This window comes from Pseudomonas sp. ANT_J28, assembly GCF_008370005.1.
GTDB classification, from domain to species: domain Bacteria; phylum Pseudomonadota; class Gammaproteobacteria; order Pseudomonadales; family Pseudomonadaceae; genus Aquipseudomonas; species Aquipseudomonas frigoris.
Genome location: NZ_VOBM01000051.1, coordinates 1 through 42116, shown reverse-complemented (window position 1 = coordinate 42116; position 42116 = coordinate 1). Strand labels below are relative to the sequence as shown.

32 protein-coding genes and 11 pseudogenes are annotated in these 42116 nt (G+C 57.2%); 17 read left to right on the top strand and 26 right to left on the bottom strand.

Annotation, left to right across the window (positions count from 1 at the left end):
• Positions 1 to 99: 99 nt before the first annotated feature.
• The 11 genes and pseudogenes from FQ187_RS31020 to FQ187_RS26375 all read right to left on the bottom strand — a co-directional run.
• Positions 100 to 396: a hypothetical protein gene (locus FQ187_RS31020; RefSeq protein ID WP_371925559.1), complete on the bottom strand. Its 297-nt coding sequence runs from the start codon at positions 394 to 396 to the stop codon at positions 100 to 102.
• 26 nt (positions 397 to 422) lie between these two features.
• A pseudogene (locus tag FQ187_RS26415) lies at positions 423 to 1569 on the bottom strand (acetyl-CoA C-acetyltransferase).
• A 28-nt stretch (positions 1570 to 1597) separates the two neighbouring features.
• Positions 1598 to 2653 carry an acyl-CoA dehydrogenase family protein gene (locus FQ187_RS26410; protein ID WP_149631718.1) on the bottom strand — a complete coding sequence of 352 codons (1056 nt, stop codon included), beginning with the start codon at positions 2651 to 2653 and terminating at the stop codon, positions 1598 to 1600.
• Positions 2654 to 2663: 10 nt separating this feature from the next.
• A pseudogene (locus tag FQ187_RS26405) lies at positions 2664 to 3829 on the bottom strand (acyl-CoA dehydrogenase family protein).
• A 10-nt stretch (positions 3830 to 3839) separates the two neighbouring features.
• Entirely contained in the window at positions 3840 to 4595 is a 756-nt protein-coding gene (locus tag FQ187_RS26400) for an enoyl-CoA hydratase family protein (RefSeq protein WP_149631717.1), read from the bottom strand.
• Entirely contained in the window at positions 4582 to 4974 is a 393-nt protein-coding gene (locus FQ187_RS26395) for a steroid Delta-isomerase (protein WP_149631716.1), read from the bottom strand. Before FQ187_RS26395 ends, FQ187_RS26400 begins: the two co-directional genes overlap by 14 nt.
• A pseudogene (locus FQ187_RS26390) lies at positions 4975 to 5964 on the bottom strand (acetyl-CoA C-acyltransferase); the annotation flags it as partial. It lies immediately after the preceding gene.
• A 58-nt stretch (positions 5965 to 6022) separates the two neighbouring features.
• Positions 6023 to 6805: an SDR family oxidoreductase gene (locus tag FQ187_RS26385; protein WP_149631714.1), complete on the bottom strand. Its 783-nt coding sequence runs from the start codon at positions 6803 to 6805 to the stop codon at positions 6023 to 6025.
• 14 nt (positions 6806 to 6819) lie between these two features.
• A pseudogene (locus FQ187_RS30170) lies at positions 6820 to 7857 on the bottom strand (acyl-CoA dehydrogenase family protein); the annotation flags it as partial.
• Between the two features lie 277 nt (positions 7858 to 8134).
• A pseudogene (locus tag FQ187_RS30590) lies at positions 8135 to 8476 on the bottom strand (acyl-CoA dehydrogenase family protein); the annotation flags it as partial.
• A gap of 121 nt (positions 8477 to 8597) precedes the next feature.
• Positions 8598 to 8771: pseudogene (locus FQ187_RS26375) on the bottom strand (aldehyde dehydrogenase family protein); the annotation flags it as partial.
• On the opposite strand from FQ187_RS26375, the gene FQ187_RS26370 reads away from it, so the two are divergent.
• Positions 8752 to 9186, top strand: a complete 435-nt coding sequence (locus tag FQ187_RS26370; RefSeq protein WP_256667452.1) for an AAA family ATPase — start codon at positions 8752 to 8754, stop codon at positions 9184 to 9186. The pseudogene FQ187_RS26375 and the gene FQ187_RS26370 sit on opposite strands and share 20 nt — an antisense overlap.
• 191 nt (positions 9187 to 9377) lie before the next feature.
• A complete protein-coding gene (locus FQ187_RS26365) occupies positions 9378 to 9650 on the top strand; it encodes a hypothetical protein (protein WP_129443105.1) in 273 nt (90 codons plus the stop codon).
• 130 nt (positions 9651 to 9780) lie between these two features.
• Here FQ187_RS26365 and FQ187_RS26360 read toward each other — a convergent pair whose 3' ends face one another.
• Positions 9781 to 10344 (bottom strand): TetR/AcrR family transcriptional regulator, encoded by a 564-nt coding sequence (locus FQ187_RS26360; RefSeq protein WP_149631713.1) that lies wholly within the window; start codon positions 10342 to 10344, stop codon positions 9781 to 9783.
• Between the two features lie 150 nt (positions 10345 to 10494).
• Here FQ187_RS26360 and FQ187_RS26355 point away from each other — a divergent pair, with 150 nt between their 5' ends.
• Together FQ187_RS26355 and FQ187_RS26345 are read left to right on the top strand one after the other, a co-directional pair.
• On the top strand, positions 10495 to 11196 hold the full coding sequence (locus FQ187_RS26355; protein ID WP_149631712.1) for a glutathione S-transferase: 702 nt from the start codon (positions 10495 to 10497) through the stop codon (positions 11194 to 11196).
• 273 nt (positions 11197 to 11469) lie between these two features.
• On the top strand, positions 11470 to 13008 hold the full coding sequence (locus tag FQ187_RS26345) for an IS3 family transposase (protein WP_149631711.1): 1539 nt from the start codon (positions 11470 to 11472) through the stop codon (positions 13006 to 13008).
• Positions 13009 to 13133: 125 nt separating this feature from the next.
• Here the strand turns inward: FQ187_RS26345 and FQ187_RS26340 are convergent, their stop codons facing one another.
• Entirely contained in the window at positions 13134 to 14060 is a 927-nt protein-coding gene (locus tag FQ187_RS26340; protein WP_149631710.1) for a LysR family transcriptional regulator, read from the bottom strand.
• Between the two features lie 137 nt (positions 14061 to 14197).
• Between FQ187_RS26340 and FQ187_RS26335 the strand changes: the two genes are divergently transcribed.
• From FQ187_RS26335 to FQ187_RS26320, 3 genes are all read left to right on the top strand, one after another.
• Positions 14198 to 14581: a DoxX family protein gene (locus tag FQ187_RS26335; RefSeq protein ID WP_149631709.1), complete on the top strand. Its 384-nt coding sequence runs from the start codon at positions 14198 to 14200 to the stop codon at positions 14579 to 14581.
• A 222-nt stretch (positions 14582 to 14803) separates the two neighbouring features.
• On the top strand, positions 14804 to 15643 hold the full coding sequence (locus FQ187_RS26325; protein WP_149631708.1) for a pirin family protein: 840 nt from the start codon (positions 14804 to 14806) through the stop codon (positions 15641 to 15643).
• A gap of 89 nt (positions 15644 to 15732) precedes the next feature.
• Positions 15733 to 16821 (top strand): alkene reductase, encoded by a 1089-nt coding sequence (locus tag FQ187_RS26320; protein ID WP_149631707.1) that lies wholly within the window; start codon positions 15733 to 15735, stop codon positions 16819 to 16821.
• Between the two features lie 88 nt (positions 16822 to 16909).
• Here the strand turns inward: FQ187_RS26320 and FQ187_RS26315 are convergent.
• Positions 16910 to 17423 (bottom strand): annotated as a pseudogene (locus FQ187_RS26315) (LLM class flavin-dependent oxidoreductase); the annotation flags it as partial.
• A gap of 332 nt (positions 17424 to 17755) precedes the next feature.
• On the opposite strand from FQ187_RS26315, the gene FQ187_RS26310 reads away from it, so the two are divergent.
• The 5 genes and pseudogenes from FQ187_RS26310 to FQ187_RS26290 all read left to right on the top strand — a co-directional run.
• Positions 17756 to 18538 (top strand): transporter substrate-binding domain-containing protein, encoded by a 783-nt coding sequence (locus FQ187_RS26310; RefSeq protein WP_149631706.1) that lies wholly within the window; start codon positions 17756 to 17758, stop codon positions 18536 to 18538.
• 55 nt (positions 18539 to 18593) lie between these two features.
• The gene (locus FQ187_RS26305; RefSeq protein ID WP_149631705.1) at positions 18594 to 19322 is read left to right on the top strand and encodes an ABC transporter permease; all 729 of its coding nucleotides are present in this window, start codon (positions 18594 to 18596) and stop codon (positions 19320 to 19322) included.
• Positions 19319 to 20029, top strand: coding sequence for an ABC transporter permease (locus FQ187_RS26300; protein WP_149631704.1), 711 nt, complete (start codon positions 19319 to 19321; stop codon positions 20027 to 20029). Before FQ187_RS26305 ends, FQ187_RS26300 begins: the two co-directional genes overlap by 4 nt.
• Before the next feature lie 16 nt (positions 20030 to 20045).
• Positions 20046 to 20810 (top strand): ABC transporter ATP-binding protein, encoded by a 765-nt coding sequence (locus FQ187_RS26295; RefSeq protein ID WP_149631703.1) that lies wholly within the window; start codon positions 20046 to 20048, stop codon positions 20808 to 20810.
• 31 nt (positions 20811 to 20841) lie between these two features.
• A pseudogene (locus tag FQ187_RS26290) lies at positions 20842 to 21817 on the top strand (IS3 family transposase); the annotation flags it as partial.
• A 139-nt stretch (positions 21818 to 21956) separates the two neighbouring features.
• Here the strand turns inward: FQ187_RS26290 and FQ187_RS26285 are convergent.
• Positions 21957 to 22862: a LysR family transcriptional regulator gene (locus FQ187_RS26285; RefSeq protein ID WP_149631702.1), complete on the bottom strand. Its 906-nt coding sequence runs from the start codon at positions 22860 to 22862 to the stop codon at positions 21957 to 21959.
• Positions 22863 to 22975: 113 nt separating this feature from the next.
• Here FQ187_RS26285 and FQ187_RS26280 point away from each other — a divergent pair, with 113 nt between their 5' ends.
• The 3 genes from FQ187_RS26280 to FQ187_RS26270 all read left to right on the top strand — a co-directional run bounded on the left by FQ187_RS26280 (position 22976) and on the right by FQ187_RS26270 (position 24790).
• The gene (locus FQ187_RS26280) at positions 22976 to 23572 is read left to right on the top strand and encodes a flavodoxin family protein (protein WP_149631701.1); all 597 of its coding nucleotides are present in this window, start codon (positions 22976 to 22978) and stop codon (positions 23570 to 23572) included.
• Positions 23532 to 24419 carry an aldo/keto reductase gene (locus tag FQ187_RS26275; RefSeq protein WP_256667451.1) on the top strand — a complete coding sequence of 296 codons (888 nt, stop codon included), beginning with the start codon at positions 23532 to 23534 and terminating at the stop codon, positions 24417 to 24419. Before FQ187_RS26280 ends, FQ187_RS26275 begins: the two co-directional genes overlap by 41 nt.
• An 83-nt stretch (positions 24420 to 24502) precedes the next feature.
• Positions 24503 to 24790, top strand: a complete 288-nt coding sequence (locus tag FQ187_RS26270) for a DUF1330 domain-containing protein (RefSeq protein ID WP_149631700.1) — start codon at positions 24503 to 24505, stop codon at positions 24788 to 24790.
• A gap of 16 nt (positions 24791 to 24806) precedes the next feature.
• Here FQ187_RS26270 and FQ187_RS26265 read toward each other — a convergent pair whose 3' ends face one another.
• The 8 genes and pseudogenes from FQ187_RS26265 to FQ187_RS26225 all read right to left on the bottom strand — a co-directional run.
• On the bottom strand, positions 24807 to 26405 hold the full coding sequence (locus tag FQ187_RS26265; protein WP_149631699.1) for an IS66 family transposase: 1599 nt from the start codon (positions 26403 to 26405) through the stop codon (positions 24807 to 24809).
• Between the two features lie 61 nt (positions 26406 to 26466).
• Positions 26467 to 26802, bottom strand: coding sequence for an IS66 family insertion sequence element accessory protein TnpB (gene tnpB / locus FQ187_RS30585; RefSeq protein WP_145133806.1), 336 nt, complete (start codon positions 26800 to 26802; stop codon positions 26467 to 26469).
• Positions 26799 to 27131, bottom strand: a complete 333-nt coding sequence (locus FQ187_RS26255) for a transposase (RefSeq protein WP_256597419.1) — start codon at positions 27129 to 27131, stop codon at positions 26799 to 26801. Before FQ187_RS26255 ends, tnpB begins: the two co-directional genes overlap by 4 nt.
• A gap of 186 nt (positions 27132 to 27317) precedes the next feature.
• Positions 27318 to 28253 (bottom strand): diguanylate cyclase, encoded by a 936-nt coding sequence (locus FQ187_RS26245; RefSeq protein ID WP_256667450.1) that lies wholly within the window; start codon positions 28251 to 28253, stop codon positions 27318 to 27320.
• A gap of 11 nt (positions 28254 to 28264) precedes the next feature.
• Entirely contained in the window at positions 28265 to 32815 is a 4551-nt protein-coding gene (locus FQ187_RS26240; RefSeq protein ID WP_149631697.1) for a PAS domain S-box protein, read from the bottom strand.
• Between the two features lie 34 nt (positions 32816 to 32849).
• Entirely contained in the window at positions 32850 to 34595 is a 1746-nt protein-coding gene (locus tag FQ187_RS26235; RefSeq protein WP_149631696.1) for a bifunctional diguanylate cyclase/phosphodiesterase, read from the bottom strand.
• 95 nt (positions 34596 to 34690) lie between these two features.
• Positions 34691 to 35815: an HDOD domain-containing protein gene (locus FQ187_RS26230; RefSeq protein ID WP_149631695.1), complete on the bottom strand. Its 1125-nt coding sequence runs from the start codon at positions 35813 to 35815 to the stop codon at positions 34691 to 34693.
• 444 nt (positions 35816 to 36259) lie between these two features.
• Positions 36260 to 37068, bottom strand: a pseudogene (locus tag FQ187_RS26225) (TrkH family potassium uptake protein); the annotation flags it as partial.
• A 118-nt stretch (positions 37069 to 37186) separates the two neighbouring features.
• On the opposite strand from FQ187_RS26225, the pseudogene FQ187_RS30580 reads away from it, so the two are divergent.
• Positions 37187 to 37504, top strand: a pseudogene (locus tag FQ187_RS30580) (hypothetical protein); the annotation flags it as partial.
• Positions 37505 to 37583: 79 nt separating this feature from the next.
• On the opposite strand, the gene FQ187_RS26215 reads toward FQ187_RS30580, so the two are convergent.
• Positions 37584 to 38621 carry a GGDEF domain-containing protein gene (locus tag FQ187_RS26215; RefSeq protein ID WP_149631694.1) on the bottom strand — a complete coding sequence of 346 codons (1038 nt, stop codon included), beginning with the start codon at positions 38619 to 38621 and terminating at the stop codon, positions 37584 to 37586.
• Between the two features lie 413 nt (positions 38622 to 39034).
• Here FQ187_RS26215 and FQ187_RS26210 point away from each other — a divergent pair, with 413 nt between their 5' ends.
• The gene (locus FQ187_RS26210) at positions 39035 to 41086 is read left to right on the top strand and encodes a bifunctional DedA family/phosphatase PAP2 family protein (protein ID WP_256667449.1); all 2052 of its coding nucleotides are present in this window, start codon (positions 39035 to 39037) and stop codon (positions 41084 to 41086) included.
• Between the two features lie 106 nt (positions 41087 to 41192).
• On the opposite strand, the pseudogene FQ187_RS26205 reads toward FQ187_RS26210, so the two are convergent.
• Positions 41193 to 41870: pseudogene (locus tag FQ187_RS26205) on the bottom strand (KUP/HAK/KT family potassium transporter); the annotation flags it as partial.
• A 51-nt stretch (positions 41871 to 41921) separates the two neighbouring features.
• Positions 41922 to 42116 (bottom strand): K(+)-transporting ATPase subunit F (gene kdpF / locus FQ187_RS30155; protein WP_218580715.1); only part of this gene is annotated, 195 nt, incomplete at its 5' end.

Sequence of the window (42116 nt, the reverse complement as noted above, 5' to 3'; positions counted from 1 at the left end):
TGTTTACCAAGGAGTTTTCCGTTTCGACTGCGCCGGAAGTGGGGCGAATTATAGACTTCCAGAATCTGCCGTCAACCCTTAATTACGCTTTTCTATCAATCACTTGCAGAACGCCGGAAAACAGCCCGTTTCCACTCTATATAGAAGAGCAAAACGAATCCTTCTATATAGAGGGATTGGCGGCCCCATCAGCTGCCATACACTTTCGCCGCCGGTACCGCCCGGGCCATCAATTGCTCTACCGCCTGACCCACCTCGCCCACCGCCCACCGCCCAACGCCCTTGCCTGTCCAGTTCCACTTTAGCGCCCTCGGCGGCGAAGGCCAGCGCGTAGGCCCGGCCCAGACCACCGCCGGCACCGGTGATGATCACTACGCGGTTCTCACAGACTTTCATGTTCCTGCTCCCGTCAAATACATCGCTTACAAGCGTTCGATAATCGTCACGTTGGCCTGGCCGCCGCCTTCGCACATGGTCTGCAAGCCGAAGCGTCCCCCGCTGCGCCCCAGTTCATGCAACAGCGTGCACATCAACCGGGTGCCGGTGGCGCCCAGGGGAGGGCCAAGGGCAATTGCGCCGCCGTTGACATTGGTCTGTTCGTGGGGATAACCGGTCTCTTTGAGCCAGGCCATTGCCACCGAGGCGAAAGCTTCGTTGATCTCCACCCGGTCAATGTCTTCAAGCTTCATCCCGGCTCGCTTGAGTGCATAAGCGGTGGCCGGGATTGGAGCGGTGAGCATCCAGATCGGGTCTTTGGCGCGCACGCTGAGGTGGTGGATACGCGCGCGCGGTGTCAGTCCGTAGCGTTTGAGTGCTGTTTCAGAAACACAGCATCGCGCTGGCCGCGTCGCAGGTCTGGCTCGACACTGCCGCGGTCACCCGGTCGCAGCCGAACAGAACGTCCAGTTCGGCCATTTTCGCTAGGCTGGTCTGGCGCGGCGTTTCGTCGTGCACGACTCCGGCCAGTGGCACGATTTCCCGGTCGAACCGCCCTTGCTCGATGCCCCGCAATGCCCGCTGATGGGACTCCAGTGAATAGGCTTCCAGTTGTTCGCGGGACAGCCCCCACTTCTCGGCAATCATCTGCGCCGAACGGAATTGAGTCGGCGGTTGTGCGCCATAGCGCCGAACCCAACCTTCGGAGCCGCTGAAAGGATCACTGAAGCCCAGCGGTTCGGCAGCGATCATGGCTGAGGAAATAGGAATCTGGGTCATGGTTTGCACGCCGCCGGCGACGACCACATCCTGGGTGCCGCTCATCACCGCTTGGGCGGCAAAGTGCACCGCTTGCTGGGACGAACCGCACTGGCGATCGATGGTGGTGCCGGGTACCGCCTGCGACAGGCCGGCGGCCAGCCAGCAGGTGCGGGCAATGTCCCCGGCCAGCGGACCGATGGTGTCGACACAGCCGAAGATCACGTCGTCGTAATCGTCATCGGGGATGTCGTTGCGTTGGACCAGTGCGCGCAATACATGGGCGCCCAGATCGGCTGCGTGAATCTGGCTCAAACCACCCTTGCGCCGTCCGGTGGGCGTGCGCAGGGCGTCGACAATATAGGCTTCAGGCATGTTATCTCTCGAAAAAAGGTGGAACTCGTCAGAAGGTCTGGCCGGCACCTGACGCCGGTTTGCCGTTGAACAAGGCCGCGCGAATCCGCCCTTTGTGATGGCCGCGATCACCCCAGACTTTGTCCAGCGCCCAGGCGCGTTTCATGAACAAGTGCAGGTCGACTTCCCAGGTGTAGCCCATGTCGCCATGGGCCTGAATGGTGTTTTTCGCGGCGAGCATGGCGGCTTCCGAAGTTGCCAACTTGGCATGGGACACCAGCACTTCCTGCCCCGGTTTCTGCTCGGCCAGTGCATAGGCGGCGCGATACAGCGGCCCCTTGGCGAACTCGATCTGCACCGCGACGTTGGCCATCAAATGCTTGACCGCCTGAAACGAACCCACCGGTTTGCCGAACTGTTTGCGCTCAAAGGTGTAATCCACCGCGAGGTCGACCATGCGTTTGGCCAGCCCCAGCATTTGCGCGGCACAGCCCAGCGCCCCACGATTAAACGCGGCGGCCCACAAGCGCCGGCCCTGTTCGCCAGCGGCCACGCAGGTGACGGACGTTGGCGTCCAGTCGACCTGAAACAGCTGACGACTGGGATCGACCGACACATTGCGGGTCAGGCGCACTGCGCCAGGTTCGACCGCATGCACCTCATCGCCATGAGCCAGCAACAGCAAATCGGCGACGTGAGCATCGCTGACCAGCGGGTTACCCGGTTCGGCAATCGCCAGTCGCGCGCGTCCTTCTGCGACCCGCCCCAGCCAGTGCTGTTTGAGTGCCACGTGGCGCTCATCAAGGGCGGCGAGCAACGGCACGCCGATCAGCATCGTGTCCACCAGCGGCTCGGGTAGACCGGCATAACCACATTCCTGAGCGAGCAGAATGAAGTCCAGCTCATTCATGCCCATCCCGTCATGCGCCTCGGGCACGGTCAGCGCGGTCAGGCCCGACTCCACCAGTTGCGCCCACAATTGATCGCTGCGCCCGCTATCGCAAAGCCAGAGTTCGCGAATGCGCTCTGGGGTGACCTCGTTGATCAGAAAACTTCTGACGTTGTCCTGGAACAGCAATTGGTCGCGGCTGAAACTAAAGTCCATGGTCTATTCCTCAGGCACGCGGCATGCCGAGCATGCGTTCGGCAATGATGTTGCGCTGGATCTCGTTGGTGCCGGCATAGATCGGTCCGGCCTGGGCAAACAGAAAACCTTCCAGCCAATGGCCGACGTCGCCCGCAGCAGGTGCTTCGGGCAGCAGCTCGCCACGCAAGCCGAGAATGCTCATGGCGGTGTCGTGCATGCGCTGATCGAGTTCCGACCAGAAGATTTTGTTGGTCGAAGACTCCGGCCCGATCTTGCCACCCTGCACCAGTTTCGAGGCGGTCATGTAGGTGCTCAGGGTGTAAGCCTCGGCGTCCAGCCAGGCGCGCATCACCGACTCGCCAATGGCCGGGTCACGGTCAGCCTGCTCGCGGTTGGCCTGGTACAGCTACACCAGTCGCCGAGCGGTTTCCTGAAAACGTGCGGGTGAACGCAGCAGCAAACCGCGTTCGAACCCGGCGGTGGACATCGCCACATGCCAGCCCATGCCCTCGCCGCCCAGCGCGTTTTCCACCGGAACCTTGACGTCGTCGAAGAAAATCTCGGCAAACCCGGGCAAGCCATTGAGCTGCGGAATCGGCCGTACCGTGATCCCCGGACTGTCGATCGGCAGCAGAATAAACGTCAGACCCTGATGGCGCTGCGAATGAGGGGCGGTGCGGAAAATGCCGAATACCCAGTCAGCCCACACGGCGCGAGTCGACCAGGTTTTCTGGCCGTTGATCACGTAATGCCGCCCACCCGTTCGGCCTTCGAGCGGATTGCCGCCATGTCGGAGCCGGCGCCTGGCTCGGACCAGGCCTGGGCCCAGATATCTTCACCGGTGGCCATGCGTGGCAGAAAGCGCGCTTTCTGTTCCTCACTACCGTATTCCATCAGCGTCGGGCCGAGCAGGAAGATGCCGTTCTGGTTAACCCGTGCAGGCGCGCCAGAGCGGTAGTACTCCTCCTCAAATATCAACCACTCGATCAAGTCGCAACCACGCCCACCGAGATCGATCGGCCAGGTGACCATGCCCCAGCGACCGTCGTTAAGCCGGTTTTCCCAGGCACGGTGCTTGGCAAAGCCTTGCTCGGTGTCGAACGATTGCAGCGGTTCACGGGGTACATTGGCCGTCAGCCAGGTCCGCGCCTCGGCGCGAAAGGCCTGCTGGGCCGGGGTGTATGTCAGGTCCATGAGGGTGCCTTCAGCCGTTGAAGTGGGCAGCGCGCTTATCGACGAACGAGTCGCGTGCTTCCTGTGAGTCCAGTGAGCGATAGGCCTCGAGCGTGAAGCCCTGCTCCCAGCGATATTTGTCTTCCAGATTGCCGTCTTCGATACCGCTCAACGCTTCTTTGGCGAGGCTGATCATGGCTGGGCTCTTGGCGGCGATGGTGCGGGCGATCTGCAACGCGGCCTCACGCAAATCCTCGCGCTTGACCACACGCTCTACCGCCCCCAGGCGCCAGGCCTCGGCGGCATTGATCATCTCGCCGGTGAAGTACATGTGACGGACCTTCTGTACCGGGAACAACCGCTGCAAATGCGCGCCGCCGCCCATGGCACCGCGATCGACCTCGGGCACGCCGAAACTGGCGCACTCGGAGGCCACCAGAATGTCGGCCGCGCCACAGATGCCGATGCCGCCGTCGAGGACGAAGCCGTGTACGGCGACGATCACCGGTTTCGGGTTGCGGTGGATCGCCTTGAAGCTGTCGTAGTTGCCTTTGTTCACCGCCACGATCAGGTTGCCGTCGGCGGCCAGTTCCTTGATGTCGACCCCGGCACAGAAGCCGCGTCCTTCGGCGCGAATCATGATCACCCGCACGCTGACGTCGCGACCGAGGCCTTCGATCTCGCTGGCGATATCGGCCCAGCCCTGGCAATTGAAGGCGTTGACCGGTGGCTGGTTGAACACCAGTTCGGCAATGCCGTTATCGATACTGACGCTAAATGTTTTCATGCTGCGGGCCCATGTTGACCTCGCTCCAATAGGCTTTCATCGAGCGGATCTTGCCGTCCGCATCGAACTCCATCACATCGATCACATGAAGCGAGCACGGTTGCCCGGCCCACTCCATATCGACCCGAAACGGCATCGCCCCACAACCGTTGAGTGTCGCGCGAACCGGGCCGGTCAGGGTCGCCGCGACTTTGCTCGCGCCCAGCCCTTCGCGGTAGAAACGTTCTATATCGACGATCCCCCGCAACAGCAGTTGACCGACCGGGTCTTCGACCACTGCATCCTCGCTGTAAAGCGCAATGATCCCGTCGATATCACCGACGTCCACCAATTCCAAATAACGCGCCATGGTCGCTTGAATCTGTTGTGCACTGACCATTCAGACCACCTCGAACAGTGCGGCGGCACCCATGCCGCCGCCGATGCACATACTCACCACCACGTAACGCAAACCGCGACGCTGCCCCTCGACCAACGCGCGACCGACCATCCGCGCACCGGACATACCGAAAGGATGACCCACGGAAATCGCACCACCGTTGACGTTCATGCGTTCAGCGGGAATGCCCAGGGTGTCGCGGCAATACAGCACCTGACAGGCAAACGCCTCGTTCAACTCCCAGAGACCAATGTGGTCCACGGTCAGGCCATGGCGCTTGAGCAGTTTCGGGATGGCGTAGACCGGGCCGATGCCCATCTCGTCGGAGTTGCAGCCAGCGACCGCTATCCCGCGATAAATCCCCAGCGGCTCCAGGCCACGCTTCTCGGCCAATTTGGCACTCATCAACACCGAGGCCGAAGCACCGTCGGAGAGTTGCGAGGCATTGCCCGCTGTGATGAAACGGCCCTTTTCACTCCACTGACCGCCCGGCCACACCGGTTCCAGCGCATTCAGGCTTTCGCGGGTGGTGTCGATGCGGTTGCACTCGTCACGCAGCAAGGTGACGGCCTCAAAGCGGGTTTCGCCACTGGCCTTGTCGAAGATCGACTTGCGGCTGGTCAGCGGCGCGAGTTCACGGTCGAACAATCCATTACTCTGGGCCAGCGCGGTACGCACCTGGCTCTGATAGCTGTATTCGTCCTGTTCCTCGCGGGAAATACCGTCACGCGCGGAGACGATCTCGGCAGTTTCGATCATCGGAATGTAGGCATAGGGATCGAGATCGATCACCGAGCCTGACTGATTGCGGTACAGGTTCTTGTGCGTGTTCTGCACCAGCGAAATCAACTCCAGGCCACCGGCCACGGCAATGCCGAAAGGACCGCTGGCCGCCTTGAGCGGATCGACGCGAATCCACTGGTGATCACCGGTCGCCTCGGCGAACCGGTCGACGCGGTCCTGCACAAGAACCAGCCAGTCGCTGACGCCCAGCACCTCTCCCAGGCATCGCGCAAGGCGAGGGGCGTGTCGAAAATACGTGGCATGTTCAAGTCCTCTGACTGGACACCGACAACACTTCGCCGGTCATGTAGGAACTGTAGTCGCTGGCCAGAAACATCATCACGTTGGCCACTTCCCAGACCTCGGCGGCACGGCCAAACGCTTCGTTGGCAGAGAGCTGATCAAGCACCGCCTGAGGGGCGGACTTACGCAGGAAATCGTGCAACGCAATGCTCGGGCTCACCGCGTTGATGCGGATTCCGTAGTCAGCGGCCTCGACCGCGGCGCAACAGGTCAACGCCATGACCCCGGCCTTGGCCGCGGCGTAGTGCGACTGCTCTTTCTGCGCCCGCCAGCCCAGCACCGAAGCGTTGTTGACGATAACCCCGGCACGCCGCTCGATCATCTTCGGCAACATGGCGCGGGTCATGCGCATGGTGCCGGTGAGCGTCACATCGAGGACCCGGTTCCACTCCTCATCCGTCATGTCCACCAGCAGCCGTGAACCACCAAGACCGGCGTTGTTGATCAGCACATCGACACCCTGCAGATCACGCTCGGCGCAGGCAATCAGCTGTTGAACCTGAGCTTCGTCAGCGACATTGCAGACCTGACCGAAGAACTGTTGCAGACCGGTCGTTTCGCGGATTTTCAACACCGCTTCTGCCAGCCGGCCTTCATGGATATCGCTGATCATCAAGGCGCGGCAACCCTCCTCGGCGGCACGCACCGCGGCGGAAAAACCGATACCGGCCCCCGCCGCCGCAGTGATCAGCACCGACTTGTCACGCAACAGGCCGTGACCCGCAACATAGTGAGGAACAGACATGGAAAACTCCTTGGTCAGGTGCGCAGGCGCGGTTCTTTGGGCATTCCCAGGGCGCGCTCGGCGATGATGTTGCGCTGGATCTCGTTGCTGCCGCCGTAGAGGGTTTCGGCGCGACTGAACAGGTACAGCGATTGCAAACGGGTGAGTTGATAGGGCGCGGCCTCCAGCACTTCGGCCTCGGCGCCGAGGACGTCCATCGCCAGCTTGCCGAGGCTGGCGTGCCAGGTAGACCAGAACAGTTTGTAGATGGTCGCTTCCTTGCGCAGCGAACCGTCCTGCGCCCCGGACAGCATGCGCAGCGAGTTGTAGCGCATGATCCGCAACCCGCTCCAGGCCTCGGCCAAGCGCTGGCGCAGGATCGGGTCACGCGCGGCGCCATTGGCCCGGGCGATGGCGATGATTTCGTTCAGTTCATTGTGAAATTGCATCTGCTGGCCGAGGGTCGATACCCCGCGCTCGAAACCGAGCAACGCCATGGCGATCTTCCAGCCCTCGCCCGGCGCGCCGATGATATTGGCGGCGTCGGTGCAGGTATCATCGAAGAACACTTCGTTGAACTCGGAGGTGCCTGTGAGTTGCTCGATCGGCCGCACGGTAATTTCCGTCTGGGCCATGGGCACCAGCAAGAAGGACAAGCCGCGATGGCCAACGCTGCCCGGTTCAGTGCGGGCGATCACAAAACACCAGTCCGACTCATGGGCCAGGGAGGTCCAGACTTTTTGTCCGTTGATCACCCAAGTGCCGCTCGCTTCATCAAGCACCGCGCGGGTCTTGACGTTGGCCAGGTCGGACCCCGCACCCGGTTCGGAATAGCCCTGGCACCAGAAGGACGTGCCGTTGACGATGCCCGGCAGAAAGCGCTGTTGCTGCTCGGCAGTGCCGAACGCGGCAATGGTCGGTCCGGCCAGCCCTTCGCCGATATGCCCCATGCGTCCCGGGCCGCAAGCGCGGGCGTACTCTTCGTGGAAAATCACTTGCTTGCTGATCGACAGACCACGCCCACCGTGCTCCGGCGCCCAGCCCACACACGTCCAGCCGCCCTCTGCCAGCCTGACGACGAGTCTGGTCCATGGTCGGCAACATTTGACGCTCGATCCCTGCCCGGTCCGCGTCCACGGCGAACAGGCTGATGCCCGCCTCGCCGGTCGATCCGGGAACCCGTGCGGCGATGATCAAGAGGTCAGCGCTGTGCCCGTCGAGCACATGATTGAGGGTTCCATCAAGCACAAAACCCTCGCCCTCGGTCACCACCGTGGCCTGAACATCCTTGGCCGCCCAGCCGTTGGCGCTGCTGAAGGCCCGTGTAGCGGTGAGGCTGCCGCCGGCGATCAAGGGCAGCCAGCGTTGTTTTTGTTGTTCGTTGGCGGCCAGCAACAGCGCGGGTGTGGCCTTGCAGGCGGTGGCGAAGAACGGTGAACACAGCAAGCGCCGGCCCATCTGTTCCAGCAAAATCGACAGTTCGACAAAGCCCAGCCCGAGGCCGCCGTACGCTTCGGGAATATGAATGGCCGGCCAGTACATTTCGAGGCACAGGCGCTGCCGGAGCGCCTCGTCAAAACCTCGCTCGCTGACCATCGCCGCTCGTACGGCGGCAGAATCGGAGACATCGGCGAGAAAGCCCTCGGCCGATGCGCGGATCATTTCCTGTTCGTCGCTGAATGCAAACTCCATCGCGGCGCCTTCTACTCGTTAGGCGGGGCACGCATGAAGCGACACCCCTCTGGCCTTCGAGTTTGGTGCCGATGGCACACGACAGAATCGTCAGGGCTGCCTAGTCTGAATGGGCGATGCCTCAGCTCAAATACCAGCCCCAGGCCCCGCCGTTGTATCGGTTGATCTGCCTCGTTTCGAGGTAGTTGTTGTAGCCCCACTCACCCAGCTCGCGGCCAATACCGCTCTGTTTGTAGCCACCCCAAGGCGCTTCCACGAAGGTCGGTTGCGAGCAGTTGACCCAGACGATCCCGGACACGCTGTTCTGGGAGCCTGGCTGGGTCGAACCCGACGCTGAGCAGTTCCGCGCACGGGTCCGCGAAGCGATCGCACCGGATGCCTGGATTTGCGAAGGCAACTATGCGCGGCGAACCTTCGACCTTCGCCTGCCCCTTACCGACCTGATCATCTGGCTCGATACGTCGCGGCTCACCTGTTTCACCCGGGTGATCATGCGCAGCGTAATGAACCGCCCTCGCCCTGACCTTGCAGCTGGCTGTACAGAGAAGCTCGACCGGGCATTCCTGACCTTTCTGAACTTCGTGTGGAATTTCGATCGTGGCTATCGCCCAGGTATCGAGGCGGTACGCCTGGCCAAAGGCCCGCAAATTTCTACGGTGCACTTGCGCGGTACCCGGCAGATTGCCGCATTTCTCGATAGCTTGCCCTAGGCCCAGCAAGGGTTGTGAGAGAAAACCCTCGGGCTCGCGAAGAAGTCTGTGTGACGCAAAAAGAGAAGTCAGGTTTCGATGTGGCTTTTTTACGACTACATTTATCCGTCAGAACTACCTCTGCATCCATAGACAAGCAGCTAGCGGCACGAGTGATTACGAATACATGCTCCCCACTTTGAGGATCAGACATGCATCCATCCTTTCTGCAGCGCATCGATGAGCTCGGCGCTCTGCTTGTCCACTCCAATGCAGCACGCATCGATTTCTTCCGGCGCACCAATCGACTGAAGTCGCGCCGCGGTGTTCGCTTCCAGGTGGTGACCATGAAGCTCGGCATCTTTCACGTCGTCGAGCGATACACTGGCAGGACCTGGGCCTACCGTTTCAACTACCGAGAGGCCATGGATTTCGCCATCCAGCTCGAGGAAAAGTCCAACCGCCGGAAGGGAGTTGCGCGGTGATCGCCGATTCTGACTGTCGAACTGTTTTTAAACTTTTTCACACAACCTGGGTCGTAAGCAGCCATTCGTGACGTACTGCTTTCACCCCTTCGGTCAGGCTGGAAATAGCCACCATGACGCGTTAAGCGAGTTATGTCGGAAGGAGTCCCGCCTCTTGATAGCTCTGAACAAGTTCGTCGAATAAACCGATATCGAAGCGCGTTCGGGCAATCAATTGAGCGCCAGCAACGGCGGTGTAAATGGCGCGGGCACGTCGCTCGCACACTTCAATGCTTCCCAGGCCGATATCAGAGAGTACTTTCGTCAGCCACGCTACATTGATGTCTGCAAACTCCAGCACTTCACTCTTCACCTCCTCGGGCAGGTCCTGGTATTCCGCAGCCATGAAGCTGGACAAACACAGCCTGTTGCCGGCTTCCAGGGATGCTCGAAAGATGCTCGGGTACGCCTGCAGGCAGCGAATCGGATCGGGGTTTTCACCGCGCAGGGCTTCCAGAACACTGACAGTGTCCTCCCGGTATCGTCTGGCTACAGCGGCGCCAAGGTCGGCCTTGCTCGAGAAATGGTAATAGATGCTTGCGTTCTTGATCCCCACCGCATCAGCAATGCTTCGGAAATTGATCCCACTGTAGCCGTGGGTTTGAGCGGCCCCTTTGGCGGCTTCCAATATGGCTTCCCGGGCATTTTCGCTCACGTTTTCATTCCTCGATTCTTTGATTGGTGCGGTCATTTAGCGCGATGTTACTCGCATACCTCACAACCTGCCAATTGGTAGGTAGTTGTTGACACCACAGAAACAAGCGCCCAATCTCTACCTACCACTTGATAGGTAGGTAAATAAATCATGACTTTTCAGCAGCAACACTCCGACGCGTCGAAATTGCCAATGATGAAAATTTATGACTGGTACAACGGGCCCTACCCGGCGCGGGTCCGAATCGCGTTAGCAGAGAAAGGCCTGCTCTCCCGGATCGAGTTTGTACCGGTCAATCTATGGACAGGCGAGCACAAGAAACCAGCGTTTCTAGCCATCAACTACTCCGGAACACTTCCCGTCCTGGAGTTGGCCGACGGTACGCTCATCGCGGAGTGCACCGCTATCACTCAGTACCTGGATGTTCTGGATGACAACCCTGTGCTCACCGGTAAAACGCCCACTGAGAAAGGCATCATCCATATGATGACCAAGCGTGCGGAAATTGAATTTCTCGACGCTGTCAGCACGTACTTCCATCACGCAACGCCGGGGCTTGGGCCGGACGTCGAGCTTTCTCAGAACCCTGAATGGGGTGAGCGGATGCGGGATAAGGCCGTAAGGGGGATGCACTATTTCAACAGCGTCCTGAAGAATCAGCGTTTTGTGGCGGGCAACGCATTTTCGATGGCCGACATTGCATTGCTGGGCGGCATGATTTTCGCCGCGCTGGTGAAACTGCCTGTACCTGATGAATGTGAAGCATTGCGTGCATGGCATGCCAGAATGCACGAGCGCTCAAGCGTCCAGGAATGGTGGGCTATGGTGAAACAAGGCGAGCCAAAAAACTGAGAAAAACGCATCGGGGCATGACTCACTCGCCTGCAGCAGCTATCGGCTGTGGATTCAACCGGTCGATGCAATATCCCGAAGTACCGGGTTTCCTGAACAAGACGATTTACTGGTAACGACCGGCGCGACATAGTGCGCCGGTCACTTCCACCACCGCTAATTCACTTTTTTATTGTAACAATCGTCGCTCTGCCACCCTCTACTCGAAATGAAAACGACACTCGGTCTCCAGCGGGGGTGCGGTAGAAATTTTGGACTACCTGGAGGTAGTTCATGTATTCATACGAAGACCGCATCAGAGCGGTCAAGCTCTACATCAAACTGGGGAAGCACACCGGGGCAACTATTCGTCAGTTGGGCTACCCGACGAAGAACTCTCTGAAGAGTTGGCATGAAGAGTACGAGCGATGCCTCGACCTGTCGCGTGGCTACGTGATCTTGAAGCCGAAGTACTCACTGGCCCAAAGGGAAAAGGCTGTCGGGTACTATCTTGACCACGGGCGCTGCATCGCCTCCACCATCAAGGCTTTGGGCTACCCGGCACGGGATTCGTTGCGTGCCTGGATTTACGAAATGCACCCCGAGTTGCATACGCGTGTTGTCGGTCGATCAGACGGGTTAGCCCGGCCGCCTGCTGTGAAGCAGGCAGCGGTCATCGCGCTGTGCACGCGAAAAGAAAGTGCGAAAGCCCTGGCTCAAAAGCTGGGCGTGTGCAGGCCGACCTTGTACAACTGGAAAAACCAGCTACTCGGCCCAGAGGTATCCCCATCCATGAAGTGTCGACTTGAACCCTCATCGTCACCGGAACGAGAGGAGTTGCAGCGGCAACTCGAATCTCTCCAGCTCGATGTTCGCCGTTTGCAGCTTGAACATGACCTGTTGATGAGGGCGAATGAACTCATAAAAAAAGAGACGGGCATCAACCGGCAAGTCCTGACCAATCGGGAGAAGACATTGCTGGCTGATGCCCTTAGGCAGAGGTACTCCTTGCTAGAGCTGCTTGACGCGTTGGGCTTGGCCCGAAGTTCCTATTTCTATCATCGAGCACGAATGCAGGTCGCGGAAAAGTACACCGAAGTGCGTCGTGCCATGGCGGACATATTCGAGCGCAATCATCGTTGCTATGGCTACCGTCGGATGCGAGCTTCGTTGAGCAGGCAGCGTGTGCGCCTTTCAGAGAAGGTGGTGCAGCGCTTGATGAAGCAGGAGTGCCTAGTCGTCGCCAAGCCGAAACGGCGTCGATACGGTTCCTACCTCGGGGAGATCAGTCCGGCGCCGGAAAACCTCCTCAACCGCGACTTCTCGGCCCTAGCTCCGAATGAGAAATGGCTGACCGACATCTCGGAGTTCCAGATCCCGGCAGGCAAGGTGTACCTGTCCCCCATGATTGACTGCTTCGATGGGCTGGTCATCAGTTGGACAATCGGCACGCGTCCCGACGCCGAGCTTGTGAACACGATGCTGGATGCCGCTGTCGAAACGGTGGCCAGCAACGATAAACGGCCTGTTGTTCACTCCGATCGTGGCGCTCACTACCGCTGGCCCGGCTGGCTATCGCGCATCGCTGATGCGAAGCTGATTCGTTCGATGTCGCGCAAAGGCTGCTCACCTGACAACGCGGCTTGTGAAGGTTTCTTCGGCCGACTGAAAACGGAGCTGTTCTATCCTCGCAACTGGCAGTCAACGAGCATCGAGCAGTTCATTCAGGCCCTGGATTCATACATTCGCTGGTACAACGAGAAACGAATCAAGATTTCCCTCGGCGCTCTCAGTCCCGTTGAGTATCGTGAGAGCCTGGGCCTCGCGGCATAACCAGTCCAAGTTTTTTGCCGCACCCCCGGTGGGTCAATTTTCAATCAGCGCCAACAGACGTGACTAATGTAGGAGGAAATTACTACCCGTCCCGCTGTATGAAAGTCATAAGCCCAAATACCGTATCAAACCTGCTCAGGTAAAACCCTTGCTGGGAATGCTTCCACTTTTAGCTTCTCCATCACCAGTCCAATAAAGGCTGATACCGCCAACGGCAAATGTTGCCGACTGGGATAAAGCACATGCAGGCCGTATCCAGTGCGATGGTAATGCGGTAGCACAGGCACAAGGCGACCAGCCTGAAGATCGAAATCAACTATCGTGGGCGGCAGCAACGCAATGCCCAAGCCAGCCACCGTGGCCTTACGCAATGCCTGAGCCGTGTTTCCATTGAATCGGCCGGTAATCTGCACGTCTTCCTCAACACCGTTTGGCCCATTAAGACGCCACGTGGTGACGCCACTAGGATGACCGAAACTCACACAGTCGTGATTGACCAGATCCTCTAGCGTAGCGGGCACACCTCGGTTATTGAGGTACTTGGGGCTGGCGACCAAACCTTCATTGCCTGCTCCAATGAGTTGGCGACCGACATATCCCGAATCCTGCAAAGTGCCCCCTCGAAACGCGATGTCGATCCGATCAGCGATCAAATCGGCGCGTGCATCACTTAGCACGAAGTCAAGCTGGACCCGTGGATGCAAGGCTAGAAAATCGGCCACCCATTCCATAGGGAAGAAGTCGAAGAAATCGGCCATCGCCGCAATGCGCACGATGCCACTCGGCTCCTGGTTTCCCGTCATTAATTGCTGTCCGGCATCGATCAGGCCTTCTACCGCGCCAGAGCACCGGTCATGAAAAGCCTGACCTGAATGGGTAAGTGTGAGCTTGCGCGTGGAGCGCTGCAGCAGCCGTGTGCCGAGCTGCGCCTCGAGTTGTTGAACGCGTCTGCTTAAGGTGTTGGGTGGCATTCCAAGCTGCCGCGCCGTTTCGGCAAAGCTGCCGTTGCGTACCACTTGTACAAACAAGGCGATGTCATTCAGGTCAATCATCTTATCGCCACCACTTCGTTAAATGGATTAGTTCAATCCAATTATGCCATCTAATAAAGTAATTAATAAGCGCATATCCTTTGGGCATAGCTGCAGTCGACCCTCTACTGCACAACCCAAACCAAGGCCGCGCAACTATGACTACATCCACTTCTCTTTCCCCGGTAAACCGTCGAATCGTTTGGGGCGTCCGTGCTCTCTTGGCACTGGCGTTCGCTGCGGCTGGCATCGCAAAGCTGGCCGGCGCGCCGCAAATGGTTCAAGTGTTCGATGCCATCGGCGTTGGCCAATGGTTTCGCTATCTGACCGGTGCCATCGAGCTAACAGGCGTCGTGTTACTGCTAAAACCGGCCGCAGGCTTCCTCGGTGGACTGATGCTGGCTGTGACCATGATCTGCGGTGCAGCAACGCATCTTTTCGTGATTGGCGGCAACCCTGCACCAGCGATGGTTTTGGCCGTCATGTCTGCCTTCGTGGCCTGGCAGTTGCGCCCTGTGTCCCCGTTCAGTGCAGCAAGCTAGTCATTGGTGTCTCGTGCTCTCGCCCAACTGCTGGAACAACCTATGACCTCACCTCTCCCTCTCATCGGCATCGTCGTCAGTTTCGTCCCGTGAAGCTCGCTTCGGCATCTGGCAACAGGGAAAGAACTTCAACGATTACCCGCATCTGGCCCAGGCAGCCAAAGCGCTGCTCGATGACATTGTCTGGTGGGCCCAGGCGCTCAAAACCCCGAGAGAAAACATATGACCGACACCGTCGCTGTTCTGCAACGCGCCATTGTCCATCGCACTAAAGGCAGCACCCATGGCCCTATAACGCGGCTTATGAGCCCGGACGATCTGGGCGAGCTTTTGAAGCCTTTCATTTTCCTTGATATTTTCAGTTTGAACGCCAGTCGCAGTAAGTCCAATTTCGGCATGCACCCGCACTCAGGGATCGCGACGGTTACCTTCATGACCAAAGGCGACGTCGCCTATGAAGACACCACTGGCGCGGCAGGTGTACTGCTTGCCGGTGGTGTTGAGTGGATGCGCGCCGGCAACGGGGTGTGGCACGACGCTACGCTAGCCAACGAGTCCTCAATGCAGGGATTCCAGCTCTGGGTGGCACTACCGCCGTCGTTGGAAAACGCCCCCGCGCTGAGTGTCTATCTTGCGCCCTCCCAAGTTCCGCAATCAGGCCCGGCGCGCATGCTCCTGGGCCGCTACGGTAATGCGCAGAGCCTGATTGAAGCGCCGAGTGACATGAACTATCTCGCCGTGAATTTGAAAGACGGCGAGCGCTGGCGGTATACCCCGCCGTCCGGACACACCGTGGCCTGGCTCGCGGTTAATGCAGGACGGCTGGACACAGGGGGCCTGATTAATGCCGGCGAACTCGCCGTATTCGAGGAGTCCGAGCAATACATCGATTTCGTGGCTCAAGGCGAATGCTCATTCGTACTGGGCTCAGCAGTGAAGCATCCGCATGAACTGGTGACGGGCTACTACTCGGTACACACGAGCAGGGCAGCTCTGGCACAGGGCGAAACTGAGATACAGCGCATCGGCGAACGCCTGCGGCTGGAGGGACGACTGAGCTAGCCCCTGAGGCGCGCCTTCAGTCGATACGACTCCCCGCTAAACATCCCACCAATCCCGAATTATTAATCCTCAACCTACTGAGATACATCATGACCACGAGCAATCTCGACCTGCTTTTGTCCCCTGCACAAATCGGCTCCCTCCCCCTGAAAAACCACATGGTCATGGCGCCTTTGACGCGAAGCCGCGCCGGTGAAGGTGATGCTCCGACGCCCATCGTGGTTGAGTATTACCGGCAACGTGCCGGTGCCGGCCTCATCATCACCGAGGGTTCTCAGGTCTCGGCACAAGGCAAAGGCTATATGAGAACGCCGGGCATCTTCACCTCCGAACAAATCGCGGGCTGGAGACAAGTGACCGACGCTGTTCATGCAGAAGGTGGACGGATATTCCTGCAACTCTGGCATGTCGGACGGCTCTCACATCCATTGGTGCAGATCAACAGCGCCCTGCCAGTAGCACCTTCAGCGATCAAGGCTGATGGCGAGATTTACACTTCTGAGGGACTCAAGTCTTACGAAATCCCAAGGGCTCTGGATCTCGATGAGATTCCTGACGTGATCGCTGATTTTCGCCAAGGTGCTGAAAATGCAAAACGTGCTGGATTCGACGGCGTTGAAATCCATGGTGCAAACGGTTATTTGATCGACCAGTTCCTACGCGATGGCACCAATACTCGAACCGATACCTACGGCGGATCTGTAGAGAATCGCGCTCGATTTCTCAAGGAGGTAGTCGAGTCCGTCATTGAGGTCTTCGGGGCCAGCCGCGTAGGCGTTCGCCTGTCGCCAATCTTCAATTATTTCTCCATGAGCGACAGCGATCCCCAAGCAACTTTCAACTACGCGGCGAAGATGCTCAGTCGCTATGGGTTGGCCTACCTTCACGTGGTGGAACTCGGTGCAGGGCCATTCGATTTCGGAGAACTAAAGCGTCGTTTCGGTGGCACCTACATCGCCAATGGTGGCTATGACGCAGAGCGAGCCGCAACGGCGCTCAGCTTAGGCGATGTTGATCTGGTGTCGTTTGGCACCGGGTTCCTGGCCAACCCGGATTTGGTGGAGCGATTCAAACACGGCGAGTCCTTGAACGAAGCAGACCCAACGACGTTCTACCAAGGTGAGGAACGCGGTTACACGGACTATCCGACCATGGCGCAATCCCGATCGACACTATGAGCAAAATACTGGATTAGACGTCAGTCAGCGTTATGTCTCACGGCGATCGCGAGCCATTCGCTGGCGCTTACGGGGCTGTTTAGTAAAAGCTCCAACTAATCAGCCCTGGACGTTCCGTCCGCTGTGGTGATGGAGAAGTCAAATGCGGCCCGACCACCCGGTAGTGCTCGCCAATATGGTTGATCGGTCGCACGCGATCGCTCTTGGCATAGACTTGGCGAGACTTGTCAGCAACCACAGCATGTTCCACCCGACCCGGCCATTGGTCAGGTGATCCAGCGTGCTTAAGCGCCGGGCATGGGTGAAAGGATGTTCGTAACTGGTGGTGACTGTGACGCCGAGGGCCAGGTTTTCCGGCGCCGCAGCCAATACCGGGATGATCATCAACGGAGCCCTGGCCGGTGCTTCCACCGCCCACTTCATGGCCGAGTCGGCATTACCGCCAAACACATCGTAGAAGCCCAGCACATCACCAAAAAAAACATATCGAGATGAGCCTGGTCGGCGACTCGTGCTAGGTTCGACCAGTAGCCCAGAGAGTTGATGGTCAGTCGTTCATCAGCCGGGTGCGTCCAGAGGTTTGGCGCGCTGCCACACTCAATGCCTACGCTGACACTCCGCCGTTATCATCACCAAGAGTTGAGCCAGGAAAGTCGGTGCCCTTAATCTCACACTTTGTTACCGCATACCCCAGCCAGGTGAAAAAACTGCTTCGGTAACAGCCTTGCAGGCTGCCCCTGCACCAGCGCTCACCCGCCTGCCAAGCCCATCACAGAGCGCTTTAAGCGCTTTCTCAATCGCCCAATCCGTGAATTGGCCGGGTGATTGCATATGCTTGTCTGTACAAGTACCTGCGTGTGCATAAGACATTTTGCCACGCAGTACACGCGCACTTGCGTCACAAGCGCTTTCGATGGTCCTTAGGAATAAAACAATGAAAAAAGCGTTCCTCACCCTTTCTGCATTGGCTTTGTGTGTGGCTGCCGGTTCTGCGCTGGCCAAGGAGTACAAGGAGTTGCGCTTTGGCGTCGACCCCTCTTATGCGCCGTTCGAATCCAAGGCCGCCGATGGCAGCCTGGTGGGCTTCGATATCGATCTGGGTAACGCGATCTGCGCTGAGCTGAAGGTCAAGTGCAAGTGGGTTGAAAGCGACTTCGACGGCATGATTCCCGGCCTCAAGGCCAACAAGTTCGACGGCGTGATCTCTTCCATGACCGCCACGCCAGCGCGTGAGAAAGTTATCGATTTCTCAAACGAGCTGTTCTCTGGCCCGACCGCGCTGGTATTCAAGAAAGGCGCGGCCATCGGCACCGATCCGGCCTCCCTCAAGGGCAAGAAAGTCGGCTACGAGCAAGGCACCATCCAGGAAGCCTATGCCAAGGCCGTGCTGGACAAGGCCGGGGTAGAGACACAGGCCTACGCCAACCAGGACCAGGTGTACGCTGATCTGATCTCCGGACGCCTCGATGCCTCAATCCAGGACATGCTGCAAGCCGAACTGGGCTTCCTGAAATCGCCACCAGGCGCTGACTTCCAAGTCAGCGAGCCGGTCGAAAGCCCCCTGCTGCCAGCCAAAACCGCCGTGGGTCTCACCAAAGGCAACGCCGAGCTCCAGGCCTTGCTGAACAAAGGTATCAAGGCACTGCACGACAATGGCACTTATGCGGCCGTCCAACAGAAGCACTTTGGCGATCTGAATCTCTACAGCGGCAAATAATAACCCTGCGCCCATTTCCGGATGGGCGCTTTTTGGATTGATGTAGGGCTGCCCAATGCTAGAAAACCTGTTGATGATCCTGGGGCTGTCAGGCTTCAGCCTTAAGGGCTTCGGCCCGCTGTTGCTGCAAGGCTCCTGGATGACTGTCAAATTATCCTTTCTGTGCTTGCTGGTGAGCGTTGGCCTCGGACTGATCGGCGCCAGCGCCAAGCTTTCGAAATCAGCACTGCTGCGCGTCCCTGCGCAGGCCTACACCACGCTGATCCGCGGAGTCCCGGACCTGGTGCTGATGCTGCTGATTTTCTACAGCCTGCAAACCTGGCTGACCTCGTTTACCGACTTCATGGAATGGGAATACATCGAAATCAACCCGTTCAGTGCCGGGGTCATTACCTTGGGCTTCATCTATGGGGCGTATTTCACCGAAACCTTCCGCGGCGCCATCCTCGCCGTACCGCGAGGGCAGATGGAAGCGGCTACCGCCTACGGCCTGACCCGCGCTCAGCGCTTTCGCTTGGTGGTGTTCCCGCAAATGATGCGCTTTGCCTTGCCGGGCATCGGTAACAACTGGATGGTGATCCTCAAGGCCACTGCGCTGGTGTCGATCATTGGCTTGGCCGATCTGGTCAAAGTGGCCCAGGACGCCGGTAAGAGCTCCTATCAGCTGTTCTTCTTCCTGATGCTGGCCGCCTTGATCTATCTGGTGATAACCACCGTTTCGAACTACGTCTTGCGCCGGATGGAAATCTTCTACGCCGCAGGCTCCCGGGAGGCTGCGCGATGATCGAACTTCTACAGGAGTACTGGAAACCTTTCCTATTCCAGGACGGCAATCACATCACCGGGCTGGCCATGACTCTCTGGCTGCTTAGCGCATCGATCCTCTTCGGCTTCGTGATGTCGATCCCGCTATCGATTGCCCGGGTATCAACCAATGTCTGGGTTCGCTGGCCAGTGCAGTTCTACACTTACCTGTTCCGTGGCACGCCGCTGTATATCCAGTTGCTGATTTGCTACACCGGCATTTACAGCCTGGCCGCCGTGCGTGCTCAGCCCGTGCTGGATGCGTTCTTTCGCGATGCGATGAACTGCACCATCCTGGCCTTCGCCCTGAACACCTGCGCCTACACCACGGAGATCTTCGCCGGGGCCATTCGCAGCATGAACCACGGTGAAGTCGAAGCGGCCAAGGCCTACGGCCTGACGGGCTGGAAGCTGTACACCTACGTGATCATGCCGTCAGCCCTGCGTCGTTCGCTGCCTTACTACAGCAACGAAGTGATTCTGATGCTGCACTCGACCACCGTGGCCTTCACCGCGACCATACCGGACATCCTCAAGGTCGCTCGCGATGCCAACTCGGCGACCTTCATGACCTTCCAGTCGTTCGGCATCGCCGCGTTGATATACCTGGCAGTCACTTTCTCTCTAGTCGGCCTGTTCCGCCTGGCTGAACGTCGTTGGTTGTCTTTCCTCGGCCCGGCTCACTAATTCAGGATGCTTGTTCATGTACAAACTGACTATTGAAAACCTACACAAAAGTTACGGTAACCATGAAGTCCTCAAGGGCGTTTCGCTGAACGCCAAGACCGGCGATGTGATCAGCCTGATTGGCGCCAGTGGTTCGGGCAAAAGCACCTTTCTGCGTTGCATCAACTTCCTGGAAACGCCCAACGACGGCGCCATGAGCCTGGACAACCAGCCGATTCAAATGGTCCATGATCGCCACGGCATGCGCGTGGCCGAGGCCAATGAACTACAACGCCTCCGTACTCGCCTGGCCATGGTGTTCCAGCACTTCAACCTGTGGAGCCACATGACCGTCCTCGACAACATCACCATGGCCCCGCGCCGGGTGCTGGGCGTCAGCAAGAAGGATGCAGAGGAGCGTGCCCGGCGTTACCTGGACAAGGTGGGCCTGCCGTCGCGAGTGGCCGATCAATACCCGGCGTTCCTCTCGGGTGGCCAGCAACAGCGGGTGGCCATTGCCCGCGCCCTGAGCATGGAACCGGAGATCATGCTGTTCGACGAACCGACTTCGGCCCTTGACCCGGAGCTGGTGGGCGAAGTGCTCAAGGTGATCCAGGGGCTGGCCGAAGAAGGCCGCACCATGATCATGGTGACCCACGAAATGAGCTTTGCGCGCAAAGTGTCGAACCAGGTGTTGTTCCTGCACCAGGGGCGGGTCGAAGAGCAGGGCGCGCCCGAGGACGTATTGGGCAACCCAAAAAGCGAGCGCTTGCAGCAATTCCTCAGCGGCAACCTGAAGTAGCAAGAGCGCCTTTGTGCGACCGATGGGTCGCTCACCGGAACAGCAGCAAATCCAGGAGCTTGAAGCCCGGATCGCCCGCCTTGAACGGGAAAAATCGATATTAAAAAAGGCTACCGCGCTCTTGATGTCGGAAGATCACGAGCGCACACGCTGATTGATCAGTTATGCACCCAAGAGCCGGTTGATGGCTGTGCAAAGTGTTTGAAATCAACCGCTCAAGTTACTACGCCCACCGCCTCAGACGTCGGACTCCTGATGTTGAACGGCTTCGGTTGCGCAGCCGGGTGAGCGAGTTGTTTTCACAAAGTCGCAGTGCTGCCGGCAGCCGTAGCATTCTCTCGTTGATGCGTGGCCATGGTAAGCAACTCGGTCGGTTCAAAGTGCGCAGTTTGATGCGTGAGCTTGACCTCGTGAGCAAACAACCAGGTTCTCATGCCTATAAACGAGCGACGATTGAACGGCTGGATATCCCGAACATCTTGAATCGGGAGTTCGATGTCCCGGCACCCAACCAGGTGTGGTGCGGCGACATTACCTACATTTGGGCCCAGGGGAAATGGCACTATCTGGCGGTCGTGCTGGATCTTTGCGCGCGACGGGTGGTGGGCTGGGCGTTGTCAGAAAAGCCGGACGCCGATCTGGTTATCAAGGAGCTGGATATGGCTTACGAGCAACGAGGAAGGCCTCAGGGCCTGCTGTTTCACTCGGATCAAGGGTCGCAGTATGCGAGTCGTCTATTTCGCCAGCGGCTATGGCGGTATCGAATGCGCCAGAGCATGAGTCGCCGGGGAAATTGCTGGGACAACGCGCCGATGGAGTGCGTGTTCCGCAGCTTGAAAACCGAATGGATACCGACTCTGGGTTACAGAACTGCCCAAGAAGCCCAGCGCGATATCAGCCTTTTCTTGATGCATCGGAACAACTGGATTCGGCCCCATCAATTCAACGGTGGGCTCGCGCTAACTCAGGCAGAGAAAAAACTTAACATCGTGCCCGGGGTTAGTTGAGCACTACAGTCTTGACTTAGCGGAGTCAGCCAGATGACTTTGCCGAATGGTTACGGAGTTGTAAGCGTATGGCAAATACGTCTTGCAGGCAGCCTGCAGTGAGAAAAGTTACTAGGTAACATGCTGCCTACTCAAGCGGCTAATCAAAATAGGGTTCCAATACACTCTCAATCCAAGTCATGAAGGCCCGGACGCGTGGGGAAAGGTTACGCCGATGCGCGACTACGAGCGACGCCGACAGCGGTTCGGGTCGGAGATCAGGCAGAATTTCCACCAGATCGCCGCTTTTGATGTGGTGCGCAAGGGCCAAATAACCAGCCTGAATCAGTCCAATCCCCGCCAGGCCCGCAGCATGATAGGTCTGCACGTTATTCACTTGCATACCCCCTGGCAGTGCAAGCGATGCGTAGCTATCACCCTCCGGATATTCCCATCCGGCGAGTCGGGCGCCGAGTGTCGGCGTGTAGTGAACCATCTGGTGATCTTGGATGAGTAGGTCGTCGAGTGTTTGCGGTATGCCGTACTTTGCCAGATAGCTTGGGCTCGCCGCGTTCATCATGCGCAACTTGCCCAGCGAGCGGGCGATCAGCCTGTCGTCAATGATTGGCCCGAGACGGATTACACAATCGAACCCTTCCTGAACGAGATCGACCCGACGATCTGTGCTGGACAGTTCAAGCTCTAACTCAGGGTTCAAGTTGAGCAGTTGCGGCAGAGCGGGAATCACGACGGTCTTTGCCAACTCAGTCGGCATGTCTACGCGCAATCTCCCCCTCAGAGGTGCGCCGTTGCTCGCGAACATGGACTGCACGTCCTGAGCTTCGGCCAGCAGGTCACGTGCGCGTGCATAGAAAGAACGTCCGTCTTCGGTCAATTGCACGCTTCGTGTCGTTCTGTGCAGGAGGATCGCGCCCATCTCTCGTTCCAGCCCTCGAACCACCGTCGACACCCGTCCTTTCTGGATTCCTAGGCTTTCAGCCGCACGCGTGAAACTCATCATTTCCGCAACGCGGGCAAAAATCAAAAGTGCCTGGAGATTTGGCATTGTTCACCAGATAGATAACAGAGTGTTCAGATCAGCATGGTTTATAGCGCATTTCGTACTCAGTAGAGTAGTTCTCAAGTTGTCCATAACTCCACCACATGTAGGGAACCCTCATGAACTCCGATTCCATCCCTGTCCGAACTGTCATCGTTTATCACTCCGGCTATGGTCACACCACGCGCATGGCGGCGGCAGTCGCTGAAGGCGCAGGAACCGGTGCTGTATTGGTTGCAATCGACCCCGAGGGCAATATTTCCGACGATGCCTGGCAAACCCTCGCTGACGCAGATGCAATCGTCTTCGGCTCGCCGACCTACATGGGCGGCCCTAGCTGGCAGTTCAAGAAATTCGCAGATGCCTCTTCCAAACCCTGGTTCGAAGGCACATGGCAAAACAAGATTTTTGGCGGCTTCACCAACAGTGCGAGCATCAACGGCGACAAGCTCAATACGCTTGAGTATTTCTTCCTGCTTTCTGGGCAGCACGCCGGGATCTGGGTCGGCCTGGATATCAAACCCGCGAACGTCAAGGCATCGAAACGCGATGACCCAAATCGCATGGGCTCCTATATCGCGCCCATGGCGCAAACACCTGCCGATGCGTCTCCTGAAGAGATGTCCCCAGGGGATCTGGAGACGGCACGTCTATATGGCGTACGCGTCGCAGTGATTGCCGGGCAGTTCCGATCAGGGAAATCTCAGTCCGTCTGAAATACATTCGCGGCGACGATATTGGCCCGGTGCTTCGCTCATTTTCATCCATACCAAGACTGCTGGCGTAATGGGCTCTCACCCCAGCGATCAAGGGGCATCGCGCGGTCATATCATGGATTCTGTGCAGCGAAGCCTCGAACGCCTTCAGGTCGATCATATTGACCCTTACCAGATTCACGCGAGCGATCCCGTGACACCTATCGAAGAAACACTGCGGGCGCTGGATGACCTGACGCGCCAAGGTTTAGTCCGCTATGTCGGCGTTTCAAATTGGCACGCGGGCAAGATCGGCAAAGCCCTTGGGCTGAGTGCAGCACTCAATGCCACGCGTTTCGAGACGCTCCAAGCCTATTACTCAATTGCGGGACGTGACGCGGAGCGCGAATTGGTGCCACTCGTTATCGAAGAGGACATGGGACTGCTCGTATGGTCGCCCCTTGCAGGTGGATTACTTTCGGGGAAGTTCGGCCCTGGAGCATCAACCGAGGAGGGGTCGCGATGCTGTAATTTCGACTTTCCACCCGTTAATCTGAATCAGGCATGGCCCTGCGTCGCAGAAATGCGCTCCATCGGCGACGCACGCGGTTTTTCCGTTGCAAGAGTAGCGCTCGCCTGGTTGCTTGCTAAACCCCATGTCACGAGCGTGATCATCGGCGCCAAAAGGGTTGATCAGTTAGAAGATAACCTGGGTGCGGTCAATGTCGTTCTTACTGGCGAGGAGCTTGCGCGCTTGGAGGCCGTGAATGCTTTACCTCCTTACTACCCCGGCTGGATGGTTGATCACCAAGATGCCAGCAGGCGCCCTGTACCTTTCACGCCGTTGGCGTCGAAGCAGAGCCTGTAACCATAACCCAATACCTGTGGCGCAGGCGGCTGTAATGAACGCCCTGCGTTGAATTGAATGTACCCACTGAAAGAGAGACAGACATGCCAAAAGGATACTTGATCGGGCACGTGAGCATTTCGGATGCGACCGCCTACGCCGCCTATGCCAAAGCCGCCGGTGACGCAATGCGACCTTTCAATCCCAAGGTCATAGCTGGGGGACAGTATGAGAACCTGGAGGGTGAAGCCCATGAGCGGCATGTGATATTCGAATTCGACTCGTTCGCCGACGCCAAGTGTTTCTATGAAAGCCCCGAATACCAAGCGGCCATGACCCTGCGCCGGGGTGTTGCGACCGGTACATTTGTCATTCTCGAAGGAGCCACTTAACGTATACCCGAGTCACTTAGCGTAGGCCGGCTGGCACCCACTTATGTGGCAACAACTGATCGATCTCCCTCGCACGCTGTGTCGGCAGGCGTGTGAGAACGTCCTTCAAGTAAGAATACGGATCATGCCCGTTGAGCCGCGCCGACTGGATCAAACTCATGATTGCCGCTGCCCGTTTGCCGCTTCGCAGCGAACCAGCAAAGAGCCAGTTCTTGCGTCCAAGAGCCCATGGCCGGATCTGGTTCTCGGCCCAATTGTTGTCTATGGGTACGGCCCCGTCATCAAGGTAGCGCGAGAGCGCTGCCCAGCGTTTCAGGCTGTAATCGAGTGCTCTGCTGATGGCCGAGCCTTCGGGCACGAGGTCACGCTGGGCGATCATCCAGGCATGCAGCATATTCATCACTGGGACGGCTTTTTCTTGCCGTATTCGGCGCCTTAAATCCGGCTCCAGGTCGCGGACTTCTCTTTCGATTTCGTACAACAACTGGATATAGCGCAGGGCTTGCTCGGCGAGCGTGCTTTTATTCGTAGCGTGCAGTTCGAAGAACTTGCGCCGTGCATGGGCCATGCACCCAATCTCGGTCACGCCGAGTTCAAAGCTGGCCTTGTAGCCGCCAAAATCGTCGCAGACCAGCTTGCCCCTCCAGTCTTGCAGGAAGTTGCGAGCATGCTCACCGGCACGGCTGGGACTGAAGTCATAAACCACCGCTGCCAAGTCCGAGAACTGGCTGGTGGCGTAGGCCCACACATAGGAACGGTGAGTTTTCTTTGTTCCCGGCATGAGCATCTGCACCGGTGTTTCATCTGCGTGGATGACTTGTTGCCCAAGCACTACTTCGCGTAGCGCGTCGACCAGAGGCTGCACCTGCACGCCCGTCACGCCAACCCATTGAGCCAATGTTGAACGTGGAATCGCCAAGCCTGCTCGACCGAAGATCGATTCCTGACGGTAAAGCGGCAGATGGTCAGCAAACTTGGCAATCATGACGTGTGCAAGTAGGCCCGCAGTCGGGATGCCCTTATCAATAACCTGCGCCGGAACCGGTGCCTGGATCAGCGTTTCGCAGTCATCGCAGACCCACTTGCCACGGACATGGCGTTCGACGGTGAACACGCCGGGCGTGTAGTCCAGCTTCTCGCTAACGTCCTCACCGATGCGCTTGAGGGCGCAGCCGCATGGGCAGTGAGTGTTGTCCGGTTCGTGATGGATCAGTGTGCGTAGAAACTCAGCCGGTAATGCAGTGCGCTTGGGTTTCTGCTTTTTCTCGGTCGCCGCTGGCACTGTCTGCAAGGCCTGAAGCTCTGCTTCAATCGCTGCGATATCGGTATCGATCAGGTCATCGAGCAAACTGGCCTGCTCAGGATTCATCTGCTCGCTGCGCTTGGCAAACTTCAAACGCTTGAGCTGGGCGATCTCGTGGGTCAGCTTCTCGATCACCGTCTGATCGCGGTTGATCTTCTTGCCCATCGTCTCAACGGTTTTACCCATCGTCTCTACCGTCTTGCCCAGCGTGTCGACCTGGTGGTCGAGCGTTTCGACACGCTGCATCAACTGCGCCGCCAAGGCGCGCAGTTGTTCAGGGGTCAGGTGATCGAGATTGGGTAGCGAAGTCATGGGGCCGATTTTGCCAGAGCAGGCAATTCGCGACGATAGACCGATAGGCTAATGGCAGCCGTTAAAGCAGTGTGATCGAGCCTCCAGAACCTGCGCGTTGCCATGGCAGACCCAGCACCAATGCCTGAAGTTGCTCGGCATCCAGTTCCATCTCAGAACCATGGCGAATGCCAGGCCAGTGGAACTTGCCTTGGTTCAACCGGCGCGCCGCCAGCCATATTCCGAAGCCGTCATGCACCAGCACTTTCATGCGATTGGCGCGGCGGTTGGCGAACAGATAAGCGCAGTGCGGCTGCGCCGCACCGAACACCGCGATCACCTTGGCTAACGCCGTTTCGGTGCCTGCGCGCATGTCCATCGGTTCGGTGGCGAGCCAGATGGAGTCGATGCGAATCATCGCAAAAGGTCTCGAAGAAAAGTCGCACAGGCGGCAGCACTTTCAGTTGGCCAGTTCACTTTGATGGTGCCGCGCGGGTGCTGTATTTCAACGCAGATATTCGATGATGCTGGATGGGAGTTTGCCCCGGCCAGCGGCATGGCTAACGGAATAAATGCAGGTGGGAGCGCCGGGCTTTTCTGCGCTTGCAGCCGAATCCATTTGTGGACGAGGTTTGCGTTGAGGCTATGGCCGAGCGCGACGCTGGCAATCGAAGCGCCGGGCTGTGCACACTCTTGAATGACCTGGGCCTTGAAGGACTTGGAATAGGAACGGCGTGTTGGCTGCATGAAATACCCGCTTAAAAGGCTAGAACTGGTGCCCACTTAAATTTAAGTGCACACCATGTCTTGGCTTTGCGGGGCTGGGTAGATGACTTGGCCGGACGGTTACACGGAGTTTTCGATTGACGCAAGTTCTTGATTCAATGCTTGCCCTTGAGATTCAACCAAAAATGCAATCAGAAAGGGGGACTCTTACCCAGACGACATTGCAGATGAACATACCCGGGCTCTGCCAGCTTTCTTCGCTTCGTAGAGTTGCTTGTCCGCAGCTTCTATCAAAGCCTCGAATCCTAGTTCGCCAGTGGGTGTCAATGTTGCGACGCCTAGAGAAATAGTCATCACATGATCGACATCAGAAGCAGAATGTTCGATGCCCAGTGCTCGGACACGCTCTTGCATTTTTTCTGCAATGTCGACCGCTCCAGAAAGAACTGTATTGGGCAGAACGCAGGCAAACTCTTCGCCACCATACCGAGCGGTCAGGTCATAGGGGCGTCTAACCGTTTCAGATAATGCCTGGGCAACGGATTTCAGACAGCCATCGCCAGCCAGATGCCCATATCGGTCGTTGTAGCGCTTGAAATAGTCGACATCCACTAAAATGAGCGACAGCGGCTTTTGCTCGCGAAAGCACTGGCGCCAATCCGCCAATATGTCCTCATCGAACTTGCGTCTATTGGCCACTCCAGTAAGGCCATCCATCAACGCCATAGAGCGCAGCAGATCGTTCTGTAGTTTCAGGGTCAGATGTGTTCGCACACGTGCTCTGACAATGGTGGGATTGATCGGTTTGCTGATGAAGTCCACCGCGCCTAGCTCCAGACCTAGCACCTCATCTGACTCCTGCTGCTGTGCGGTGATGAAGATGATGGGGATCCCCTGAGTCGCAGGGTCAGCCTTGAGCCGACGGCACACTTCATGACCATCCACATCATCCATGACCACATCCAGCAGAATCAGGTCGGGTAGTTGGGTCTGGCATACGGTGATCGCCTGTTCACCACTGGTGGCCATGAACACATCACAGTCCTCACGAAATAGCTCATGGAGTACCCGGATATTAGTCGGTTGGTCGTCGACAATAAGAAGCTTGGGACGGTTATGAGGATGCGGTAACCAGGTTTCCATCGATTGTTCCATCAGGCAGATCTCAAAAGGTCACGACCCATCGGCATCGCCGCAGAAAAGTCTAGTGACTGCACCATGACAACCAGTTCGTCGAACTGTGGGCGCAGGGATAGCGGCGTTTTTGACGCCAATGCGTCTGCCAGCTCTATGGCTTGAAGGTTGCCTGTTTCAAGCAACAGCAAAATCTCTTTGAGGGATTCTCGCCATTGCGTGAGCGCCATTAATTCCGAGTCAGCACTGACCTTCCCGTGCCGGCTCTGGCCAAACTCGACATTCAATTGTTCAACACTTGCCTGTAACAACGCGCTCAATTCATCAGCGCACGTCGAGTCGGTCAGAATGCTTGCAGCCGTCGCGGCATCTCCATGCAGCAGCTTATGCTCCAGGCTACCTGCTAACGATGACAGCGACTTGGCACCCATGGTACCAGCGCTGCCTTTTATAGCATGGAGCACGGAAGCCACCCCTGATACGTTTTGTCGCTGGATCTGATCGTGCAACCGGACAAGCTGTTTTTCCAGCTCCGGGCCAAAGTTTCTCAGCACGTTGCGGATCAACTCAAGGTTACCGCCAAAGCGGCCGATGATCGATGCACGAGGCTCGATGACGCCTTCTCCTGTATTGGCTTGCACCGCAGCTAGAGATGCCTGGCTATCCTCGCGGCCCGCTTGAAAGAGCAGCGTTACGACAAGTTGCTCCAGGTCTATGGGTTTGCCGACATGATCATTCATCCCCGCCGCAAGACACGCCTCACGGTCGGTATTGGAGGCATTCGCGGTCATCGCCACAATCGGCAGCGCTGCAAAACGTGGATTCGATCGAATGCGACGGGTCGCCTCCAAGCCATCAATATCCGGCATCTGAATATCCATCAACACGGCATCGAAGGACACATTTTCAGTCATTACCCTGCTCACCCCTTCCAGCCCACCTTCAGCCAGCGTCACCTGAGCGCCTTCCCCTGTCAGTAACTCATCGGCAACCTGCCGATTAAGCATGTTGTCCTCCACCACCAATAGCCGAAGCCCGGCCAGACGCTGCGGCCTGTCAACAGTTGACTTGGACGGGAGTGATTGCGGAAGGCCTTTTCCGTTGAGTGCTCGCTGAACAGCGTCGACTAACTGCTTGGGAGTGACAGGCTTGGTGAGAAACCCCACGAAGGGAGCGTCTCCCATCTCGTTTGCGTCTGCCAGCACTTCACGGCCGTAAGCGGTAATCATAATGACCATTGGTGGAGGTACGCCGTTGCCCTGCTGATGGATCAATTGCGCAGCGCTCAGCCCATCCATATCGGACATCCGCCAGTCCATCAGTACCACGTCGTAGGCTTCGCCTCTCGTCTGGGCGTTTTTCACCCATGCCACTGCTTGCGTGCCACCACTCACGTGGTCGGCCTCCCACCCCAATGCATGAACGGTTCGTAACAGCAATTCACCCGCCATGGCGTTGTCGTCGACGACCAGTATCCGTATGGACACATCAACTGCAGGACAGGCAGATCTCAGCAGCGAAGTCGGCGCTACATCCAAGGTAACATCGAACCAGAAGCGACTGCCGACGCCCTGTTGGCTCTCCACCTGAAGCTCGCCGCCCATCAAACTGACCAACCGCTTGCAGATCACCAAGCCCAGACCTGTGCCGCCAAAGCGGCGGGTGGTTGAAGCTTCGGCCTGAGTGAATCCTTCAAAAATACGCTGAAGTTGCTCCTGGCTGATGCCGATGCCGGTATCAGAAACGGCGATGCGCAAGCTCACAGCGTTTTCCGTGCGCTTCAGTTGCTCGACGCTGACCACGATCTGGCCTTCCATGGTGAACTTGAGGGCATTGCCCGCAAGGTTGATCAGCACTTGTTGTAGCCGAAGGCTATCGCCGATCAGGTCGTTGGGTAGATTGGAGTCCAGGTCGAACATGACCTCGACCTCTTTCTGGCCCTGGTTTCCTGCCAGCACAACGGCGAGGTCACGCATGAGCGGTTCGAGTTCGAACGGGTGCACATCGAGTTGCAACTTGCCGGCCTCAATCTTGGAGTAGTCGAGGATATCGTTGAGCAAACCCAGCAGTGACTTCGCCGCAGTCTGTGCTTTGGTCACATAATCGAGCTGGCGACCATTCAGATCAGTGTTCTGCACCAACTGCAACATACCCAGCACGGCGTTCATCGGCGTGCGTATTTCATGGCTCATGTTCGCCAAGAAGGCAGACTTGGCCGCACTCCCTGCATCGGCCTGCTCCTTGGCGTAAAGCAGGCGAGACTCCAGTTCGCGTTGGGCAGTGATGTCCCGATTGATACCCGTCACACGCAAAGCTGCACCGTTTGGACCGCGTTCGACCTGCGCGCCTGCCTGTATGAAGCGGATCTGACCGTCCGGGCGAACGACGCGGAAAATTGTATCGTACACACCCGTTCCCTCGACTGCGGCATTCAGCTTTGCAGCCGCAGCCACAGCATCCTCAGGGTGAATGCGAGAGTACCAGTGCTTATAGCTCAGACCAGTATTGCGCAACGTCAGTGGCTGACCGTAGAACTCAAACATGCGGTCATTCCACTGCAAGGTATTGTCCGTCAACGTCCAGGACCAGATGCCCAGTTCGGCTACTTCAGCGGCCATCAACAACTGATCATGCACCGCCATCAGTTCGCTACGTTGTTTCTGTGTCGTCTCCAGGCTCGCAGCCAGTTCCTTTTCTGCGGCTTTACGTTCGGTGATGTCTACCGCGATTCCCAGGTAACCACTCAATTTCCCATCGTCATCGCGCATGGAGGTGACCACCAGCGTGACAGGAAACCGCGAGCCGTCCTTACGTATGTAAGTCCATTCCCGGGTTTCTGCGCCTTCAAGCTCAGGTTTATGGGTGAACACACGGAAACCGTCGATTGCCTGAGCGTACTCCTCGCTCAGTTCAGCGCCACGAGCAGAGACTTCCTCTGGTACATGGATCAATGCCGGTGTGTTTTTACCCAGTAGCTCATCGGCGTCATAACCCAACAAATGCTCGGCGCCTTTGTTGAACACACGGATAACGCCATCGAGATCCGTCGCAATGATCGAAACCTCGGTGGCCGAACGCAGCACAGTGCCCAACAACAGATTGAGATGCCGCAACTCGGAAGTTCGTTGCGCAACCTGTTCCTCGAGGTTGGAATTGAGTTCGAGAATTCGGGCCTCTGCTGCTTTTTTCGCCGAGATATCCCTTAACGTCCTGGAGGCTCCAATGACGCGACCACCCTCGCCATAAATGGGTGAGATGCTGGCGGAGACATCGATCAGCCGGCTATCTTTACGACGGCGTTGAGTATCAAAGCTGGTGATACGCTCCCCAGTCTTTATGCGAGCAAGGATATGGGCTTCCTCAGCTACAAGTTCCTCAGGCACAACCAGACTGACCAGTGTCTGGCCCACAGCCTCCTCGGCGGTATAGCCAAAAAGGTGCTCGGCCCCTTTGTTCCAGTTGGTGACGATGCCATCGAGTGTTTTTCCAATAATGCCATCGGCCGAGCTTTCGACAATGGCGGCCAGCCTTGCCTGCTCGGCGAAAATCTGCCGCCGGCGTTGACGGCTGACACTCATGACACCTGCCAGAGTAGCCAGAAGAAGAGTAAGCAAACCACCCATCAACAGGACGACCTTTGGGGAAACCTGATGCAGGCGCTGGATGAACAACGGGCGCGCGCTGAGCTCAACTTGCCATCGCCTCCCGTATACCTCGCGCTCCACCTGGTGGGTCATTAGCGTTTCATGGCTAGTCGAGTCGTCGGTGCTTTCATAAAACAGCTTCTCTTGCCCTGGGACACTGATATCCCTTAATCGCAGATGCACCGTCTCATTTTCTATGCGCAGGCCTCTGAGCACCTCCTCTGTCCGCAACACGACATAGCTCCAGCCAAAAGCTGCTGCCTCTCGTTCAGCAGCGGTCACCGGAGTCACACCGCCGCGAAAGATGGGCATCAAAACCAGGAAAGACTGATGCGGTTTCGATGCGGTCTGTACCAGAGTGATGGGCCCGGTGATCCGTGCCATACCGCTTTGTATCGAGGATAGGGCAGCCTCTCGCCGCGATGTTTCCGACGCTATGTCCAAGCCAATTGCAGGCTGGTTACCCTCAACCGGTTCGACATACTGGACAACGTAACGCTCGCCTGAATGGGGTGAGAATTGACGAATGGAGAAATCGGCTTTGCCATCGGCCCGAGCGTATTTGAGAAACTCGCGTTCATCGCGCTCCGGTACTCGCCTGATAAAGCCCAAAGCACTTGCGCCGGGGAACTCGGCAGCGAGGTCGCGCGTTTGGTGATATTGGTCAAAAACTTCGCGGCTGATGCCATGTTCACCCGCTGTCAGCACCGCGCCACGAGCGCCACGCAATCCGTATTGGTAAAGACCGAGGCGAGTCAAAACCAACTCCGCGGCTTCCTCGGTAGCCGCGGCGATCGCTTCTTGAGCCTGCTGCTCGTTGATGCGTTCGAGGATCCAGGCGCCCAGAATGCTTGCCCCTAACCCCACCACCAGAGTGATCGCGACTCCCCAGCTCAATGCAAAAAACTTATGTTTTCTCACCCGCATTGTCCCATTGCAGAAGGCCTACAAGCCTTCAATATTAAAGTTCTAACCCTGTTGAGGGGATCGTCTGCAACTTATCCGCATGCATAACATTAACCCTGAGCCCCGAGGATAAAAATGAGCATATTTGAGCAAAAGGAACAGGACGGCAATAAAGATAACCTTGCATGATCTGGCAGCCTTGCCCCAGAAGCGCATCCGCCTGCTCCTGGGTTTCTACGCCTTCGGCCACCAACTCAAGGCCGAGCGCCTGACCTAACTTTATGATCGCCTCTATGATCGCCGAATCGCTTTTGTCGGTGAGCATATCTCGTACAAAGCTCTGATCTATTTTCAGAACATCAATTGGGAAACGTTTCAGATAAGCCAGGCTCGAATAACCTGTGCCGAAATCGTCGATCGAAATGCGGACCCCTAACATCTTGAGATGAAAGAGGGTTTCTCGGGCGTTATCAATGTCTCTTGCCAGCACCCCTTCGGTAATCTCCAACTCTAGGAATTCTGCTTCTAGTCCAGATTCGACCAGGATGCCTTTCACCATGTCCAGGAAGGACTCCTCGCGAAATTGCACGACGGAGATATTAACGCTAATGGAAATGTCATGACCCAGTTCACGAAGCACTCTCGCGTCGTTACAGGCCTGGAGCAGAACGTATTTGCCAATCGGAATGATCAGCCCTGTTTCTTCCGCCAGTGGAATGAAATCGGCAGGCGAAACCAAAACACCGTCATGATTGCGCCACCGGATCAGCGCCTCCATCCCAATAATCTGGTTATGCCGGGCATCGACCTTCGCCTGGTAAAAGACCTCAAAAACACCATCTTCCAAAGCAGTGCGCATATGGCGCTCAAGCAGGTGCCTGGCACGCATACTGCTCTCGATATGCGGAGAAAAAAAACAATAGCGATTGCGACCTGAAAGTTTCGCCTGGTACATGGCCGAGTCGGCATGCCGGTAAAGTGACTCCAGATCGTCGCTATCCTCAGGGAACACACTAATGCCGATGCTTGCGGAAAGGTCGTATCGGTTTGCCTGGATTGAAAATGGACTGGAGATCGTTACGAGTACCCTTTCAGCGAAGTCGCCCACTGCGTCGAAACCTATCACCTCTGGCAGGAGGAGGATGAACTCGTCTCCTCCTTGCCTGCTGACGGTATCCACTACGCGCAAGGCTCGCGATAGTCGTAATGCAACCTCTTGCAACACCAAGTCGCCGACAGAGTGGCCCATCGAATCGTTGATCACTTTGAAGTTGTCCAGATCAAGCATTAGCATCGCCACACGGCTATGGTTGCGACGGGCCTTTTGTAAAGCCTGCTCGGTACGATCCTGCAACAGTATTCGGTTGGGTAGTCCAGTTAATGCATCGTGATTGGCGAGCCTCTTGGCCTCATTTCGCAAGGCGATATGAGCCTTGATATGGGCTCTGGCAACTGGAATATTCAGCGGCTTTTGGATGAAATCGACTCCACCGCACTCGAGAGCACGAAGCTCATCGTCTGTCTGCGTATGAGAGCTTACAAAAATGACCGCAGCGTCCAAAAGTTCCGGATCGGATTTCAGCGCCCGGCAGACCTCAAAGCCGCTCATTCCTGGCATTTCTATGTCGAGCAAAACCACATCGGGCCTGCATTGACGAGCAATCTCAAGCGCCTCCTGACCACTTCTGGCGACATAGACCTCGGCTAAATCTCGCACTGCGATGCTCAGAACTCTTAGGTCAGTGACCTGATCATCGACTATCAGGAGGACTGGTTTGAGGCCAAACGTCTTGTCGCGCATTCCATTGCTCCTTGCAAACCCCTTGCATTAATAACAAGCAATCCTAGACCAGCTTTTCTTCGGTGGGATGCCCGACCTGCAAGTCCCGAGTATGTTCAGGCCAGGCCCGCTAACCGTTGAAGTCTTTCAAGGTCTGCTTCGGGTTCGCCATTGTTCATGGCTGCGGCAAGGCGCATGACCACTTGTTCGCGGCGCACCTGCATGGGAGGCAAGGAGTAGATAGCACCTATCAATTCACGTAGTGCCATAGGAAGTCCCCAGCGTGCTTTCAAGCGAACTGCAAAAGGGGCTGCGAAATCACGGACAGCGTGCAGGAGCACTTCTTCGTTCACGGTATTCCCCTGGTTCTCCCATTTCTGTGTTTGGTACAGCACACAGAGTTCGCCCATACGGTGCAACAGGGCTGCACTTTGTAGCGGCGCGGGATCCAAACCGCATTGCTGAGCCAAGAGAACAACCCTTTCAGCTAAACGCTCAGCATCATCTAAATGAGTTTGGACGAACTTCATTAGCATGGCGTTAGGTTGAGTATTGGTCTGTCGTAAGGCCTGGCTAATCGCCAAATTCACACTGGCAAGCCCTCCTAACCGTGTAAGAGCACCGTTCAAATTCGTGCATGGTTGGCCGTGTCCAAGATAAGCAGCACTGTTGGCTGCTGCGATCAGATGCGCGCACAGCGCCGGGTCATGCTGCCAATCATTGGCGAGTTCCCGAAAATCCAGCAGCTCGCCCCCATATCCAAGCTGAAGTTTTTCCTTTACCGACGCGAGTAAAGGCAAGTCCAACTCACCCGCAGACAAACCACTGAGATAGCTGATCAGGTCTTCAGAAATGATAGTGGCAGTTCGGGTGGGCTCATCAGGAGGAAGGAGCGCTTCCAGGCATTGCACAACGCGCGAAATCTGAAATGGCTTGGTGAAAAATGCGCTGATCCCCAGCAACCTTACCGCCAGCACACTGTCTCGATCAGCTCGCCCGGTGATCATGATTAGCGGGGTGTCTTGATCCTTTTCGCGAATTCTCTGCAACAGGCTGACACCGGGAGCATCCGGTAGATTCCAGTCGGCCATCACTAGCTGATAGGTACTCTGCTGCCAAGCGTCTAAAGCACTAGCAACGTCGCCAAAGCAATCTATTTGGGCAAGTGGGCGAATGCTCAAAACGAGCTGTTTTAAAAGATCTGATATCCAGGGGTCATCATCCAGAATCATCACTCGCATTCGGTAATCCTCACCGGATTGATAATCAACGTCGCAACGCCTTAGCGGCTTACTATTAGTCAACAGCAAAAATAGACGTCATTGAGATCAGAGCGTGAGGTTGTAACTGATCAACTTTGAGTCAGTCACGGCAATTACCCTTTGGCTGGTGGCTTGATTGGATCCTTGAAGGATCGAATCTATTCCTCACCAGTGAACTATACAAGCTGTCTACACGGCAAACAGCTCGCGGGTAATTAGGTAGACGGGGGGGTAAATGCATGAGCACGATAGCGCAATTGCTTGAGTGGTTCGGTCCTGCTGCCCCCCCAGAAATGCGCTACCCCCTCAGATTCACTGATCCAGCGGGCTTGGCTATCGGCCCGAGCGACAGTCGCCCCATGCCGAATGGCTGCTACGGATCGGCGGGTCGTCTTTTGTTGATTCCTGTTCGCGGCACGGTCAGTCTTTTAATAACGCACTGTTATTGCCCCGTAGTGTGGCGACATACAAGGTGAAAGGCAGGCTGCCGAGAATCATGACGACCACGGAGACCCAATGAATAGCCGGTCGAGGCCAGTGCGCCAGGGATGCGTCCGAGGTTGAAAAGCCGCCGGTTGAAATAAATGACATCGCATGATTGATCGCTTCGAAAGGCGTCATTCCGGCTATCCATAGCGCCAGAGTGGACACCCCGGTCAGCCCGAGGTAGAGCACCAGAATATATTTGGCCGCGATGTGCGAGCGTGGTGTCACTTTCTCTGACCAGTCTGAAGATTCTGTCTGAAACAAACGCATGCCGCCGACTCGCAACAAAGGCAAAATCGCCACAGCCATGCCGATAAAACCAATTCCCCCGAGCCAGTGCAGCATCGAGCGCCAAATCAATAATCCTGGAGACGCGGTATCCAGCCCCGTCAAAATTGTCGAGCCCGTAGTGGTGATACCGGACATCGTTTCAAAAAACGCATCGGTGTAGCTGATGTGATGGATGAGCACCATCGGCAAAGCCGCAAAGGCGCAGACGACAACCCAACTGGCCGTGGTCAACAGGTACATATCTCGTGGACGAAGTTGGGCAACCTCTGGACGCCCGCGAATATCAGCACCAGCCCACAGACGAAGGTGATCAGGCTCGACCAGAGAAACGCCGACAGATCATCACTGCGGTCATAAGCCACCAGTGTAAACATGGGAATCACCTTGCTCACAGCCAACGTGATCAAAAAAACACCCAGGATAAATCCAATAAGCCGCAGTACTGCAATAGACATAAAAAACGCCTGGTTGATAAGCGCCGCACAGTATCAATTGACTCAACATGGCTGCCCGTAAAATTCACCGGTGGAACTGAGTTCGTCTGATCGTCATTAGCCATCTGCGCGAACGCTGAACCGCGACAAGCGCAAAAAACGCATCGAGGTCGCTGATGCGGCCGTTGATCGAGTCGCTGCAGAGCGTCGAGTCGAACGTCTGAAGGTAATCCAGACCACCGCACTGTCCTGGATCAGCAGCTCCATTGAGCGTAAAGATGCGCTGTACCAGGATTGCTACAAAGAAAACCACCTGCTGACCGATACCGTCCGGGCCCAAATTGCCAGTGGCCGCGTTCAACCCGCCGATGCGGTGACGCCCAAACAGGAAGCGGCTCAACTGTCCGAGCAGAAAGACGATCTGATTCGCCAGCGAGCACATGTGGATCAAGCGGTAGCGATACAGCAAGCACCGCCCTGGCAGTGCCGCCAAATAACCCACTCCATCTAGGTAAATAATCGATATAGGCTATTTTTCAGTTCACTCGATTGCGCCCGTTGCGCTTAGCTTGGTAAAGCGCATCATCGGCGCGAGTCAGGAGGCTCTCCAGGTTGTCACCCGTTTTGGCGAGAGCGACACCAAAGGACGCAGTGATAGTGTCGAGCACCTTGTCGGTGCTACGTGTCTTGATCCGCAACGACTGGATTTTCAGACGCAGCTGCTCGGCGAAAGCATGGGCGCTGGTGAGATCGGTGCACTCCTGCAGGATCACGCAGAACTCTTCGCCGCCATAACGCGCCGCCATGGCTTTGGGTGGCAGTGAGTTGCGTAGCACCTGACCGACATGTTGGAGTACACGGTCGCCTAGCGGGTGCCCGTACTGGTCATTGAATTGCTTGAAGTGATCAATATCCAGCATGACCAGAGCCACACCCAAGGGGGCGTTGCTCAGCGCTTGCTCCAGCAAGCGAGTGAAGGTGTCCCGGTTGAGTACCTGAGTCAGACCGTCCAGCGTCGCGGCCAGCTGGGTGCGTTCCAGCTTGTCTCGCAGGCTTTTAATCTCATGTTGAGCCGCGTGCAGCTGGGAGAGGAAAAGCTCTTGCTGATCCTGCATGATCTGGGTGCTCTGTTGCAGCTCGCTAAGTATGCTGGGCAACCCTTTGCTGACCGGCTCCTCAAGCATTTCCAGGCAGTGCCCAAGGCTGGCCTGAAAGTTGAGACTACCCTTCACGCTACACGAGACGTCGCGCTCCATGTCGTCAACCAGATTGATCGCTTGTTGCTGCCCGGCGCGGGCGTCCTCCAATTCACTGCGAATGATGTAGTCGCGAAAAAGCTTCGCAGCGGACTCCAGGGGAAAACTGTCGAAGTCTTTGACAACCCTGTCCAGGTGGCGATTGAGCTCTGGTTCCAGGCCTTTGCTGTAGGTGTACCAGAGGGCATAGTGCACCGGGTTGGGCGGGATATTGTGACGCACCATCAGAGGTATAGCTTGCTTCAGCAGGGCCGCCGCCTCGCGGGTGTCTTCTGGATATAGCGCCAGGGCAGTTGCCCGCTTCTCTGATTGGCTCATAACGTCACTGTCGTTGTTTATTTTTGGCGAATATACAGCAAGAGGCGCTTAACCATGCATCTGACAAACGACCATCCTAACGAGAGCGGCCCTGCCGCATTTACCTGATGTAGACCTGGTTTGTAGTGTTCTAAAGAAACCGGACAACCATCAAGCTACAGATATCACCCACGCCAGATTGGGCCTTTGAAGACAGCGCTTCAAATCGCTCTTCCTCCGCCACGGCTTCAGCTCGGCGAGAGCCGCGAATTCGACAAGTACAATATTCGTACGAACGCTCATGCAGTTACTCCAATCTGTCGCGGCAGGCTATTGTTCCTCCTGTGAGTTACCCTCAATTATCGTCCACGCGACCTATCGAGAGACACGCGCATCGATCGCCTAATCACCAGCACTCTATAGGCAGCCCGCGAATGATGACGTCCTTGGTCTCATCGATCATTGAGTTCCTGACGGCCCATCCGCATGTCGCTTATCTGTCTGTGTTTCTCCTGGCACTTTCCGAGTCAATCCCGATCATCGGTGCCGTCGTTCCAGGCACTGCCGTGATCCTCGCGCTCAGTGCCTTGGTGCCGAGTGGCGTGTTATTGCTCTGGCCGTTGCTGGTCGCCGCCACGTTAGGTGCCATCGCAGGTGATGGTCTTTCGTTCTGGCTCGGACACCGATACCACCGCGAGATTCTTGGTTTCTGGCCATTGAACCGCCACCCTGAACTGATTCAGAGCAGCGAGGCCTTTTTCGAGCGTCACGGCGCCAAGAGCGTGTTTCTCGCGCGCTTCGTACCGGGCGTCCGCGCCTTCATTCCGCTCCTCGCCGGCATGATGGGAATGGCGGTCAGTCGGTTCTATGCCGTCAATGTTGTCTCGGCGCTCGCTTGGGCTCCATCGCATATCCTGCCCGGTGTGCTCGTAGGCGCGACGTTCAGCATTCTCGGTGCGACCGCAAAGCCGCTCGCGATACTGCTGGTCGTTCTAGTCGCGGCGGGCTGGGCGGTCCTGCATATCGTGCGCTGGACGCTGCGTCGCGGCATACCCTACCTCATCGTCGGAATACAGCGATTGCGGAGTTGGGCCGGCACCCACGACACCTGGCTGAGCCGCAGTCTCACCCATTTGCTCGATCCTTCACGGCCCGAAGCGCGGGCTCTCGCACTGCCGACTGTGCTTCTCGTCGGTGCAGCCTGGCTCTTCTTTGGCATCCTTGAAGATGTCGTCACCGGTGACCCATTGCTGCTCGCAGACAGCGCGATATACCACACGCTTCAGGATCTTCGCACGGCACCCGGCGATGCGGCGATGATCGCTATCACAGAACTTGGCGACACCACGGTCGTGATGACAGTCATGATTGTTGTCGTGCTGTGGCTCATGTGGAAACGCGCCTGGCGTACAGCAGCCTATTGGCTGGTTGCAATCGCCGGCGCTTCGGCGCTCAACACGGTCATCAAAGTGGCGTTGCATCGAGCTCGACCCGGTGAGCTTCTCTACTCCGGGTGGAGCGCGTTTTCCTTCCCCAGCGGCCATAGCACAGTCAATGTCGTGCTCTACGGCTTCCTCGCCTTCCTCATCGCGCGTGAGATCCGCCCGGCATGGCGCCTCGCAGTCGCTCTTGGCGCAGCAACCCTGATATTTCTGATTGCATTCTCGCGCCTCTACCTCGGTGCGCATTGGCTTTCCGACGTGCTCGGGGGGCTGGCATTCGGATCCGCGTGGCTGGCGCTGCTTGGACTGTCCTACCTGGGGCGCCAAGCCGGACGCATTGAGCCAATGGGCCTGCTCGCCGCCGGATGTTCAGCACTGATTCTCGCCGGAGGACTCAATATCTATCGTAGCCATGCGACCGACACCGAGCGCTATGCTGTCATCGTACAAACCCCAACCATGGCCGCCACCGATTGGTGGACATCGGGTTGGCAGCAACTGCCGGCGCGGCGTATCGATCTGACGGGCGAGACGAATGAGCTGCTGACGTTCCAGTGGGCCGGTGGCCTGCAGGAGCTACAAGATGTCCTGCAGCACAACGAGTGGCGCGCCTCGGCGGCCTGGACATCGTTGAATGCCCTGAATTGGCTTACCGCCCAAGCCGACCCTGCCGGTCTTCCGGTCATTCCTCTTTTCGCCAGTGGTCGCCTTCCCAGTCTGACCCTCGTTCGACCGCGTGGCGCTGGCGCAACTGCCGATTCACGCCTCGTGCTTCGATTGTGGGTCGTCGATTTCGAGCTCACAAACGGGCGAACTGCACCGCTGTGGATTGGCTCGGTTGTCGAGGAGCGTTTCTCTCATCCCCTGTCTCTCGTCACGTTGACGTCAACACAGCCCGATGTGAATGCACCGCGAAGCACGCTGGCTGCCGCTCTTGACGGTGGGCGGCTCCGCTCTCGGCCCGAAGAAATGGCAGATGCGGATTGGGACGGGCAAGTCCTGTTAGTTCGCCACGGTAAGACACAGAAAACAATGTCCGACTGATCGCGGCGAAGGTTTGACGTTCAGGATCTATCGCCGAGAGCGCAGCCGCCCACCGCTGCGCGACTATGTCTACGCTGTAGCACACTCCTTGAAGCGTAGGCCCACTCTACATCTCAACCTGAGTGCCGAGTTCTATCACCCGATTCAGCGGTAGATTGAAGTACTTCAGGTTGCTGTTGGCGTTCCTTAGCAGAAAGGCAAACAGCCCTTCGCGCCAGCGCGCCATGCCGATTCGCTTGGTCGGGATCACCGTCTCGCGGCTAAGGAAATAGGTGGTACGCATCGGGCTGAAATCCAGCTCGCTCAGCGGACAAAGTTTGAGCGCGGCTGGCACATCCGGCTCCTCGATAAAACCGAAGTGCAGAGTCACCCGGTAGAAGCCCTCGCCGTACGCCTCCACCTCGAAACGTCGCTCCTCAGGCACCCGCGGGCTATCCTCAGCCACCACGGTGAGCAATACCACTTGCTCGTGCAATACCTGGTTGTGCAGCAGGTTGTGCAATACCGCATGAGGAACAGCGTTAGCACGAGCGATAAGAAACACCGCCGTGCCTTGTACCCGATGTGGCGGCTGTACGCGGACGCTGTCGATAAACAGCGGCAGCGGCAAGGCACTCTCGTCCAGTCGCTCGACCTTAATCTTGCGGCCACGCTTCCAGGTGGTCATCAGAATAAACAGGACGATACCCGCGATCACCGGAAAGGCACCGCCCTGCAAATTCTTCGGCACATTGGCGGCGAAATACAGGCTGTCCACCAGCAAAAAGCCGAGCAGTATCGGAATCGTCAACCAGCACCAAGAGATAGACGCCAAGCAGAGTCCAGGCCTGGATCGTCATGAGAAATCCTCCGGAAACAGCAGCGCAGTGATGAGGTAGATCAGCAACCCGATCGCCAGCAAACGTATCCGATCCATGAACACCACATTCAAAGCCAACTGTTGATCCGCAATGCTGTGCTCCCGATTCTTTTCAGGAGCCAGCCGCTCATGATGCGACCCGACGCCAAAGTCGAAAAGGTGTATCCGCTC

Coding starts and splice junctions, on each gene's coding strand:
- FQ187_RS26310 (WP_149631706.1), top strand. CDS start 17,756: ATGAAAAAAGCGTTCCTCACCCTTTCTGCATTGGCTTTGTGTGTGGCT.
- FQ187_RS26210 (WP_256667449.1), top strand. CDS start 39,035: ATGATGACGTCCTTGGTCTCATCGATCATTGAGTTCCTGACGGCCCAT.
- FQ187_RS26340 (WP_149631710.1), bottom strand. CDS start 14,060: ATGATTGACCTGAATGACATCGCCTTGTTTGTACAAGTGGTACGCAAC.
- FQ187_RS26255 (WP_256597419.1), bottom strand. CDS start 27,131: ATGCAGCCAACACGCCGTTCCTATTCCAAGTCCTTCAAGGCCCAGGTC.
- FQ187_RS26300 (WP_149631704.1), top strand. CDS start 19,319: ATGATCGAACTTCTACAGGAGTACTGGAAACCTTTCCTATTCCAGGAC.
- FQ187_RS31020 (WP_371925559.1), bottom strand. CDS start 396: ATGAAAGTCTGTGAGAACCGCGTAGTGATCATCACCGGTGCCGGCGGT.
- FQ187_RS26335 (WP_149631709.1), top strand. CDS start 14,198: ATGACTACATCCACTTCTCTTTCCCCGGTAAACCGTCGAATCGTTTGG.
- FQ187_RS26320 (WP_149631707.1), top strand. CDS start 15,733: ATGACCACGAGCAATCTCGACCTGCTTTTGTCCCCTGCACAAATCGGC.
- FQ187_RS26385 (WP_149631714.1), bottom strand. CDS start 6,805: ATGTCTGTTCCTCACTATGTTGCGGGTCACGGCCTGTTGCGTGACAAG.
- FQ187_RS26305 (WP_149631705.1), top strand. CDS start 18,594: ATGCTAGAAAACCTGTTGATGATCCTGGGGCTGTCAGGCTTCAGCCTT.
- FQ187_RS26215 (WP_149631694.1), bottom strand. CDS start 38,621: ATGAGCCAATCAGAGAAGCGGGCAACTGCCCTGGCGCTATATCCAGAA.
- FQ187_RS26230 (WP_149631695.1), bottom strand. CDS start 35,815: ATGCGAGTGATGATTCTGGATGATGACCCCTGGATATCAGATCTTTTA.
- FQ187_RS26355 (WP_149631712.1), top strand. CDS start 10,495: ATGACTTTTCAGCAGCAACACTCCGACGCGTCGAAATTGCCAATGATG.
- FQ187_RS26410 (WP_149631718.1), bottom strand. CDS start 2,653: ATGGACTTTAGTTTCAGCCGCGACCAATTGCTGTTCCAGGACAACGTC.
- tnpB (WP_145133806.1), bottom strand. CDS start 26,802: ATGATTCGCATCGACTCCATCTGGCTCGCCACCGAACCGATGGACATG.
- FQ187_RS26270 (WP_149631700.1), top strand. CDS start 24,503: ATGCCAAAAGGATACTTGATCGGGCACGTGAGCATTTCGGATGCGACC.
- FQ187_RS26240 (WP_149631697.1), bottom strand. CDS start 32,815: ATGCGGGTGAGAAAACATAAGTTTTTTGCATTGAGCTGGGGAGTCGCG.
- FQ187_RS26325 (WP_149631708.1), top strand. CDS start 14,804: ATGACCGACACCGTCGCTGTTCTGCAACGCGCCATTGTCCATCGCACT.
- FQ187_RS26365 (WP_129443105.1), top strand. CDS start 9,378: ATGCATCCATCCTTTCTGCAGCGCATCGATGAGCTCGGCGCTCTGCTT.
- FQ187_RS26285 (WP_149631702.1), bottom strand. CDS start 22,862: ATGCCAAATCTCCAGGCACTTTTGATTTTTGCCCGCGTTGCGGAAATG.
- FQ187_RS26395 (WP_149631716.1), bottom strand. CDS start 4,974: ATGGTCAGTGCACAACAGATTCAAGCGACCATGGCGCGTTATTTGGAA.
- FQ187_RS26265 (WP_149631699.1), bottom strand. CDS start 26,405: ATGACTTCGCTACCCAATCTCGATCACCTGACCCCTGAACAACTGCGC.
- FQ187_RS26280 (WP_149631701.1), top strand. CDS start 22,976: ATGAACTCCGATTCCATCCCTGTCCGAACTGTCATCGTTTATCACTCC.
- FQ187_RS26245 (WP_256667450.1), bottom strand. CDS start 28,253: ATGGAAACCTGGTTACCGCATCCTCATAACCGTCCCAAGCTTCTTATT.
- FQ187_RS26400 (WP_149631717.1), bottom strand. CDS start 4,595: ATGAAAACATTTAGCGTCAGTATCGATAACGGCATTGCCGAACTGGTG.
- FQ187_RS26235 (WP_149631696.1), bottom strand. CDS start 34,595: ATGCGCGACAAGACGTTTGGCCTCAAACCAGTCCTCCTGATAGTCGAT.
- FQ187_RS26345 (WP_149631711.1), top strand. CDS start 11,470: ATGTATTCATACGAAGACCGCATCAGAGCGGTCAAGCTCTACATCAAA.
- FQ187_RS26295 (WP_149631703.1), top strand. CDS start 20,046: ATGTACAAACTGACTATTGAAAACCTACACAAAAGTTACGGTAACCAT.